Genomic DNA, 53,481 nt, shown 5'->3' on the forward strand with positions numbered 1-53,481 from the left:
AATTATTGATGACCTGGGTGTCATTGTTATCATCGCCTTGTTCTACAGCAGTGATTTGTCTGCCATTGCGCTGGCTGTGGCATTTGCAGCTACCGCCGTGCTCTTTATTATGCATGCCCGTAATGTTACTAACCTGGTCTGGTATATTCTGGTCGGGCTGGTGCTCTGGTTCAGCGTACTGCAGTCGGGCGTGCATGCCACGCTGGCGGGTGTCGTACTGGGCTTTGCTATCCCACTTCAGGGGCAGAATAAGCAGGACAAAGAAATCTCGCCGCTCAAGACACTGGAGCATGGATTACATCCGTATGTCGCGTATCTGATATTGCCGCTGTTCGCCTTTGCGAATGCGGGAATTTCGCTGGCAGGCGTATCGGCAGAAGGTCTGACCGCGATGCTGCCACTGGGGATTGCGCTGGGCCTGTTTGTTGGTAAGCCGCTGGGTATTTTTATCGCGAGCTATCTGGCAGTGAAAATGGGGATAGCGCGTTTACCTGAAGGTACTGGCTTTAGTCAGATATTTGCGGTGTCAGTGCTGTGCGGTATTGGTTTTACTATGTCGATATTTATTTCGATGCTGGCATTCAGCGGTGCTGATCTTGAGCTGATTACTTATTCCAAGCTGGGTATTCTGATCGGTTCGACCACCGCAGCTGTTGTCGGCTATATACTGCTGCACCGTTCGCTTCCGGCCGCGAAGGCCGTTAAGGACAGTCAGACATCATCGTGATCCGGGACAGGGAGGTGTTTATGAAAGCATTAATTGTACTGGTATTGGGCCTGAGTTCGGCCGGTGCCTCAGCGGCGGCGGCTGACTACAGTCACTGCCAGCAGCAGCTTGATAATGAGCTGTGCAAAGCCTATCTTACCGGCTTTGCGCAGGGGGTGAATCTGAACCAGGAACGGCAGGACGATACGCCTACCGGTTTTCTGGCCCGGGCGCTGGAGCAACGTGCGGGTGAGCGTTCCCGCCATTTGGTGTCAGCGGAAACAGTGACAGAGATACAGGCGCAATAATCTTTTTCCCGTCCCAAGACTCAGTGTCTTTTCGGATAAAAAACACATAGGATAACCCCAGGCTGACAAGGCCTGGGGTTTTTTATTTGTTGAGTATCGAGGCCTACGACAGTGTCGCACCTGAATTACAATCACCTGTATTATTTCTGGATGGTCTGCAAGCAAGGGTCAGTGACCAAAGCGGCCGATGCATTATTTCTTGCTCCGCAGACAGTGACGGGCCAGATAAGAGCGCTTGAGGAAAGGCTGAACGGAAAGCTGACAAAAAGGGTTGGCCGCAACATTGAGCCCACAGAGTTGGGACAGCTGGTCTTTAAGTACGCCGACAAAATGTTTGATCTCAGTTATGAATTACTGGATATCGTAAATTATACCCAGCGCGAGAATCAGTTGCTGGAAGTCGGGGTTGCGGATGCGCTGTCAAAACGCCTGGTCAGTAAGATTTTGATGGCGGGTATCCCGGAAGATGAGCGCATACATTTGCGCTGCTACGAGTCGACGCATGAAATGCTGCTAGAGCAATTGTCTCAGCATAAGCTGGATATGATTTTGTCTGATTGCCCGGTGGACTCCACACAGAGCCCTGGGTTGTTCAGTAAAAAACTGGGCGAGTCAGGGATGAGCTTTTTCTGTTCGGATGCAGATAAGTCACTCAGTTTTCCTGCCTGCCTTGAAGAGTACAAGCTGCTGGTACCGGGACGCCGTACGGCTATGGGACGTAAACTGCATCATTGGTTTGATCAGCAGGGGATCACGCCCAACATATTGGGTGAGTTTGATGATGCGGCGTTAATGAAAGCGTTCGGCGCGTTTCGAAAATCTATGTTTGTGGCACCTTCGATTTATGCCGAAGAGATCGAACAGTCGCATACCGTACGCGAAGTGAAGCGAGTAAGAGCGATTCGGGAGGAATATTACGTTATTTTTGCAGAACGTATGATCATGCACCCTGCGGTGAAGAAAATTTGCGAAGCCGACTTCAGAAAATTGTTCAAATGACCGCCTTTTTCAGTGATAGAAGTCAATAGATAAATCACTGAAGTTCAAGCGGTGGAAAGATGGAAACCATAAAGTTACATCACAGTGCTCCTCAGGCAGTGTCTTTGCTTAAGGCTATGGCTAATGAGCGGCGGCTGCTGATTTTATGCTACTTGCTGGAAGGAGAGTTGTCGGTTGGAACGATGAGTGACCGTCTGGAATTAAGCCAGTCGGCCTTGTCACAGCACCTTGCCTGGCTAAGGCGCGATGGCCTGGTGGCGACACGTAAAGAGTCGCAGACTGTGTTCTACAGGCTGAGAAGCCAGGAAGTGAAGTCGATGATTCAGCTGTTGCAGCAAATGTACTGCTAGGCACTTATTGCCAGCCTGGTACGAGACGTTAAAGTAAATAGCGGATATAAAAAAACCGGCCATAGCCGGTTTTTTTATTGCTGTAGCATCAATGCACTGAAATTACAGAGCGTTGATTTTTGCAGACAGGCGCGCTTTATGACGAGCAGCCTTGTTTTTGTGAACCAGGCCTTTAGTAGCCATACGGTCCATAACAGGTTGCATGTCAGCGAAGGCCTTAACGGCGGCTTCTTTATCGCCTGCTTCAATAGCAGCAACAACTTTTTTGAAGAAAGTGCGCATCATAGAACGACGGCTAGCGTTGTGCTGACGACGTTTTTCAGAAGTGATTGCACGTTTCTTAGCAGATTTGATATTTGCCAAGGGTGTAACTCCCAAATTCTTGGTATGGTGACAATTTAAGGCCGAGGAATATGCCTCTAAAACCGAACAATGTCAAATGATTTGTGCAAATAACAGCCGCGCCATTGAAATTGGCACTTGTGCATTAACACGGTTAATATGGCGGCAGATTCTACCAGCATTTGGCTCTGCAAGTCACCTTTCTGGGCCATCTTTTATGAGGTTTTTTTGTGAGTAAGCGTCTTTTGCGCTCCGGGCTGATTGTCAGCAGTATGACTTTAGTATCTCGCGTCATGGGTTTAGTGCGAGATGTAGTGGTAGCAAACCTGATGGGAGCCGGTGCGGCTGCCGATGTTTTTTTCTTCGCCAATAAGATCCCAAACTTTCTTCGCCGCCTGTTTGCGGAAGGGGCTTTCTCTCAGGCTTTCGTTCCCGTGCTGACCGAAGCTCATGCGGCGGGTGATAAAGATAAGACCCGTGAGCTTATCGCCCGGGTGTCCGGTACGCTGGGGGGCATAGTTACCCTGGTCACCCTTTTGGGCGTATTGGGCTCCGGGGTGATTACAGCCCTGTTTGGAGCCGGTTGGTTTATTGAGTGGCTCAATGACGGGCCGGCAGCGCCGAAGTTTGAGCTGGCAAGCTTGTTGCTGAAAATCACTTTTCCTTACCTGTGGTTTATCACTCTGGTCGCTTTGTCGGGGGCCGTCCTCAATACCTTGGGGAAATTTGCCGTTTCTTCGTTTACCCCGGTATTTCTCAATATCTCCATCATTTTGTGTGCCTGGTGGGTATCACCGAATCTGGAACAGCCTGAAATCGGCCTGGCTCTGGGCGTTTTTCTGGGCGGTTTAGTACAGTTTCTGTTTCAGTTACCCTTTCTTTACCGGGAAGGGGTGTTGGTACGTCCACGCTGGGGATGGCGCGATCCCGGCGTGGTGAAAATCCGCACTCTGATGATTCCGGCCTTGTTCGGCGTGTCAGTGAGCCAGATTAACCTGTTGTTTGATACCTTCATCGCCAGCTTTCTGATGACGGGCTCTATCAGCTGGCTGTATTACTCAGACCGACTGCTTGAATTTCCTTTGGGTCTGTTTGGGATTGCCATTGCGACCGTGATCCTGCCGGCCTTGTCGCGCAAGCATGTGGATCAGAACCGGGAGCATTTTGCCCACACCATGGACTGGGGGGTTAGAATGGTACTTCTGCTCGGTTTGCCTGCTATGCTGGGGCTAATGGTGTTGGCTAAGCCTATGCTGATGGTGCTTTTCATGCGGGGGGAGTTTACGCCCAATGATGTCGAGCAGGCGGGCATGTCGCTGCTGGCTTATGCATCTGGCCTGCTGAATTTTATGCTAATCAAGGTGCTAGCGCCTGGTTACTATGCAAGACAAGACACCCGTACCCCGGTGCGCTATGGTGTTATTGCTATGGTCACCAACATGGTATTCAATGCTATTTTTGCCTATTTCCTAGGTTATGTTGGTCTGGCGCTGGCAACGGCCTTATCAGCACTGGTTAACGCCGCACTTTTGTACCGCGGCTTGCACCGCGCCGGGGTGTACCGTATTTCACGTACTACGTTTGGATTTGTGGTCCGTCTGGTTATTGCCGGTGTGGCTATGGTGGGCGTGCTGTTATGGTTGTCGCCGGATATGGCGCACTGGCTGTCATTGGGTCTGGTTCAGCGTGTGTACTGGCTGACTGGCCTGATAGGGATTGGTGCCGTGACTTACCTGTTATCACTGACGGTGACAGGCGTCCGTTTGCACCACCTGCGTAGCGAAAGCTAAGGTGCGCGATACGGATTATGGCTGGCACGGAATTGCGGCAAAAAAGTACATCTTACGGCGCGCATGGTTTTAACCCTGTTGCGCTCTGGTATATAATCCGTCAGTTTTTGACTTTGGTAATGATTAGCTGCAGATGGAATTGATCCGAGGAATTCATAATATCCGGCCCGGTCACCACGGCTGTGTTCTGACAATTGGCAACTTTGATGGGGTCCATCAGGGCCATCTGGCCGTGCTGCGTCAGGTACTGGAGCAAGCCCGACGATTAGGGGTTCCTTCGACTGTGATGAGTTTCGAGCCTCAGCCTATGGAGCTCTTTGCCAAAGACAAGGCGCCGGCAAGGCTGACTCGCTTTCGCGACAAGTATCAGCAGCTCAGACATGCAGGCATAGCTCGCCTGTTGTGTGTCAATTTCAACGCCCACTTTGCCGATATGGCGCCGGAAGATTTCGTCCGTCGCTTGTTGGTGGAACAATTGGGTGTTAAGTTTCTGGTTGTTGGTGACGACTTTCGCTTCGGTAAAGGCCGCAGCGGCGATTTTACCATGCTGGAAGCTGCCGGACGTGAATTCGGCTTTGAGGTTGTCAGTACCCAGAGTTACTGTGTGGATACTCAGCGAGTGAGCAGTACGGCAATCCGCGAAGCTCTGGCCAGTGATGATCTGGCCTCAGCGGAAGCCATGCTGGGCCGCCCGTACAGTATTACCGGCCGGGTGTCACATGGCCAGAAGCTGGGCCGGACCATAGGCTTCCCCACGGCCAATGTGCCGTTGAAGCGCCGGGTTTCACCGGTTTCCGGTGTGTATGCCGTTGAAGTGCTGGGGGTGGCGCAACAGCCATTGCCCGGGGTGGCGAATATCGGCCGCCGGCCGACAGTGAACGGCGAGCGTCAGCAACTGGAAGTCCATTTATTTGATTATCAGTCTGATATTTATGGTTGTCAGATTGAAGTGGTGCTACACCACAAACTACGAGATGAAATTAAATTCGCCTCCTTTGATGCGCTGAAAGCGCAAATCGAGCGTGATGCCCAGACTGCGCGGGTGTGGCTGTCTGAGCATCGTCAACATGTCCAACTTCGCCCAAGTAACGGAATTGAGAATCAATGAGCGACTATAAAGATACCCTGAACCTGCCTGAAACAGGGTTTCCGATGCGAGGCAACCTGGCGCAACGCGAGCCTGCAATGCTTAAGCGTTGGTATGACGAGGATCTCTACGGTGAAATCCGTAAAGCCAAGAAAGGTAAAAAATCTTTCGTACTGCATGACGGCCCTCCATATGCCAATGGTGATATTCATATTGGTCACGCACTGAACAAGATTCTCAAAGACATTATTATCAAGTCAAAGTCGATGTCCGGCTTTGACGCGCCTTACGTGCCAGGCTGGGATTGCCACGGTTTGCCGATCGAGTTAATGGTAGAGAAAAAAGTCGGTAAACCCGGCCATAAAGTCTCTGCCGCCGAGTTCCGCGAAAAATGCCGTGCGTATGCAGCCGGTCAGGTTGAAGGCCAGAAAGAAAGTTTTGTTCGCCTCGGGGTACTGGGTGAGTGGGACAAGCCTTACCGCACTATGGACTTCGCTACCGAAGCCAACATCATTCGTGCCTTGGGCAAAATTGCAGATAACGGCCACCTGCTGAAAGGTTTCAAACCTGTTCACTGGTGTACCGACTGTGGTTCAGCGCTGGCTGAAGCCGAAGTGGAATACAAAAACAAGGTCTCGCCGTCTATTGACGTGAAATTCAAAGCCGTTGATGAAGCTGAGGTGTTAAGCAAGTTTAATCTGGCCAGTGATCACCAGGGGCAGGGTGATGTGTCCATTGTGATCTGGACCACTACGCCTTGGACACTGCCGGCCAACCGTGCGGTAGCCGTCCGTGACGATCTGGAATATGTCCTGATCCAGGTGGAAGGCGAGCAGCCTCAACGTCTGATTGTGGCCGCTGAACTGGCAAAAGATGTGATGGATCGTGCCGGTATCGAGCATTTCCACAATCTGGGCTTCTGTAAGGGCATAGAGCTGGATCTGCTGCGCTTTAACCACCCGTTCTACAGCTTTGATGTGCCTGTGATTCTGGGTGATCACGTGACCACCGAATCCGGTACGGGCTGCGTGCACACAGCGCCTGGCCACGGCCAAGAAGACTTTGTTGTCGGTCAGAAGTACGGCCTGGAAGTGGCAAACCCGGTCGGCAGTAACGGCGTATACCTGCCGGATACCGAACTGTTTGCCGGTCAGCACGTATTCAAAGCCAACGACGCAGTTGTCGAGAAGCTGAAAGAACACGGTGCCTTGCTGCATCATCACTCTTATGAGCACAGCTATCCGCATTGCTGGCGTCACAAGACCCCAATCATCTTCCGTGCCACCCCGCAGTGGTTTATTTCCATGGATCAGAACGGTCTGCGTGCAAAAGCACTGGAAGAAATCAAAGGCGTTCAGTGGATGCCTGAGTGGGGCCAGAGCCGTATCGAGAGCATGGTTGAAGGTCGCCCTGAGTGGTGTATCTCGCGTCAGCGTACCTGGGGCGTACCAATTGCACTTTTCGTCCATAAAGAAACGCAGGAACTGCATCCGGACAGTCTGGCGCTGATTGAAAAAGTGGCCCAGCTGGTGGAAGAAAAAGGCATCCAGGCGTGGTGGGATCTCAACCCTGCCGAGATCATGGGTGAAGTCGATGCTGAGCAATACGAAAAAGTGTTGGACACCCTGGATGTCTGGTTCGACTCCGGTGCCACCCACTATGCCGTGGTTGATAATCGTGAAGAATTCAATGGCAGTTCGGCCGATCTTTACCTGGAAGGTTCTGATCAGCATCGTGGCTGGTTCCAGTCTTCGCTGATTTCATCTGTGGCGATGAAAAACAAGGCCCCTTATCGTCAGGTTCTGACCCACGGTTTCGTGGTTGATGGTCAGGGTCGTAAGATGTCGAAATCTATCGGTAACGTGGTTGCGCCAAAAGATGTTACCAATAAGCTGGGCGCTGATATCCTGCGTCTGTGGGTCGCATCGACTGACTACACCGGCGAAGTGGCGGTGTCAGATGAAATCCTCAAGCGCAGTGCCGATGCTTACCGTCGTATCCGTAATACAGCGCGTTTCCTGCTGGCCAACCTGAGTGGCTTCAACCCGGCCACCGACTGCGTGCCAGCGGAAGAGATGGTAGCGTTGGATCGCTGGGCAGTCGCGCAAGCGAAAGCGGCACAGGATGAAATCATCCAAGCTTACGATGAATACAATCTGCACACAGTGACCCAACGCCTGATGCACTTTTGTTCGATCGAAATGGGCTCTTTCTATCTCGATGTGATCAAAGATCGCCAGTACACCGCCAAGCGTGGTGGTCATGCTCAGCGCAGCTGCCAGACCGCTTTGTACTATATTGTCGAAGCTCTGGTTCGCTGGATGGCGCCTATCATGTCTTTCACCGCCGATGAGATCTGGAATGAGATGCCGGGTGAGCGTGATACCTTTGTCTTCACCGGCGAGTGGTTTGAAGGCCTGTTTGAGCTGTCTGAAAATGATGCTTTCAGCAACGAATTCTGGACTGAGATCCAGGCGGTTCGCGGCGCTGTGAACAAACTGCTGGAAGAAGCGCGTAACGAAAAACGCCTTGGCGGTGCGCTGCAGGCAGAGGTGACGCTGTTTGCCGAACCTGAGCTGGCGGACAAGCTGAACAGTCTGGAAAATGAGCTGCGCTTTGTACTGTTGACTTCTAAAGCCCAGGTGGCGTTGACTGACAGCAAGCCGGCAGAGGCGAAACCGACTGACGTGGCTGGCCTGTCGGTGCTGGTGACAGCATCGGACGCGGCTAAGTGTGATCGCTGCTGGCACCATGTGGCCGATGTCGGCACCATTGCCGGGCATGAAGAAATTTGTGGCCGCTGTGTGACCAACATTGATGGTCAGGGTGAAGAGCGCAAGTTTGCCTGATGAGTAATTTACCTGCTTTGAAGCAATCCGGAATCCGCTGGCTGTGGCTGGCGGTTCTGGTCTTTGCCATCGATATCGGTACTAAGCTGCTGGTGATGGACAGCATGGGTTACGGCTGGCCTAACCGCATTGAAGTCTTGCCCTTCTTTAATCTGCTGTATGTGCATAACTACGGCGCGGCTTTCAGTTTTCTCAGTGATGCCAGCGGCTGGCAGCGCTGGTTGTTTACCGCTATTGCCTTAGGGGTGACTGCGTTACTCATGGTCTGGATGCGCCGCACTCCAGCCAGCCATACTATGGTCAACTCTGCCTATGCGCTGATCATAGGTGGCGCACTCGGTAACCTGTTTGATCGCCTGTACCATGGCTTTGTAGTGGATTTTCTCGATTTCTATATCGGGCAGCACCACTGGCCGGCGTTTAATATTGCCGACTCGGCAATCTGCGTTGGCGCGGGTCTTATCATTCTGGAAGGGTTTCTGGCCGGAAAGACCAAGACCAAAGCAAGCCAGTAAGGCGTTCAGGCTCACGGACCAGGCGCTGCTCGTTGCGATGGGCGGCGCTTTATTGTAAAAAGCGATGGATTTATCCGGTAAGCATGATAATTAAGGCCTGCCGTATCACTCAGTAATTCGTAATCAGGATGTATGTATGTCGGTTATCACGCACAACAGTGAAGTTTTAATGCACTTTTCCATCAAGCTGGAAGACGGCTCTGTCGCTGAGTCTACTCAGTCTATGGGGAAACCGGCTAAGTTTCGTATGGGCGATGGCAGCCTGACTGACAACTTTGAACGTTGCCTGCTTGGCCTGGCGCAGGGCGAGAAAAACCAGTTTGTGCTTGAGCCGGAAGATGCATTCGGTATGCCGAACCCTGACAATATCCATCATGTTGATTTAACCCGCTTTGGCTCTGACGCTCCGGCAGAAGTCGGCGCTATCATTGCATTCAGCGGCCCGGACGGGCAGGATATCCCTGGTGTGATTACCGCTGTGGTCGGTGATTCTGTCACTGTTGATTTCAATCACCCGCTGGCCGGCCAGCGGGTGACCTTTGATGTTGAAGTGGTCGGCATCGAAGGGTAAACCCATATCCGCTCCTGGTCATCTTGAGATCAGGAGTGGAAGGATGAAGGTAAAGAGTCCTCAGATATGAAAATCGTACTTGCTAACCCTCGTGGTTTCTGTGCCGGTGTTGATCGGGCAATCAGTATCGTTGAGCGTGCGCTGGAGCTGTATCAGCCGCCTATTTACGTGCGCCATGAGGTGGTTCACAACCGGTTTGTGGTTGAAGGACTGAAACAGCGTGGGGCCGTCTTTGTCGAAGAGCTGAGCGAAGTGCCGGATGATAATATTGTTATTTTTTCTGCTCACGGAGTGTCTCAGGCCGTTCGTAATGAAGCTAAAGCACGTAAGTTAACCGTGTTTGATGCGACATGCCCTCTGGTCACCAAAGTCCATATGGAAGTGGCCCGCGCCAGTCGCCGTGATATGGAAGTGGTGTTGATCGGCCACGCCGGTCACCCTGAAGTCGAAGGGACTATGGGCCAGTACGCCAGCGATACGGGCGGTATGTACCTGGTTGAAACCCCGGTCGATGTTGACAAGCTGAAAACTGTGGTGAGAGATCCGGGTAACCTGCATTATGTTAGTCAGACGACTTTGTCGGTGGACGAAACCGCAGAGGTCATTGATCGCTTGCGACAGGTCTTCCCGGAGATTCAGGGACCGCGCAAAGATGACATCTGTTATGCAACCCAGAATCGCCAGGATGCCGTGCGTGAAATGGCCGCCAGCGTCGATGTGATGATAGTGGTGGGGTCAAAGAACTCCTCAAACTCCAATCGCCTGCGTGAATTAGCAGAAAAGCTGGGTACCCCAAGCTACCTGACGGACTGCGCCGAAGATGTTGATGCCAACTGGCTGACCGGCAAAACGAGTGTGGGCGTGACTGCGGGCGCCTCTGCGCCGGAAGCGCTGGTCAACCAGATTATCGCGCGAATTCAGGCTCTGGCCGGTGGCGAAGTGGAAGAGCTGAGCGGCCGCGAAGAAAATATGTTTTTTGAAGTGCCGCGCGAATTGCAGGTCAAAAATGTAGGCTGAGCAGCCCGTCGCAGGATTATTTATGGAACCCCGGTCATACCGGGGTTTTTTTTCACCGTTATACAGGCTAGATTAATGGGCTGTTTATCTTTCATGGTCTTGGCGTGGTGTTGGCCGGTAAACCTGGCCCTGAAAGATAAACAGACCTTCATCTGCTGAATGTTTTAAGGAGAAACAGCTATGGTCAGAATCGCGATTGCCGGTGCGGCAGGGCGAATGGGACGCCAGTTACTGAAAGCGACAGCACAGTCTGAGCAGGCTCAGGTGGGGGCGGCGACTGAGCGTCCTCAGAGCAGCTTGATCGGCGTTGATGCCGGTGAGCTGGCGGGTATTGGCAAGCTGGAAGTGGCTGTGGTCGATGATATTGAAAAAGCGATCAATGATTTTGATGTGCTGATTGATTTCACTGCGCCAGTTGCAACACTGGCGAATCTGGCGCTGTGCCAGCGCCATAATAAGAAAATTGTCATTGGGACAACCGGTTTTAGCGAAGAAGAAAAAGCCCTGATCGATGCAGCCGCCAGCCAGATAGCCGTTGTGATGGCCCCCAACTACAGTGTCGGCGTCAACCTGACGTTCAAGCTACTGGAGAAAGCGGCCAAGATCATGGGGGATTACTGTGATATCGAAATCATAGAAGCCCACCACAGACACAAAGTCGACGCGCCTTCCGGCACGGCGCTGGGCATGGGCGAGGCGATTGCCGGCGCAATGGGGAAAAAACTGAGCGATGTTGCTGTCTATGCCCGTGAAGGGATTACCGGTGAGCGCAGCCGTGATGAGATCGGCTTCGCGACGATTCGCGCCGGCGACATTATCGGCGAGCACACGGCTATGTTTGCTGATATTGGCGAGCGGGTCGAAATCACTCACAAAGCGACAGATCGTATGACATTTGCCAACGGTGCAGTCCGCGCGGCGGCTTGGCTGGATAAGCAACCGGCGGGTTTTTATACCATGCAGGATGTGCTTGGCCTGAACGATCTGTAAATCACTTCTGTCACACTGCAGCCGGTTCCGGCTGCAGTGTTCTGCTCAGTTCTCTGTTTTTAGTCTCCTTCATTTTGCATAAATCATCAAACTGAGCGAGAAAGCATTCTTGTTGTGCTCTTCACTGTAAATTCAAGGGTTTGCTTGCTTTTTTGTGTGCCTGTTGCGCCTTAGTCCTTCCCGTGCGGTAAAAGTAGGTGTTATCTTGCCTGATTTCTGTGGTTTATCCGTTAGATAATTTATAGTGAGCGTTTGGCTGGCTTGGCAAACGGTTGCCTGAACATGCAGCCCGGAAGGCCGATGGAAAAAGGCAGGAAAAGATATGCTTTCTCTGGTTTGACGGCTTAAGCGGCCGGAGTGGTCGATATTTAAAATTTAATTTCCCCCTGTTGTTGACAGTTTGGGCATGGATCACTAGAATGCGCGCAATTTGTCAAAATTCGGCTTGACTGGGGTTTTGACTTTCTATGGAATGGGTAAATGCAATTTTATCTGTTTTATTTGCGTTTTTATGAAGATTGGAGGTTGTCTTGAACAAATCGGCGCTGTTAGTCCTTGAAGACGGGACTGTGTTCCACGGCGTATCCATCGGTGCAGATGGTTCGGCCGTTGGTGAAGTTGTTTTCAATACCTCGATGACGGGGTACCAGGAAATTCTCACTGACCCCTCTTACTCTCAACAGATTGTCACTCTTACTTATCCCCACATTGGCAATACCGGAACCAATTCCGAAGACGAAGAATCTACTGCAATCCACGCGCAAGGCCTGGTAATTCGCGACCTCCCTCTTATTGCTTCAAACTTCCGCTCCCAGCAGACACTGTCTGATTATCTGAAATCTCAAAACATTGTTGGTATCGCTGACATCGACACCCGTAAACTGACCCGTCTGCTGCGTGAGAAAGGTGCGCAGAATGGTTGCATCATGGCGGGCGACAATCTCGATGCGGCGCTGGCTCTGGAAAAAGCCAAAGCTTTTCCTGGCCTGAAAGGGATGGATCTGGCGAAGGTCGTGTCGACTAAAGAAAGCTACAGCTGGGCACAGGGTTCCTGGACGCTGGAAGGCGGGCTGCCGGAAGCTAAAGAGGCCGGTGAGTTACCTTACCACGTAGTGGCTTATGACTTCGGTGCCAAGCGTAATATCCTGCGCATGCTGGTTGACCGTGGTTGCCGCCTGACGGTCGTTCCGGCAGAAACCTCAGCAGAAGAAGTGCTGGCGATGAATCCGGATGGTGTTTTCCTGTCGAATGGCCCGGGCGACCCGGAGCCTTGCACTTACGCGATTGAAGCGACGAAAACATTTCTGGACAAAGGCCTGCCTGTGTTTGGCATCTGCCTTGGGCACCAGATCCTGGCGCTGGCAAGCGGTGCCAAGACGGTGAAAATGAAATTTGGTCACCATGGTGCCAACCACCCGGTCAAAGATCTGGACCGTAATGTTGTAATGATCACCAGCCAGAACCACGGTTTTGCGGCTGATGAAGACACACTGCCAGATAACCTGCGTGCCACCCACAAGTCGCTGTTCGATGGCTCCCTGCAGGGCATCCACCGTACCGACAAACCGGCTTTCAGCTTCCAGGGTCACCCTGAAGCCAGCCCGGGTCCGCACGATGCGGCACCACTTTTTGACCACTTTATCGACCTGATTAAACAGCACAGCGCCTAAGCCGGAGTAGTAAACGATGCCAAAACGTACTGACATACAAAGTGTTCTGATTCTGGGTGCCGGTCCTATCGTGATTGGCCAGGCGTGTGAGTTCGACTATTCAGGTGCTCAAGCGTGTAAAGCGCTGCGTGAGGAAGGTTACCGCGTTATCCTGGTGAACTCGAACCCGGCCACTATCATGACCGATCCGGAAATGGCGGATGCGACATATATTGAGCCTATCCACTGGGAAGTTGTACGCAAGATCATTGAAAAAGAGCGTCCAGATGCGGTCCTGCCGACTATGGGCGGCCAGACTGCACTGAACTGTGCGCTGGATCTGGAGCGTCATGGCGTACTGGCCGAATTCGGCGTAGAAATGATTGGTGCAACGGCTGATGCGATCGACAAAGCCGAAGACCGTTCACGCTTTGATAAAGCCATGAAGTCGATTGGTCTGGAGTGTCCGCGCGCCGATACCGCGAAAACCATGGAAGAAGCCTACAAAGTCCTCGATATGGTCGGCTTCCCCTGTATCATCCGTCCGTCTTTCACCATGGGTGGTACAGGCGGTGGTATCGCCTATAACAAAGAAGAATTTGAAGAAATTTGTCGCCGTGGTCTGGATTTATCACCGACCAATGAACTGCTGATTGACGAGTCCCTGATTGGCTGGAAAGAGTACGAGATGGAAGTGGTTCGTGATAAGAACGACAACTGCATCATCGTCTGCGCCATTGAAAACTTCGATCCAATGGGTATTCACACCGGTGACTCCATCACAGTTGCGCCTGCCCAGACGCTGACGGATAAAGAATACCAGCTGATGCGTAATGCGTCGCTGGCGGTACTGCGCGAAATCGGCGTGGAAACCGGTGGCTCAAACGTCCAGTTCGGTATTAATCCGAAAGATGGCCGTATGGTTATCATTGAGATGAACCCGCGTGTTTCCCGCTCGTCAGCCCTGGCTTCGAAAGCGACCGGCTTCCCGATTGCCAAAGTGGCCGCCAAGCTGGCGATAGGTTTCACGCTGGATGAGCTGATGAACGACATCACGGGTGGCGCAACACCGGCCTCGTTCGAACCAACCATAGACTACGTTGTTACTAAGATCCCACGCTTCAACTTTGAAAAGTTCGCAGGTGCCAACGATCGTCTGACGACTCAGATGAAATCTGTTGGTGAAGTGATGGCCATCGGCCGTAACCAGCAGGAATCACTGCAAAAAGCACTGCGTGGCCTGGAAGTGGGCGCCAACGGCTTTGATGAAATGGTGGATCTGGACGATCCTGAAGCGCTGACTAAAATTCGCCACGAGCTGAAAGAAGCCGGTGCTGAGCGTATCTGGTATATCGCTGATGCCTTCCGTGCCGGGCTGTCTGTGGATGGCGTCTTTAACCTGACCAATGTCGACCGCTGGTTCCTGGTACAGATCGAAGAGATCGTCCAAATGGAAGCCAAGGTCAAAGAAGATGGTTTTGCGGGTCTGACCGGCGATTTCCTGCGTAAACTGAAGCGCAAAGGCTTCTCGGATGCCCGACTGGCTAAACTGCTGGGTGTGGCTGAGCTGGAAATTCGCAAAGAACGTGACCGTCACGATATTCACCCTGTTTATAAGCGTGTGGATACCTGTGCGGCTGAGTTCTCTTCAGACACAGCTTACATGTACTCGTCTTATGACGAAGAGTGTGAAGCCAACCCGACTGATCGTGACAAGATTATGGTGCTGGGTGGTGGTCCAAACCGTATCGGGCAGGGTATCGAATTCGATTACTGCTGCGTACACGCATCGCTGGCCCTGCGCGAAGACGGTTACGAAACCATCATGGTGAACTGTAACCCTGAGACAGTTTCCACTGATTACGACACCTCGGATCGTCTGTATTTTGAGCCGGTTACGCTGGAAGATGTACTGGCTATCGTGCGTGTCGAGAAGCCTAAAGGTGTCATCGTTCAGTACGGTGGCCAAACGCCGCTCAAACTGGCGCGTGCACTGGAAGCGGCAGGTGTGCCAATTATTGGTACCAGCCCTGATGCGATTGACCGCGCCGAAGACCGTGAACGTTTCCAGGCCGCTGTTGAGCGTCTGGGCCTGAAGCAGCCGGAAAATGCGACAGTAACAGCGATGGAACAGGCTATTGAGAAATCGAAAGATATCGGTTTCCCGTTGGTGGTGCGTCCTTCGTATGTACTGGGCGGTCGTGCGATGGAAATCGTGTACGACGAAAATGACTTGCGCCGTTATTTCAACGAAGCGGTCAGCGTCTCGAACGAATCGCCTGTGCTGCTGGATCGCTTCCTGGATGATGCCACGGAAGTGGATGTGGATGCCATCTGTGACGGCGAGCGTGTGGTGATCGGCGGTATCATGGAGCATATCGAGCAAGCGGGTGTTCACTCAGGTGATTCAGCCTGCTCGCTGCCTGCATATACCCTGAGCCAGGAAATTCAGGATGAAATGCGTCGTCAGGTTGAGAAGCTGGCCTTTGAGTTGGGTGTTCGCGGCCTGATGAATACCCAGTTTGCAGTTAAAGACAACGAAGTGTACCTGATTGAAGTTAACCCTCGTGCCGCACGGACTGTACCTTTTGTCTCCAAAGCAACGGGTGCACCACTGGCGAAAATTGCCGCGCGTGTGATGGCCGGTCAGACACTGGAACAACAAGGTTTCACTAAGGAAATCATTCCTCCTTACTACTCAGTGAAGGAAGTGGTGCTGCCTTTCAACAAGTTCCCGGGTGTCGACCCGCTGCTTGGTCCGGAAATGCGCTCGACCGGCGAAGTGATGGGTGTGGGTGATACGTTCGCAGAAGCTTTCGCCAAGGCTGAACTGGGCTGTGGCAAAGAGCACAGCCGTGAAAATGCCGGCCGCGCACTGCTGTCTGTCCGTAATAATGACAAACGCCGTGTGGTCGACCTGGCTGCTAAGCTGGTGAAGCTGGGTTACGAGCTGGATGCGACCCACGGTACTGCGGTGATTCTGGGCGAAGCGGGGATTAATCCACGCCTGGTGAACAAGGTGCATGAAGGCCGTCCTCATATTCTTGACCGTATCAAGAACAACGAGTACAGCTATATCATCAACACCGCAGAAGGCCGTCAGGCGATTGAAGATTCTAAAGTGTTGCGCCGCGGTGCGTTGCTGGAGAAGGTGAATTACACCACTACCCTGAATGCTGCGTTTGCCACTTGTATGGCACTGACTGCGGATGACCGTAATAAGGTGACCTCAGTGCAAGAGCTTCACGCAAGACTGATCAAGGCTTAACAGCGCCCTGACAAAGCAATAAGAAGCCCGTCGTTGTGAAACGACGGGCTTTTTTTGTGCCATTCTGAATGGCAGCTCGCGGCTCAAGCTTGTATCTGGTTAAAACGATTCATACAGATCTGTATATAGCTGACGTTCGAATCTGAAAATTTCCGGCATGACAGCCGGGGCATCTTCTGTTTTTTCTGGTGGCAGATAGTTAGTGACAAACTGAACAAATAATAAAGGTTTGCCGGATTTGGCTGTCATCACGCCGGCTAAATTGAAAGTGCCGTAGAGAGAACCCGATTTAGCGGCCAGTCGACTTTTCAGCGGCTCATGCCGGATACTCTGGCGGTAACGCAGGGTGCCCGATTCGCCAGACACGGGCAAATCAGCAAGTAAGTTCAGGCTGTCATTATGCTGGTAGATGTAAGTCATTACTTTCATCATATCACTGGCCATGATGCGGTTGTCCCGTGATAAGCCAGAACCGTCGGCCAGCACCGCCCGGCTCAGATCGATACCGGTATGCTCAGCTATGATCTGCTTGATTGCTTCAGTGCCATTGTGAAAACTGCCTGGTTGATCATAGAAGCGCTGCCCCAGGGTTTTGGCAAGGTTATCAGCAATCAGGTTGTCAGAATCTTCCAGCATAATTTTCAGCAATGCCGGTAAGGGTGCAGAGCTGTGACTGGTGATCTGCTGGCCTGTTTGAGTATCATCGCGCAGGATTTCGCCATCAAAAGCTATACCTCTTCTGTCGAGCTCTTGCAATAGCACATCGCGGACATAGGCCTCGGTATCCACGACCGCAAAATTCAGCGGCAAGGGCTTGTCCCGCTGCGGCAGGCAGCCGTTGAGCTGGTAATGGTTGCCGGGCTGGGTTTGCAGCTCCAAAGAACAGAAGGTGGATTTTTGCTGCGCTTTGCTGACGACTTTGGCAAAGCTGGTGGCACTGACTGGCTGATGGGCAGGGATATGAAGCCGGGTCGGCTGGCCCAGTGGCCGGTCACTGTATAAGGCCGCCTGAACACAGTTGTGTTCCAGAGTGATACTGCTGGCTGGGGCACTGTAACAGACGCCAAGGCTATCCCAGGGCCAGCCGGATGCTTGCTCGTAGCCGGTAAACTGGCTGCCGTTGAGGTAGATATTCCCTTTGATGCGATGTACACCTTTTTGCTTCAAAGCGTGCAGCATAGCAGCAAGATCTCCACGCGATAGCGTTGGATCGCCACTGAAGCGGATAATATAGTGCTCTTTGTTCTGCTCTAGCCGAGTAGTAAAACGAAAGTTTTGATCCAGGTACAGTCTGGCAGCTAAGGCCGTCAGCAGTTTCTGAGTGCTGGCGGGAGCCTGCAATTGTTCAGCACGCTGGCTGAAAATGGCGTTGCCCGTTTCCGGGTCAGTAATAATGAGAGCCAGATCATGCCCTGAGGGGAGTGATGTCATCGCCACATCAGGAGAAAATTCGGCAAATACCGAATGGGATAACACGAGTGCAGCGAGAAATAAGCCAACTTTCTTTTTCATAATGGTGAAGAGCCGTTGTAAACCTAACTGGCAATCATAGGGGGTAAGAGAGCAGAGTGGCAATGAAAGTTCGTTAATATCCTGTAAGATATATTTTCCTATTCCGAATACCATCGTGCTTGTGCAGCAGGGAGCTCAGGCAAAAGCAGCTTCTGGCGGCCGCACTGCGAAATTGTGCAGGGCTGCAAGCAACGTAATATGATGGATAGACAGCGACTAAACCGCAAGCTGTAGACAGAGGTTGCATCCGAGGTCGTGTATTAGGTATCTTGTTAGGCAGAAAAGCCGTTTCTTCTATTCATGCGTTAGCCCAGACTTGTGCTGGGCTGGCTTTTTTTTTGTCCGAAAAGCAATCCTGCTTTTCTGGCGTTTCGAGGTAGATTACTTTATGGAAAAGATCCCAATGACAGTCCGCGGCGAACAGCAGCTGCGTCAAGAGCTGGACGCCTTGATGAAACGTCGTCCACAGATTACAGAGGCCATTGCTGAAGCTCGTGAGCTGGGTGACCTGAAAGAGAATGCGGAGTATCACGCGGCCCGAGAGGAGCAGGGGATCTGTGAAGCACAGATTCGCGATATTGAGTATAAGTTGTCTGTTGCTCAGGTTATTGATGTCACCAAGATGACGAATCACGGAAAAGTGATTTTTGGCTCCACAGTGACTTTGCTGGATGTGAATACTGACGGTGAAGTGACTTACTGCATCGTAGGGGATGATGAAGCTGATATTAAGAAAGGTCTGATTTCGGTTAATTCGCCAATTGCCCGTGGTTTGATTGGTAAACAGGAAGGTGATGAAGTCAGTATTGCCACGCCTGGTGGCCGAAAAGAGTTTGAGATCGAAAAGGTCGAGTACGTTTAATGGTCAGGGCCTGGTGCTTTATTGTTAATAAATGTAACAGCAACCGGGCCTTGAAAAGTAAAAAAGGCCGCGTTGGCGGCCTTTTTTATTTGCGGGGAAGTTCGATTTTCCTGTCTTCCGACTGACGGTACAGCACCAGGATATTACCGATAACCTGTACCTTTTCTGCCTGAGTTTCACGAACGATGGCATCAACAATCAACAGCTTGGTTTCGCGCTCTTCAGCGGCAACCTTCACCTTGATCAGTTCATGGTGGTTCAGGGCCAGTTCGATTTCAGACAGCACGGCTTCAGTCAGGCCGTTGGCGCCCATCAGGACTACAGGCTTGAGGCTGTGAGCAAGGCCTTTCAGGTATTGCTTCTGTTTGGTGCTTAGATTCATGGTGACTCAATATCTATAACAAGGGTTGAAAACAGGGTATTCTAACGCCATCTAGTCAATATGACTAACGTTGTTTCGTTACGCTGGTGTTCCTGCCAACTCTGGGCCACAGTAAAAGTAGTACTGCTGAACCAGAACGGGAACCATCGGCTGTTGGGTTGATTCGCATTGGGTAATGCATGAGTAAAAAGAAACATTCTGCCAGTTCTGGACGCTGGCTGAAGGAACATTTTGATGATAAGTATGTCATGGAAGCCCAGAAAAAGGGTTACCGTTCCCGAGCCATTTTCAAACTGGAGGAAATCCAGAGCAAAGATAAGTTGTTAAAACCAGGGATGACAGTTGTCGATCTGGGTGCTGCACCCGGGGGCTGGTCTCAGTATGCGGCCAGTGTTGTTGGCGATTCAGGGCAAGTGATTGCCTGTGATATTCTGCCAATGGATTCCCTGCCTGGTGTGAGCTTTTTACAGGGCGACTTCCGTGAAGAAGCTGTGCTGGATGCATTACTTGAGCGAATTCAGCCAGATATGGTTGATGTTGTTTTGTCTGACATGGCGCCGAACATGAGCGGCAATCTGGCGTCAGATCAGCCTAGAGCAATGTATCTTGTTGAACTAGCATTAGATATGTGCAGGCAGGTGCTTGCGCCCAATGGAAGTTTTGCGGTAAAAGTTTTCCAGGGCGAAGGCTTCGATCAGTATCTGGCCGAGGTGCGCAGCATGTTCAAGGCAGTTAAAATCCGTAAACCAGACTCATCCAGGGATCGCTCCCGTGAAGTCTATATTGTGGCTACAGGTTATAAACTGTAGTACCCTACATTCATCTTTAAAGTTATCGCGAGGTTAACACCTTGAGTGACATGGCAAAAAACTTGATTTTGTGGTTAGTCATCGCCGTGGTGCTGATGTCTGTTTTTCAGAGCTTCGGTCCGGGAGATAGTGCTGGCCGTCAAGTCGACTATACGACTTTTGTCCGGGAAATCGGTCAGGATCAGATTAGGGAAGTACGGTTCAGTGATCGTGAAATTACGGTATTTAAGCGTGATAACACCCGTTATGTGACTTACTTGCCTGTCCTGAATGATCAGAAATTGCTGGACGATCTGATTAATGCCAACGTAAAAGTGGTTGGGACACCACCGGAAGAGCCGAGCTTACTGGCTTCTATCTTCATATCCTGGTTCCCGATGCTGTTACTGATCGGGGTCTGGATTTTCTTTATGCGCCAGATGCAGGGCGGAGGTGGCAAAGGTGCCATGTCGTTCGGCAAATCTAAAGCACGCATGATGAGTGAAGACCAGATTAAAACAACGTTCAACGACGTTGCCGGCTGCGATGAAGCCAAAGAAGACGTGAAAGAGCTGGTGGATTACCTGCGTGATCCTAGCCGCTTCCAGAAACTGGGTGGTAAAATTCCAACCGGTGTGCTGATGGTAGGTCCTCCTGGTACGGGTAAAACCTTACTGGCCAAAGCCATAGCCGGTGAAGCGAAAGTCCCTTTCTTTACTATCTCTGGTTCTGACTTCGTCGAAATGTTTGTCGGTGTGGGTGCATCCCGTGTCCGTGACATGTTTGAGCAAGCGAAGAAAGCGGCACCTTGTATTATTTTCATCGATGAAATTGATGCAGTAGGTCGTCAGCGTGGTGCGGGCGTTGGTGGTGGTCACGATGAACGTGAGCAGACACTTAACCAGATGCTGGTGGAAATGGATGGTTTCGAAGGTCACGAAGGTATTATCGTGATTGCAGCTACCAACCGACCAGATGTTCTGGACCCGGCCCTGTTGCGTCCTGGTCGTTTCGACCGTCAGGTCGTTGTCGGTCTGCCCGATGTGCGTGGCCGTGAACAGATCCTGAAAGTGCACATGCGCAAGGTACCGCTGGATGGGGATGTTGAACCATCACTGATTGCCCGTGGTACGCCAGGTTTCTCTGGTGCTGATCTGGCCAACCTGGTGAACGAAGCGGCGCTGTTTGCTGCCCGTGGCAACAAGCGTACTGTGTCTATGGTGGAATTCGAACTGGCGAAAGACAAGATCATGATGGGCGCTGAGCGTAAATCTATGGTGATGTCTGAAGAGCAGAAAGAATCGACTGCTTATCACGAAGCGGGCCATGCCATTATTGGCCGATTGGTACCGGATCATGACCCGGTTTATAAAGTGTCCATTATCCCTCGGGGTCGGGCACTGGGTGTGACCATGTACCTGCCGGAGCAGGATCGCGTCAGCCACTCCAAAGAGTATCTGGAGTCGATGATTTCCAGCCTGTACGGTGGCCGACTGGCAGAAGAGCTGATCTACGGGGTAGAAAAAGTCTCTACCGGTGCATCAAACGACATTGAGCGTGCGACTGATATTGCTCGTAAAATGGTTACTCAGTGGGGCTTCTCGGATAAATTGGGTCCTCTGCTGTACGCGGAAGATGAGGGTGAAGTATTCCTGGGTCGTTCAGTGACTAAGACAAAACACATGTCTGATGATACTGCGCGTACTATTGATACTGAAGTTCGTGCCATTATCGACCGTAACTATGAGCGAGCGCGTGAAATCCTGGCGGGTAATATGGATATTCTTCACTCAATGAAAGATGCATTGATGAAGTATGAGACCATAGATGCGGGTCAGCTTGACGACCTGATGGAGCGTAAATCTGAAATTCGCGCACCAAAAGGCTGGGGTGACAAAGATGACACCCTGAAAGCGGAAGCTCCTGAGTCACAAGACAAAGCCAATGATGCGGCAAGCGACAAGCCGGCTGAGAAGCCTGAGCAGGTTCAGCCACACCACAGCGAAGAAAATGATAAACCGCAGGCCTGATGCCTGGCGGTGAATATAAAACCCCGGGGTGACTCGGGGTTTTTTGTTTCTGCTGTGTCAGATATTCTCAGTTGTAAAGAAACAAGCGAGCCTCGGTATAGTATGAGCGCTCCCCCAGTCAGGAGTAATGGGCCTTGTTACTGAAAAGCAAAGAAAAAACATTAGACCTTTCTTATCCTCATACCATGGGAATCCTCAATTTCACCCCGGATTCATTTTCTGATGGCGGTAAATTCAATCAGTTGGACGACGCCTTAAGACATGTTGAAGACATGCTGGCCGTCGGAACCAGTATCATTGATATTGGCGGTGAATCGACCCGACCCGGTGCGGCCGATGTGTCAGTCGCGGAAGAGCTCGACCGTGTTGTGCCTATTGTGGAAGCAATTGCCCAGCGATTTGATTGCTGGATCTCAGTGGATACCAGTAAAGCGCAAGTAATGACTGAAACCGTCAATGCCGGGGCCGATTTAATTAATGATATTCGCGCACTGCTTGAGCCGGGTGCAATGGAAGCCGCTGCGGCTGCCGGTGTTCCTATTTGTTTAATGCATATGCAGGGCCAACCGCGTACAATGCAGCATCAGCCGCATTATGATGACCTGCTGTCAGATGTGAATACGTTTCTTTCGGAGCGCATTCAAGCCTGTGAAAAAGCCGGTATTCGTCGTGATCAACTGTTGCTGGATCCTGGGTACGGTTTTGGTAAAACCCTGGAACACAATTATCAGTTGCTGGCACATTTGGAGCAGTTCCATCAGTTTGGCTTACCGCTGCTGGTAGGAATGTCCAGAAAATCCATGATTTGTAAATTACTGAATAAAACACCTGCGGAAGCACTGGCAGGGAGCCTGGCCTGCGCTGCCATTGCAGCGATGAAAGGCGCCCAGATTATCCGTGTCCATGATACCCGTGAAACACAGGATGTACTGGCTGTCTGCCGTATGACGCTTGAACAGGAAAATAAAGCGCTAGGAGCGAATATTAATGGCTGAACGTAAATATTTCGGCACCGATGGTGTCCGTGGCCGTGTTGGCCAGTCACCCATCACCCCTGAGTTTGTATTGAAACTGGGCTGGGCGGCGGGCCGCGTGTTGTCACAGCAGGGCACTAAAAAAGTCATTATTGGAAAAGACACACGTATTTCCGGTTATATGCTGGAATCTGCACTGGAAGCCGGTTTGGCCGCCGCAGGTTTGCAGGCCGCATTTACCGGGCCAATGCCGACACCTGCCGTGGCCTATCTGACGCGGACATTTCGTGCTGAAGCAGGCATTGTGATTTCGGCCTCTCATAACCCGTATTATGACAACGGTATCAAGTTCTTCTCGTCTGAGGGGACCAAACTGCCTGACGCTGTAGAAGCGGCCATCGAAGCTGAAATGGATAAAGAACTGGTCTGTGTCGAATCTGCCAGCCTCGGCAAAGCCTATCGGATTAACGATGCGGCCGGCCGTTACATCGAATTTTGCAAGGGAACGTTTCCATCCCATTTGAGTCTGGAAGGCTATAAGGTTGTTGTCGACTGCGCTCACGGTGCCACTTATCACATTGCGCCGAACGTCTTTCGCGAGCTGGGTGCGGAAGTAATCACACTGGGCTGCGAGCCAAATGGTATTAATATCAACGCCGAGGTCGGGGCTACGGATGTGCGCGCCTTGCAGGCTAAAGTCCTGCAGGAAAAAGCGGATTTCGGTATTGCACTGGACGGTGATGGTGACCGGGTGATCATGGTCGATGAAGACGGTAACAAGGTCGACGGTGACCAGATTGCGTATATCATTGCCCGTGATGCATTGCGTCGTGGCGAGCTGAAAGGGGGCGTCGTAGGTACATTAATGACAAACCTGGGGATGGAGCTGGCGCTGAAAAATCTGGGTATCCCGTTTGTTCGCGCTCAGGTCGGCGATCGCTATGTGATGGAAGAGCTGGTTAAAAACCAGTGGACCATTGGCGCGGAAAACTCTGGCCATGTCATAGTGCTGGACAAAGTGACGACAGGTGACGGCATAGTGGCTGGCCTGCAGGTGATGGCCTCAATTGTCAGCAGTAAATTGTCACTCAAAACCTTGTGTGAAGGGCTGACAATGTTCCCGCAAGTGCTGGAAAATGTCCGTTTCTCTGGCGATTCCAACCCATTGGAATCTGAGGCGGTACTGAGCGCAAAAGCAGCCGCAGAAGCGAAACTCGGTGAGCGTGGTCGCGTATTATTGCGTAAATCTGGTACTGAGCCGCTCATTCGTGTCATGGTTGAAGGTGAAGACGGTACTCTGGTGAGTGATTCGGCCTTGTCGATTGCTGCTGCTGTGAAAGAGTGCTGTTAACAGCTTGCCTTGAAAGGGATTCCGGTTTGTCAGTCTTTAACCGGAATCCTTATCTGAAAACTGTTTATTTATTACACAAGCGATTCATCAATCACTACATTCTGAGAAAAATCGCTTGTCACTCCTGTCGGCATTCGCTAGTATTCCCTCGCTCCTGACAAAGGGGTGCGCTGGCACTGCTGTTGCAAAGCCGGCACAACACTATGGAACATAGGTGGAACCCATGTACGAAATTCTACTTGTGATTTATCTGTTGGCTGCGCTTGGTGTAATTGGCCTGGTTCTGGTTCAACAGGGTAAAGGCGCAGATATGGGAGCCTCATTCGGGGCTGGTGCATCAGGAACTTTGTTCGGTGCCAGCGGCTCTGGTAATTTTTTGACCCGAATGACTGCAATTTTTGCAACTGTATTTTTTGTGATCAGCTTGGTTCTGGGCAATTTAAGCGCAAAACAAGCGGATGCAACAAGTGGCTGGGAAAACTTAAGTGCCCCAGCACAGCAAGAACAAGCTGTTGATACAACTGAGCAAGCGCCTGTAAATAGCGATATTCCTCAGTAATTAACAGATTTGCCGAGATGGTGAAATTGGTAGACACGCTAGCATGAGGTGCTAGTGCCGTAAGGTGTAGGGGTTCAAGTCCCCTTCTCGGCACCATTGTTTCCGTTACTTGAAAGAGTAACCACTGAGAGATATAATCGCTCTCAGAATTACGGACGCGGGGTGGAGCAGCTTGGTAGCTCGTCGGGCTCATAACCCGAAGGTCGTCGGTTCAAATCCGGCCCCCGCAACCAACTTGGACGAAGGTTTGAGTTATTTTCTCAGGCCATCGATGGATTGCCGCCCAGATTAAACCGGCGCCATAACCGAGTTTTGAAAGACGACGATTCCCGGAACAGAATCGATTTCGTTTTTCTGCTATAACCTTAAGAGGTTTTAGCTATCAGGGTCCAGAGATAATAAACCCCGTAATTCGGGGTTTTTTATTATCTGAAACATGACCATTCAGGTATCTACTGGGCTTTAATGCCCTTTTTTTGTTTCCAGGGGGTTGTCTTGACCGCTTTAGAGATGCAACTAACTGAACTACTGGAAGCGCCAGTTACTGCCTTGGGCTATGAACTGGTGGGTCTGGAGTTTATTCGTGCGGGTGAACATTCCACGTTGCGTGTGTTCATTGACCACGAAAACGGTATCACAGTCGATGATTGTGCCGACGTGAGCCGTCAGATCAGTGCAGTGATGGATGTTGAAGATCCTATTACTGTTGCTTATAACCTGGAGGTTTCTTCCCCGGGTCTGGAACGTCCGCTGTTCAGAGCGGCACATTATGAGCAGTTTATTGGCCACGAGGTCAGCCTGGTCCTGAAAATGGCGATGAACAATCGCCGTAAGTGGAAAGGTGACATTGTTGCCGTTGACGGTGAGCTAGTCACGTTGAACGTGAAAGGCGATGAAGAAACCTTTGCGCTTAGCAATATTGCCAAAGCCAACCTGGTTCCAAAATTCTAACCGCTAAATTGGGGCATTAGAAATGAACAAAGAAATCTTGGCTGTCGTTGAAGCGGTATCCAACGAGAAAGCTGTTCCGCGTGAGCGTATCTTCGAAGCATTGGAGATCGCACTGGCAACAGCAACAAAGAAAAAGTACGAAGCTGAAATTGACGTGCGTGTTGCGATTGATCGTAAAACGGGCGACTTCGATACTTACCGTCGCTGGAAAGCCGTGGATGAAGTAACGGCGCCAACTCTGGAAATGACTCTGGAAGCCGCGCAGTATGACGATGAAACTGTAGAGCTGGGTGATTATGTTGAAGAGCAGATTGATTCTGTAACCTTTGACCGCATCACTACTCAAACGGCAAAACAGGTTATCGTACAGAAAGTGCGTGAAGCTGAGCGTGCGCAGATCGTTGAACAGTTTATCGATAATGAAGGTGAGCTGATCACCGGCGTGGTGAAGAAAGTCAACCGCGATGCCATTATTGTTGATCTGGGTAACAACGCTGAAGCTGTGATTCTGCGTGAAGACCAGTTGCCACGTGAAAACTTCCGTCCAGGTGACCGCGTACGTGGTCTGCTGTATGCTGTGCGCCCGGAAGCGCGTGGTTTCCAGTTGTTCATGACTCGTTCTAAGCCTGAAATGCTGTCTGAATTGTTCCGCATCGAAGTACCGGAAATCGGTGAAGAGATGATCGAACTGATGGGCGCTGCCCGTGATCCTGGCTCTCGTGCCAAGATTGCAGTGAAAACCAATGACAAACGTATCGATCCTGTCGGTGCTTGTGTTGGTATGCGTGGTGCGCGTGTTCAGGCGGTATCCGGTGAGCTGGGTGGTGAACGTATCGATATCGTACTGTGGGACGAAAACGCCGCTCAGTACGTTATCAATGCTATGGCACCGGCTGAGGTGAGCTCTATCATCGTTGATGAAGACAACCACACCATGGATATCGCGGTTGAGAAAGACAATCTGGCGCAGGCCATCGGTCGTAGCGGTCAAAACGTTCGACTGGCATCTGTCCTGACAGGCTGGGAGCTGAATGTGATGACTGTGGAAGATCTGCAGAAAAAGCACCAGGCCGAAGCGCAGGCGTCGATTGATCTGTTTGTTAAATACCTGGAAATCGATGAAGAATTCTCGATCGTTCTGGTTGAAGAAGGCTTTACCAGCCTGGAAGAAGTAGCCTATGTACCTGTTCAGGAATTAATGTCAATTGACGGCCTGGACGAAGATACGGTTAACGAATTGCGTAACCGTGCGAAAGAAGCACTGACCACTATTGCCCTTGCGCAGGAAGAGTCTTTGGATGGGGTTGAGCCTGCCGAAGACCTGCTGAGCCTGGATGGTATGGAACGCGACCTGGCGTTCAAACTGGCCGCTAAAGGTATCTGTACGCTGGAAGATCTGGCTGACCAAGGTACTGATGACCTACTGGACATCGAAGGCCTGAATGAAACCAGCGCGGGTGAATTGATCATGGCTGCCCGTAATATCTGCTGGTTCAGCGACGAAGCATAATTAATTAGCAAGGGAGGAGCAGCATGTCAGAGGTTTCAATTAAGGCACTTGCCGAAGAAATCGGTACCCCGATTGATCGTTTGCTTCAACAGTTTGCCGATGCTGGTATCAGCAAAAAAGCTGAAGACAGTGTCAACCAACAGGAAAAAGAGTCTCTGTTGAGCCACCTGAAGAAAGAACACGGTGGTAACACTGACGAGGCACCGACCCGCCTGACTCTGCAACGCAAAACCCGTAGCACGCTGAGTGTATCGGGTACAGGCGGAAAGAGTAAAAACATTCAAGTAGAGGTGCGTAAAAAGCGCACCTATGTCAAGCGTTCAGCCCTTGAAGAAGAGCAGCGTGCGGAAGACGCGCGCAAGGCTGAAGAGGACGCTAAGCGTGCTGCAGAAGAAGCAGCGAAGCGCGAAGCTGAAGAGCGTGCTAAACGTGAAGCTGAAGAAAAAGCTCAGCGTGAAGCGGAAGCAAAACGCTTAGCAGAAGAGAAAGCCCAGCAGTCGGAGAAGCAAGCTAATCGTGATGCCGTGGATACCAATCCACGTCAGGCAGAAGAGAAAGCGAAACGCGCTGCTGAGCAACAGGCTAAAAAAGAAGCTGAAGAACTGCAACGCCGCCGGGAAGAGGAAGCCAAGCGTAAAGCCGAGGAAGACAGTCAGCGTCAGCTAGAAGAGGCACGCAAAATGGCAGAAATCAATGAAAAGAACTGGTCGAAAAAGGACCAGGAAACAGGTGCTATGGAACAATCAGACTACCACACGACTACCTCCACCTATGCCCGTGCGGCGGAAGATGAACAAGACCGCCGCGAGGAAGAATCTCGCCGCCGTGCTAAGAAGAAAAAAGCTGCCAGCGGTCCTAAGGGTGATGAGCCGCGTGAGCGTGCGATGCCTCAGCGTGGCGGCCGTAACCAGCGTGGTCGTGGCAAACAGCAAATGAGCAAGCCTACATCAATGCGTCATGGTTTCGACAAAACAGCCACCGTTGCTAAAGCGGATGTTGTGATCGGTGAAACCATAGTGGTTGCTGAACTGGCCAACAAGATGGCGGTGAAAGCGGCTGAAGTCATCAAAGTGATGATGAAGCTTGGCGCTATGGCCACCATCAACCAGGTTATCGATCAGGAAACCGCGCAGCTGGTTGCTGAAGAAATGGGCCACAAGGTTATCCTGCGTAAAGAGAACGAGCTCGAAGAAGCCGTACTGTCTGATCGCGACGAAAACCTGGCAGTTGTTCCTCGTGCTCCTGTTGTTACTATCATGGGTCACGTTGACCACGGTAAAACATCTACTCTGGATTACATCCGTAAAGCGCACGTTGCTGCAGGCGAAGCCGGTGGTATTACGCAGCACATTGGTGCATACCACGTTGAAACTGACAACGGAATGATCACCTTCCTGGATACCCCTGGACACGCCGCGTTTACCGCTATGCGTGCCCGTGGTGCTCAGGCAACGGATATCGTTATCCTGGTTGTTGCCGCAGACGATGGCGTTATGCCACAGACAATAGAAGCGATTCAGCATGCCAAAGCGGCAGGCGTTCCTTTGATTGTTGCTGTGAACAAGATCGATAAAGAAGATGCTAACCCAGACAATGTGAAGAACGAGCTGGCACAGTACAATGTTATGCCGGAAGAGTGGGGCGGCGAGAACATGTTTGTTCACATCTCTGCGAAGCAGGGTACGAACATCGATGGTCTGCTGGAAGCGATTCTGCTGCAAGCTGAAGTTCTGGAGCTGAAAGCCGTTTCTGAAGGCATGGCGAAAGGTGTCGTGGTTGAATCCCGCCTGGATAAAGGCCGTGGTCCGGTTGCGACTGTGCTGGTTCAGGAAGGTACGCTACGCAAAGGTGACATCGTACTGTGTGGCCTGGAATATGGTCGCGTGCGTGCTATGCGTGATGAACTGGGCCGTGAAATTGAAGAAGCAGGTCCATCTATCCCGGTTGAGATTCTGGGTCTGTCAGGTGTACCGTCTTCTGGTGACGAAGCGACAGTTGTACGTGATGAACGTAAAGCGCGTGAAGTTGCACTTTACCGTCAAGGTAAGTTCCGCGATGTGAAACTGGCTCGCCAGCAGAAAGCCAAGTTGGAGAATATGTTCTCTAACATGACTGCAGGTGAAGTGGCTGAACTGAATGTTGTGCTGAAAGCTGACGTACAGGGCTCTGTGGAAGCAATTGCCGATTCACTGCGCAAGCTGTCAACTGAAGAAGTGAAAGTGAACATCGTCGGTTCTGGCGTAGGTGGTATCACTGAAACTGACGCCGTACTGGCTGCAGCGTCTAACGCTATTCTGCTTGGCTTCAACGTTCGTGCTGATGCGTCAGCCCGTAAGACTATCGAAGCTGAGAACCTGGATCTGCGCTACTATTCCATCATCTATCAGCTGATTGATGAAGTGAAAGCAGCGATGGGCGGCATGCTGTCCCCTGAGTTCAAGCAGGAAATCATCGGTCTGGCTGAAGTGCGTGATGTGTTCAAGTCACCGAAACTGGGCGCAATTGCAGGTTGTATGGTTACCGAAGGTACCATCAAGCGCAACAACCCAATTCGTGTACTGCGTGATAACATTGTTATTTACGAAGGTGAGCTGGAATCACTGCGTCGCTTTAAAGATGACGTACAAGAAGTGAAGAACGGTTACGAGTGTGGTATCGGCGTGAAGAACTACAATGATGTTCGCGTTGGTGACCAGATTGAAGTTTTCGAAATCGTTGAAATTCAGCGTACGCTGGATTAATCAGGTTGCTCGCTGACCTGGAATAAACACTGGGGAGCTTCGGCTCCCCTTTGTGTCGAGGTAGGCGGCCGACTTTTAGAGAGAGAATCAAATGGCTAAAGAATTCAGCCGTACACAACGTGTTGCTCAGCAGCTGCAAAAAGAGCTGGCAGTGATTCTGCAACGCGAAATTAAAGATCCCCGCATTGGCATGGCGACAATTTCCAGTGTGGAAGTCTCCCGTGATATGGGATACGCCAAAGTTTATGTCACCTTCCTGACTATCGGTGAACAAACACCGGAAGACAGCCTGGAAGCGTTGCGCGAAATGGCACCTTACATTCGTTCACTGCTGGGTAAGCAAATCCGTCTGCGAGTGACACCTGAGTTGAACTTTATTTTCGACCAGTCACTGACCGAAGGCATGCGCATCTCCAACCTGGTAAGCAAGGTTGTTCGTGATGACGAAGCACGCCGCGTTGACGAACCTAAGGATGAAGGTGAGGATAGCTGATGGCGCGTCGTCGTAAAGGGCGTCCGGTAGACGGTGTTCTGCTGCTGGATAAGCCGGGCGGCATCACATCAAATGATGCCCTGCAAAAAGTAAAACGTATCTTTTTTGCGGAAAAAGCAGGCCATACCGGCGCTTTGGATCCGCTTGCGACGGGTATGTTGCCAATCTGCCTGGGGGAAGCCACCAAGTTTTCCCAGTTCCTGCTGGATTCAGATAAGCGTTATCGGGTCATCGCCAAGCTGGGCGAGCGTACCAATACCTCGGATTCGGATGGCGAAGTGGTCGAAACGCGCGAAGTGAAGGTAGACCGTGGTCTGCTGGAACGTTGTATTGCCAAGTTCCGTGGGACAACCAAGCAAATACCGTCTATGTTTTCGGCGCTGAAATATCAGGGACGCCCGTTGTACGAATATGCCCGTGAAGGCAAAGAAGTACCCCGTGAAGCCCGCGATATCACAGTGTATGAAATCTCACTGCTGCGCTTTAGCGACAACGAAGTTGAGATGGAAGTCCATTGCTCGAAAGGCACTTATATCCGCACTATCGTTGATGATCTGGGCGAGATGCTGGGCTGCGGAGCACATGTCACTTATCTGCGCCGTATCGGTGTCTCTAAGTACCCGCTGGACAAAATGGTTACGCTAGAGCAGCTCGAAGCGCTGCTGGAGCAGGCCAGAGAGCAGGATATTCAGCCGAAAGAGCTGCTGGATCCGCTGCTGTTGCCAACAGACTCGGCAGTACAGGATTTACCGGAAGTGAACTTACTGCCGGGTGTCGCCAGTTATGTACTCCATGGCCAGCCAGTTCAGGCCGGTCGTGTTCCTGATGCAGGCACATTGGTTCGGCTGACGGCTGGTGAGCAACGTGATTTTATCGGTGTGGGTGAAATCAATGCCGAAAACATGGTGGCGCCTAAGCGTGTGCTGGCCAATCGTGACAAGGCTGACGAAGAAAAATAAGCCGCTCAGCGGCCTGTCTGGTGAATCATATTCCGCTTGCGGCCTTCCGGACAGGTGCGTATAATTCGCGGCTCGGGTGCCGGCTGAATCAGAGATTGGCTGGCACAAATTTTACTATTTTGTATTAGGAATGAGTTATGTCTCTGAATGCAGAAACTAAAGCAACTATCGTTGCTGAATACGCGCAAGGCGCAAACGACACGGGTTCACCTGAAGTTCAGGTTGCACTGCTGACTGCACAGATCAACCACCTGCAAGGTCACTTTGCAGAGCACAAAGGCGATCACCACAGCCGTCGTGGTCTGCTGCGCATGGTTTCTCGTCGTCGTAAGCTGCTGGACTACCTGAAAGGCAAAGATCTGGGTCGTTACCAGTCTCTGATCGAGCGTCTGGGTCTGCGTCGCTAAGATTGCTGGAAGAAAGGAGCCGATTGGCTCCTTTCTTTTTTGCATCTGTCGGTCGGAGATGCCAATCTCTGACTGGAAAGTTGTTTTAAAACGGTACTGAATAGCGTTCACGAGTCGTTTTCGTCGACCTAGAGGTCGCGGCTATTGACAGAGGCTGCCCAAATCGGCTTTTGCCATTAGTCGCGATGCGTGAAATGTGCTTAAAGTACCCCACTTCACATGACGCTTTTTGCTGTGTCGGATATACTTACAGACGCAAATAGAAAAGCAGATCAATATTTTAAGGAAATTCACGTGAATCCTATCGTTAAAACCTTCCAGTACGGCAACCATACCGTAACACTGGAAACCGGTGTGATGGCGCGTCAGGCTACTGCCGCTGTAATGGCTAGCATGGATGACACTTCCGTCTTCGTTTCTGTTGTGGGCAAAAAAGAAGCGGTAGAAGGCCAGGACTTTTTCCCTCTGACTGTTAACTACCAGGAGCGTACTTACGCTGCCGGTAAAATCCCGGGTGGTTTCTTCAAACGTGAAGGCCGTCCTTCTGAAAATGAAACCCTGACAGCCCGTCTGGTTGACCGTCCAATCCGTCCGTTGTTCCCTGATGCGTTCAAAAACGAAGTACAGGTGATTGCGACTGTGGTTTCTGTTAACCCGGACGTTAACCCAGATATCGTGACCATGATTGGTACCTCTGCCGCTCTGGCTATCTCAGGTATTCCTTTCAACGGTCCAATCGGTGCAGCCCGTGTGGGTTACATCAATGACCAGCTTGTGCTGAACCCAAGTAACAAAGAACTGGCTGAGAGCCGTTTGGATCTGGTTGTTGCCGGTACAGATAACGCAGTTCTGATGGTTGAATCAGAAGCAGACCGCCTGACTGAAGAGCAAATGCTGCAAGCGGTTGTTTTTGGTCATGACCAGCAACAAACTGTGATCAACGCCATCAAAGAATTCGCTGCAGAAGTGGCAACCCCGGCGTGGGATTGGGTGGCTCCGGCTGTTAACACCGAGCTGAAAGCACGCGTGGCTGAAAAAGCAGAAGGTCGTCTGACAGAAGCTTACCAAATCACTGAAAAGATGGCGCGTTACGAGAAAGTGGGCACCATCAAAGCTGACGTGGTAGCTGAACTGCTGGCAGAAGATGCAGCACTGGATGAGCGCGAAGTCCGCGATATGCTGGGCTCTCTGGAGAAGAACGTGGTTCGCAGCCGCATCATTGCCGGTAACCCGCGTATTGATGGCCGTGAAAAAGACATGGTTCGTGCTCTGGACGTTCGTACTGGTGTACTGCCACGTACTCATGGTTCATCACTGTTTACCCGTGGTGAAACGCAGGCGTTGGTTTCTGCCACTCTGGGTACGCAGCGTGACGCGCAGATCCTGGACGAGCTGACCGGTGAGCGTAAAGAACACTTCCTGCTGCACTACAACTTCCCTCCATACTGTGTAGGTGAAACTGGCTTTGTGGGTTCGCCTAAGCGTCGTGAAATCGGCCACGGTAAACTGGCTAAGCGTGGTATCAAGGCAGTAATGCCATCGGTTGACGAGTTCCCGTACACTGTACGTGTGGTATCTGAGATCACTGAATCAAACGGTTCATCTTCTATGGCGTCTGTATGTGGTACCTCTCTGGCTCTGATGGATGCCGGTGTGCCAATCAAAGCTTCTGTAGCGGGTATCGCTATGGGTCTGGTGAAAGAAGGCGACGATTTCGTGGTTCTGTCTGATATTCTGGGCGATGAAGATCACCTGGGTGACATGGACTTTAAAGTGGCCGGTACTAACGACGGTATTACTGCACTGCAGATGGATATCAAGATCGAAGGTATTACTAAAGAGATCATGCAGATTGCTCTGAATCAGGCTAAAGGCGCCCGTATTCACATCCTGGGTGTGATGGATCAGGCTATCAGCACTGCTCGCGATGACATTTCTCAGTTTGCTCCTCGTATCCACACGATGAAGATCAACCCAGAGAAGATCAAAGATGTGATCGGTAAAGGTGGTGCGGTAATTCGTCAGCTGACTGAAGAAACCGGTACAACGATTGAAATCGAAGACGACGGCACAGTGAAAATTGCAGCAACCGAAGGGACTGCTGCGAAAGAAGCGATTCGCCGTATCGAAGAAATCACCGCAGACGTTGAAGTTGGCCGCATCTATACTGGTAAAGTAGTGCGAATTGTTGATTTTGGTGCTTTTGTTTCTGTTATCGGTACAAAAGAAGGCCTGGTACACATTTCTCAAATCGCTCAGGAGCGTGTTGAGAAGGTTTCTGATTACCTGCAAATGGGTCAGGAAGTACAGGTCAAAGTGCTGGAAATCGACCGTCAGGGCCGCATCCGTCTGAGCATGAAGGAAGCACAGCCTGAGCAGGCACCAGCCGCTGGTGAAGATGCTTAATCCATCTGGATAAGCCTGTCTTCATTAAGTAATAAAAGTGGGGCTGTGACAGCCCCTTTTTTATACCAATGAACTATCAAAACCGAATCGCTACCTTTGGCTCATCAAGTGTTGATGGGCGGCAACGGGTTCGCACGGGCAGGGGAGAATGGCATTGTTTGCAAAGAGGTGTAAGTACGTAGCCATTGCGATGGCCGTTATGTTGGCTGGGTGTTCTACGAGTACCTATTCCAGCTGGGAGCAGCCGTTGATTGCGGTCCCGCTGCAGCCAACCATACAGCAACAAATCCAGTTGGCGCGTATTGATCAGCTGTTGGGACGCAGTGATCTTAACGATGAAACCCGTTCGCAGATCTACTATGAGCGCGGGCTGCTTCATGATGGCATTGGCCTGCGTGATCTGGCCCGGCTGGACTTTAACCAGTCGCTGTCTCTGTATCCTGCACAGCCTGATATTTTTAATATTCTTGGGGTATATTTTACTCAGAGTGCGCATTTTGACGCGGCCTACGAGGCGTTTGACTCTGCACTGGAACTGGATGTCAGCCATCCGTTTGCACAGCGAAACCGCGGTATCGCGCTGTATTATGGCGGTCGTTTTGACTTAGCCAAACAGGATTTACTGGCGCATTATCAGCAGGATCCCAATGATCCTTACCGTGCTATCTGGCTGTATATGGTTGAGCTGGAATCAGAGCCGGACAAAGCCAAACAGAGTCTGCAGAACCGGTTTGACCGGGCAGAACGCGAAGACTGGGGCTGGAACATTGCCGGTATGCTGCTTGGCGGCGAATCGGAACAACAGCTTCTCGATGGCATAGTGACAAACAGTGAAACCAATGAACAGATGGCGGAGCGTTTAACTGAGAGCTACTTCTACATGGCCAAGCGTTATCAGCATAACAACCAGTATGCGGAAGCTGTTCAGCTGTACAAACTGGCTTTAGCTGGCAATGTCTACGAGTTTGTTGAGCACAGGTTTGCGACTCTGGAACTCAATCGTTTACTGGCGAGTTTGCAGGGCGAAGAGGATACCATCGGCGGCGTAGGCGATGAACTTTAAGCCGCCCAGTCGCTGAGTTAAGAAAATACTGGCCAGCTGCAATCACTATAGTGTTAGAAAGAGTGCTTTGCAGGTGGCGGTTATGTTCAGGCTTTATATCGCTTTCACGTTAATGGCAATGGTGGCAGTCAGCGTAGCCAAAGCACAGCAGCTCGACTATGTCTACTCGGTATCCACGCCGGGCGAAGGCCGTCTGGTGACTGTCGACAATTACTGGTTGCTGGCATTCAGCCATACCTACGACATTCGCTTACCTGAGCATGTCAGCCAGGGTGACAAAGTGATGATTGAGATTAAGCAGGATGATAGCTGGCAGGCTGAAGCATTTACAGTTACAGCGATCAGCATTTTTCAGGATTTGTGTCGATTACACCGTCAGCATCCCAGCCAGGATGGCCGTTTTCCGTCAGATGCCATCTATATTCAGCCTTGCCGCAGCGAATAACAGTATAAAATAATTAAGAAAACCGGCTAATAACAACGCCCCGTATTATTCGGGGCGTTGTTGATCTGGGGCTGTCAGACCAGACCGGTACTGAGGTGTACCACTATGACAGTAAAGGCCGCCATCAGCGGAATCGCCATAGTTACCACGGCAATATCACCATAGCTCTGTCTGTGAGTCAGGCGACAAACCGCCAGCAAAGTAATCACAGCACCACAGTGCGGCAGTGTATCCAGCCCGCCTGCAGCCAGCAAGATCACGCGATGCAGCACTTCAGGGTTTATTCCGGTACTCAGGAAATCATTACCCAGCAGAGCCAGCACCATACCTGTGCCGCCTGACGACGAACCAATAATACCGGCAAGACTGGTCGAGGTGAGCGCCACTTTGAACAGATCCGGAATATCAATGGCGGCAATACCGGCTTTGATAATCACAAAGGCCGACAGGGCAGTAATCACTGCACCATAGCCTACCTCAGAAGCTGTGTTGAAAATGGGTAGCAGAGAGCCCACCGAACCGTCGAAGACGTGCTTGTTGGTATCAAACAGGTAGCGGCGATAGCTCACCAGCATGAAGATAATGGCGATAGCCAGCGCGATGATCACAGGCCAGGTACCGTTGATCCGTGTGTCCAGGGTTTCATATTCGGCAATCACAGCGGGTGATTTGAAGTAAATATTGGTCAGTACAAAGTTGATGACGAACACCATCAGAATCGGAACCAGTGCCATCAACACGCTCGGTGTTGCTGTGCTGTCATCCAGATCTTTATCACTTTCATCATGGTCACCGTAATTTTCACCAGCCGCAATGGCCTTCTGGGCGCGGTATTTGATCCACAATACTCCCAGCACCAGCATCATAGTACCGGCCAGCAAGCCCAAGGCCGGTGCCGCGTAAATAGTGGTGCCGAACGGTATGGTTGGCATGGTGTTCAGGTACTGCGGCGTACCCGGCAACGCCGTCATGGTAAAGGTGAAAGCACCCAGAGTGATCGCCGCAGGCAGCAGGCGCTTAGGAATGCCGGCTGCGCGGAAAGTGGCTGCACCAATCGGATACATGGCAAAGACCACCACAAAGAGTGACACGCCGCCGTACGTCAGCAAAGCGGTAGCCAGCACGACAGACAATATCGCGTGTTTGGTGCCCAGATGCTGAATGATAAAACGAGATAAAGCACGGGCGGCACCCGATGCGCCCATCAGCTTGCCAAAGATTGCCCCGGCGATGAAGATGGGGAAGTACAGTTTGATGTAATTGGCTGCGGCAGGCATGAAGACATTAGACAGTGCATACAAAAAAGGGAAATCGCTGGTAAGCAGTGCAGCGGCCATGGCTAAAATGGGGGCGAGGATCAGAACTGACACGCCTCGGTAGGCAAAGTACATCAAACCCACAAGCGTGAGCAGTATCACGGCAACATCCATATTCTCTCTCCGTTTCATGGTTATAGTTATAACAGGTCGTTAACATCCTAGACCTCCCAGTCGTGATTGAAAACATCACTGGTCGGTCCAATTTTTATATTCAGCGGTAAAGTGCGAGACGCATCATGCTATACCAGGTGTAAATCGCAGCCCCTGCTTTAATTGATAATGATATTTTTTATTTATTTCAATATGTTATCACGTGTTTGTGGCTGGTTGTGGCCAGTTTCGAAAAACACAATTTCATCTGTAGCTATTAAAGCAAGGGGATGGGATTCATACACTTCAGGCAATTGCACGGTAAAAGGAAGTTGCGCATGGCAGTTACCCAACTTACGGCTGAAGAAGCCGCGGCATGGATCACCGACGGACAGTCCGTCATGCTGGGGGGATTTATCGGTTCCGTGGTACCAGAGTCGATCATCAGGGCCTTGGGTGAACGCTACGACAGCGAAACCTCACCCCGTGATCTGACATTGATCTTTGCAGCCGGTCAGGGAGACGGACAAGGACGGGCGGCGAATCATCTGGCCAGGCCGGGCATGGTTAAGCGGGTGATTGGCGGCCACTGGGGTCTGGTGCCCGACCTGCAAAAGCTGGCCCTGAGCAATGAGATTGAGGCGTACAACCTGCCACAGGGGGTGATTTCACACCTCTTGCGCGATACGGCAGCAGGTAAGCCCGGGACAGTGACAACAACCGGGCTGGGAACCTTTGTCGATCCCCGGCTTGAAGGCGGCAAGATTAATGCGATAACCCGCGACGATCTGGTGTCTGTGCTGGAGATCAATGGTGAAGAATACCTGTTCTACCAGCGCCTGCCGGTGGATATGGCGATTTTGCGCGGCACAACGGCAGATGACAACGGCAATATCACGATGGAAGATGAGTGTCTGGTGGTGGAAAATCTGGCCGCAGCGCAGGCAGCCCGTAATCAGGGCGGCAAAGTGGTCGTGCAGGTCAAACGGCTGGTGCCGTCCGGTACACTCGATCCTCATAGCATCAAAATTCCGGGCATTTTTGTCGACGCTATTGTGCTTTGCAATGATGAAGCGGAGCACATGCAGACCTTTGCCACCCGTTTCAATCCCGATTTTGTCGGACGGGCAGGTTCAGGCGAACATCAGGTAGAGCACCGGGATAGTCTGCCGGAACAACTGGATGCCAAAACCCTTATTGCCCGCCGCGCCGTGCAGGAGCTGACGCCCGGCGCTGTACTGAATCTGGGGATTGGCGTGCCTGAGTACATTGCAATTGTTGCCGGTAAGCTGGGTATCCTGGATACCATGACTCTCACCGTCGAGCCCGGCGCTATCGGCGGTCTGCCGGCCAGCGGGCTGGATTTTGGTGCCAGCAGGCACCCGCAGGCCATCATTACTCAGGATCAGATGTTCGATTTTTATGATGGCGGCGGGATCGATCAGGCCTTTCTCGGCCTGGCACAGTGCTCTGCCCGCGGCGATATCAATGTGTCCCGTTTTGGCGATAAATTGCCGGGCTGTGGTGGTTTTATCAACATCAGTCAGCATGCTAAGTCTCTGTTTTTCTGTGGCACTTTTACAGCCGCTGGGTTGGAGATCGCCGTCAGGAACGGCGAGCTGCATATTCTGAAGGAAGGGCGTCAGAGTAAGTTTGTTGAGACAGCTGAACAGATTACGTTTTCCGCTTCACGGGCCATCCAGACCATGCAACCGGTGCGCTATATTACTGAACGTGCCGTGTTCCGGCTTGAACCGCAAGGTCTGGTGCTGGAAGAAATTGCGCCAGGCGTGGATCTTGAGCGTGATATTCTGGCACATATGTCATTCACTCCGGTGATTGATCCCGGTCTGAGCTTGATGTCAGCAGAGATATTTTCTCCTCAGTTCGGGCAGAAAACCGTTTAAATAGCGGGATGTGGGTCATAAGACTGTGAAGCGAGCTGTAAGACGAGGTGCCGGTGTTAGTTCAGCCAGGATTGCGCAGGCATTATTGAGGCTCATTAACCCCGGTCCTTGCCTGAAAAGCGGGGTCGGGTGGGAGTTCAAACCATAAGGAATGTGCTATGACCCAGTCACTGGTCGGGATTAATCCTCGCCAGCAACAATTAGATAAAATCGTGTTTTTCTGTTCCGTTATTCAGCATGGCTCGTTTCGCGAGGCTGCGGAAGTGTGGGGTATTTCCGCGGCGGCGGCCAGCCGGTGGGTAAAGGAGCTGGAAGGGCTGATGGCCGTCGAGTTGATCAAGCGCAGTACCCGCCAACTTGTACCGACGGATGCCGGAGAGATGCTGTACCGTCGTTTTTCTTCCCTGTTGCCGGAAATTGATACCATCTGCGCTGAAGTGGGCAGTATGGCAGATGAACAGCGGGGAATTATCAGTATCTCATCGACACCGCTGTACGCCAGTTATTATCTGCGTGAAATCATTGCGGAATACATGGAAATGCATCCCCAGGTGAACTTTCGTTTGTTTATTGAAGCAGGGGAGACAGATCCGTTACATGTGGATTTTATTATCCGGGCCAAAGCTACTAACCGGGAAACCGAAGAGAAAGATTCTTTGCTGATCCGCCGGTTGTTGCTCAGTGAACCGCTATACGCCTGCGCGTCGCCAGGCTATCTGGCACGGTGCGGTAAACCAATGGAACCGGAAGATTTAAGAGATCACCGCTGCCTGTATGCCAGTTCACTGGTTGGAGGCAATCGCTGGTATTTCCGTTTAAATGGTATTAACCGCGCTGTGGCTATCAGCGATGCGCTGGAATGTGATAACAGTGAGATACTGCGCGATATGGCAATCAGAGGAGCCGGTGTTGCCTACTTGCCGCATTCTGTGATTAAGGACGCTCTGGCCTCAGGCGCATTAACTGTGCTACTGACTGATTATGTTGCCAGCCAGTTTGACATCAATCTGTACTTTCGCCCCAGGCATCCAATGCCTGCTCGCTGTCAGGCGTTCAAGGATTACCTGCTGCGCAGGACAGAAGAGATTGTGGCACAGCAAGTATGATGGCTGTGCAGCAGGCTTAAAATCTGCCGCGGAAGTTTTTCATCAGTATGGTTTCCAGATCATTTTTCGGCAGCGGGCGGAAAAAGTGAAAGCCCTGGATGTAATCACAATTGAGATTGGATAGCAGGGCGGCCTGCTGGCGCGTTTCTACGCCTTCAGCGACGACACTCATATTCAGCGACTTACCCAGATTGATGATGTTTTCGATCAGGGTCAGTTGCTTAGGCACAGTCTCCAGATCTTTGATAAATGCCCGGTCGATTTTGAGCTCGTCCAGCGGGAATCGGGCCAGATAAGACAAAGAGGAGTAGCCGGTCCCAAAATCATCAATCGATAGGGCAAAACCGAGTTTTTTGATGGCGTTCAACATTTGTATGGTGTGTTCGTTTTCTCCCAGCATGGCACTTTCAGTCAGTTCAAAAGTGATATCATCCGGGTTGACACCTGTGGCTCGCTGCAAGTCTGAGACATACTGAATCAGGTTGGGATTACCAAATTGCTGGGGTGACAGGTTGATAGCCACCCGGCCCTGAAGGATCCCCTGTCTTTTCCAGTATTTAACTGTGGTGAAGACTTCTTTCATCACAACCTGGCCGAGCTGTTCGATCAGGCCTGAGCGTTCAGCAACCGGAATAAACTGGGCCGGGCTGATGTAACCTTCAATAGGGTGTTTCCAGCGCACCAGAGCTTCGGCACCGTGAATGGAGAAATCCCTCGCACTGACTTTAGGCTGATACCAGACTTCCAGCCCTTTATTCTGTAGGGCTTTCTGCAGTTCAATTTCCAGCCACAACCGCATTCTTGCTTCTTTGTTCATGGTCTCGTCAAAGGTGACCAGACGGTTACGCCCGCGATTCTTGGCTTCATACATAGCGGTATCGGCATGCTGCAGCAGTAAACGTGCATCACTGCCGTTGCCCGGGTAGTTCACCATCCCGATCGAACAGGCCAGATGCTTGCTGAAGTGCATCAGGTCGAAGGGTTGATTGACTAGGGCAATAATCTTTTTCGAGACCTGTTCGCCAATTTCCGCATGGATGGGACCGGGCAGCAGAATGCCGAATTCATCGCCACCCAGATGACCTATCACAGCGTTCTCCGGCAACAACTGACGCAGGCGCTGGGAGATTTCCTGCAGCACCCGATCGCCAATGTGGTGCCCCAGCGAATCGTTGATGTTTTTGAAATTATCTATGTCCAGATACAGCATGACTAACGGGGTCTGCCGGTTGATCATCTGTTCCAGACGACGGCTGAATCCGTGGCGGTTATACAAACCTGTCAGCGGGTCGGTATGAATCAGCTGTTCTACCTGTTCGGGTTGGACTTGTTGTGTCTGTGGCTGTCTCAGGACAACCAGACTGGCGGGTGAGCCAACGACCAGGGTGTCTTTCAGGGTCAGCGTCAGTACATTTTCAACCTGACACCGTTGACTGGTCAGGCAATGGTAGGCTTTGCCGTTGCTGAGTTCGGCCAGTTGCTCACCAAAAGGGCGGTTGTTTCTGCTGTCTATTAATAGCTGCCCTAAATCTTCACCTGTCATGTCATCCGGCAAAGCAAACCCCAGCAACTGAGCGGCCATTGGGTTAGCGGACAACACTTGATTTCTTTCGATCAGCAGGCAGCCATCAGACATGAGCTGGCTGAGCTGGTTAAAGTGGTCTTCATGTTCAGCCACGGCATTGGCAAGGTGTAAGCGTTCAGAGGTATCAATCGCATGCAGAGCCAGGCCGGTAATTTCGCCGCTATCATCGCGCAGTGGTGACACACTGAAATGCAGGCAGGTATGATGCCTGTGTTCATCAAGAATCACATCCCCTTCCACGTATTCGCCGTTCAGGGCGCGTTCGTAATATGGCTGCAGGGTGTGGTAAAAGGTCTCGCCGAGGATTTCGCTATCACGGTGCCCCACCAGTTCTTCCCGGCTGAGGCCGCTGAGCTGACAGTAGTGTTGATTGACCGCGACATAGTGGTGTTGCTTGTCCAGAATGGCGAACAGGAATGGGCTATTGCCTGTCAGTTGAAAAAACCAATTGTTGATGAATTCAGTCGGCATGGCGAAATTGTCTGTTACTGCTGACATCGCTCGGATGTCCCTTTCTGGGTAAGTCGTACCCGTAATATAACGTCAGAAAATGTCTGATTGTCAAAAATTCCTATTTTCATGAGAAAATTTTGATTTGAAATGTAAAAAAATGGATTTATTGACACTGGTTACAAAAAACTGGCCGGCGAAAACGAGACGTATGCATCTAAAATAATGTTTTAAAAGCAGATTACCTCAGCGAATAATCTTTGCATTTTATTGACGAGAAGAAGAAAAGTCCCGTTGGAAAGGCATGACATTGATTATTCATCTGCATCTCTGCGACACAAATACGAATCAGCAAAATATTGACTGACCTGATTCCAGGCGGACGGTTGTAGTGTCAGCAGGGAAGCTATCATTACTATGAATCTGTGCTGATATCCTTTTTCAGCCTCTGTGCTGTGTCTGGCGAGAAAGAGGTTGTGATCACACTAGCCTGGCCGCAAAATAGGGCCGGCTAAATGTGGCGGATACCCGCTACATCCAATGACGGTCTGACGACTGTTTCTTCGAGGATAACTATGCTGATTCGAACTGAAGTGCCGGCGGACATTCTGACTATTGATGCCTTGCTGCGACACACATTTGATACTGAAGCGGAAGCAGATTTGGTCATGACCCTGCGTGAAAATGGTCATATGACGTTATCGCTGGTGGCATGCAATGATGATGGTGAAGTGGTTGGTCATATCTTTTTCAGTCCGGTCACTGTCAGCGGACAGGATTTAGGGTGGCAAGGGCTGGCACCTTTGGTGGTGAAAGCCGAATACCGCGGGCAGGGGATCGGCCAGACACTGATGCGTGAAAGTGCAGAAATACTGGCAGAGCTGGGTTACCCAGTGGTGGTGGTGCTGGGGGATCACCGCTATTACCGTAAAGCCGGTTATGTGACGGCGGCGGAGCATGGCTTGCGCTGCACCTGGCCTGTGCCGGAAGAGGCTTTCATGGTTCAGGAACTGCTGCCATCCACCCTGAGCGGTCATCGTGGCCTGGTTGAATACAGCGCCCCATTTTCCGCGCTCCCGGCCTAACAGAACATCAAAAGCGGTAAACACATCATGCAACAAAGAAACATGCAATTATTGCAGGAAATGGGACTGACGAACTGGCAAATCAGAAAACCTGAGTGTTTTCCTGACTGGGTTCAGTCTGTGATTGATTTACCCGAAACCTGTCAATTGCTGTTTGTGACCGCAGATGAGTTGGATGAACACGATGCCTGGTTGTTCGGCAATATTCTGCGCAGCATGAAGCTGACCCCGGAGCAGGCATTAACTCTGCCCCCACATGCTTTGTCTGAGCTGGGTGAGCATCATCTGACCTGGTGCTGGTTTGCCGGTTGCCAGGGCGTTGAGCCGTCCGATTGCCAGATTCTGCACTCAGCGTCACTGTGTCAGATGCATGATAACCCTGCCAGCAAGAAAGCATTGTGGCAGCAGATCTGTGCCTTCAATGATTGAATTCCTGCCTATGACAGCTGCGCACCTTGATGACGTGTGGGCTATTGAGCAACGTGCACACCCGTTTCCCTGGACAGAAAGCCAGATCAGAGAAACGCCATCCCGTATCGCTCTGAATCTGGTGATGCGGGTTGACGGCAAGGTCGCGGGCTATTGTTTTGGCCAGTCTGTGGCCGGTGAAGTGAGCCTGTTTAATATTGCTGTTGATCCTGAGTGGCAGGGGCAAGGGCTGGGCCGTCAGTTGCTGGCGGCGTTTGTGGCTGCCGCCCAAGCGGAAGGCGGGCAGGACATCTGGCTCGAAGTGCGGGCCGGCAATACCAGGGCCAGTCAGTTATACCTGGCCAATGGTTTTGAGCTGGTCAGTCGCCGGCAAGACTATTACCGGGCCGACATCAGTGTCAGTGCTAACGGCCGCGAAGACGCGCTGATCATGAAAGCGAAGATCTGACGTTACAGAGCGGACGGCTCCTTATGCTCAGACAGGGAGTCTGCCAGGCTAATAAAAGCACTCAGATAATCAATATCCAAATCCGTTTCCCTGACCCCCAGGTGAATGTGCTTGTGAATGCCACTTTCGCCCAGCCGCACAGCAACGATCGGCATTTTCTCTTCATATTCTTTGGCCAGCCATTTAGGGAGTGCCGCGACACCGCGTCCGGCCGCTACCATCTGCAGCATAATGTCAGTCGTTTCAATCAGCTTATGTTTACGGGGGCTGCATTTAGCGGGTGTCAGAAACTGGCTATACACATCCAGCCTGCTTTGCTCTACCGGGTAGGTGATCAGGGTTTGATCCAGCAGCATGTCCGGCGCTATGTATTCCTCGTTAGCCAGCGGGCTTTGCGCGCTGACCACCAGCACCTGCTCATAATCAAACACTGGAATGTAGCGGATACCGGGCCGGAGTAGCGGATCGGGCGTGACCAGGACATCGATTTCATACCCGAACAGCGCGCCTAAACCGCCGAACTGGAACTTCTGTTTCACGTCCACATCGACATCCGGCCAGCCTTGCAGGTAGGGATGGACCACTTTGAGCAGCCACTGATAGCAGGGGTGGCACTCCATACCAATCCGCAGTGTGCCCCGCTGGCCGGAAGCGAACTGCTGCATCTGCACTTCCGCATGTTCAAATTGCGGTAACACCCGCTCCGCCAGCCGTAACAGATAAAACCCCGCCTGGGTAAAGTGCAGGCTGCGGCCTGATTTGCTCCAGACTGGCGTCCCTATTTGCTGCTCCAGTTTTTTCATGCTGTGGCTCAGCGCCGACTGGCTTAAATACAATGCCTCTGCGGCGGCCGTCAGCGAGCCGAGCCTGTGTACCTCGCGCAATATCGCCAGATGGCTCCTTTCTATCATAGTGATCCTTAACTTATGATTAGAATTCATTGATTGATGAAATAATGCCATTTTTATTCATCACAATATAGCCATAAGATGCCTTCAATAACTTAGGAGGACGTATAGATGGCTAAAATTCATAACTTAGGTTTCCCGCGCATCGGTGCTAACCGTGAACTGAAATTCGCACTGGAAAAGTACTGGAAAGGCGAAAGCAGCCAAAGCGAGCTGACAGAACTGGCCGCCGGCTTGCGCCAAAAACACTGGCAGCAGCAGTCGGGTCTCGATCTGACCCCGGTTGGCGACTTCTCTTTTTATGATCAGGTACTGGATACCAGCTTCACACTCGGCAATATCCCGGCCCGTGTTGAAGGTCTGGCCGGTGACGAGCTGGACAACTATTTTCGTGTAGCACGTGGCCGTTCAGCCAACGACAGTGGTTGTCACTGTGTGCATGCCGGTGAGATGACCAAATGGTTTGATACTAACTACCACTATATCGTGCCTGAATTTACCGCCGATACCCGTTTTGAGCTCAACCCAGAGCGCCTGCTGGCACAACTGGCGGAAGCCAAAGCGCAGGGCGTCGCCGCGAAACCTGTGCTGATCGGCCCTGTGACCTATCTGTGGCTCGGAAAGGAAAAGGACAACTCCAATAAACTGGATCTGCTGGATCAGCTGCTGCCTGTGTACGAGCAGCTGCTGGCGCTGCTGGCCGACAACGGGGTCGAATGGGTGCAAATTGATGAGCCGATCCTGGTTACTGAACTGTCTGCAGAATGGCAGCAGGCACTGAGCAAAGCCTACCAGACGTTAAACAAAGGCCAGGTGAAACTCTTGCTGGCCACTTACTTTGGCGAGCTGAAAGAGAACCTGTCGCTGGCGGTCAATCTGCAGGTTCAGGGCTTACATTTTGATGCGGTGCGTGGCCGCAATGAAGTGGACGCCGTCATCGCTGCCCTGCCGGCTGACAAAGTGCTGTCTCTGGGGGTCATCAATGGCCGTAATATCTGGAAGACTGATCTTAATGCGGTGCTGAACTGGCTGGAGCCTATTGCCCGCGATGTAGGTGAACGCCTGTGGGTGGCGCCCTCCTGTTCACTGTTGCACGTACCGGTTGATCTGAACAGCGAGCAGAAACTCGATGATGAAATTCAGTCATGGCTGGCCTTTGCGCTGCAAAAACTCGACGAGCTGGCTGTGTTGGCCCGCGCCCTGAACCAAGGTCGCGATGCGGTCTTCGCTGAACTGGCCGCCAATCAGGCCGCCATCGACAGCCGTCGTCAGTCCCGCCGGGTGAATAACCCTGACGTGCAGGCCGCCGTTGCGGCGATTAACCCGCAGCTGGGCCAGCGTCAGAATCCGTATGCCGATCGTATCGCTAAGCAAACGGCGCACCTGAACCTGCCGGCGTTCCCGACCACCACTATCGGGTCGTTTCCTCAGACCGCTGAAATCCGCCAGGCCCGCCTGAAGTTCAAGAAAGGTGAACTGGATCAGGCAACCTATGTCAGCCAGATGAAGCAAGAGATTGCCCGCGCGGTGCGCGAGCAGGAAGCGCTGGATCTGGATGTGCTGGTTCACGGTGAAGCGGAACGTAACGACATGGTGGAATATTTCGGCGAACAGCTGGACGGCTATGCCTTCAGCCAGTTTGGCTGGGTACAGTCTTACGGTTCGCGTTGTGTCAAGCCGCCAATCCTGTTCGGTGATATCAGCCGTCCGGCTGCCATGACAGTCGCCTGGACTCAGTACGCCCAATCACTGACCGAAAAACCCATGAAAGGCATGCTGACCGGTCCTGTGACCATACTGAACTGGTCTTTTGTTCGCGACGATCAGCCTCGCTCCGTCTCTTGTTATCAGCTGGCACTGGCCATTCGCGCCGAAGTGCTGGATCTGGAAAAAGCCGGGGTGAAAGTGATTCAGATTGATGAAGCCGCCCTGCGTGAAGGTTTGCCATTGCGCCGCTCTGAGTGGCAGAACTACCTGAGCTGGGCTGTGGAGTCGTTCCGTATCACGGCGAACGGGGTGACCGATGAAACCCAGATCCATACCCACATGTGTTATTCCGAGTTTAATGACATTATTGCGTCAATTGCCGACATGGATGCTGACGTGATCACCATAGAGACTTCCCGTTCCGACATGGAACTGTTGGACGCCTTTGATAACTTCAAGTATCCGAATGAAATTGGCCCGGGTGTCTATGATATCCACTCGCCCAATATTCCGACAGAAGCGCAGATGGTGAAACTGATGCAGCAAGCAGCAAAACGTATCCCGGCCGAGCGCTTGTGGGTGAACCCGGACTGTGGTCTGAAAACCCGTCAGTGGGCAGAAGTGGTGCCTGCACTGCAAAACATGGTGGCAGCTGCGAAAACTTTGCGGGCTAATTAAGCTTCAGAAATACATATCGGCGTAAAAGCAGCATTGTTATGGCAATGCTGCTTTTTTTGTCGTTAATTATCACCCCCAAGGCCGGTGATGAGGGTATTGCGATGATGAATATTTTTTAAAAATGTATTACTGAGTTAATGGTAAATAGTGAGCGGTGTTTCAGGTGTGGAAATGAAAATATCAAGATACAGGAGTAATTTTATTAAATTGAGAGTCAGGTTGAATTAATCAATCGGCTTGAATTAGAAACAAAGTGAAATATATTAAAACAATATCTATTTGATAAACGTATTCCTCTGTTGTAGAAGTTGGTGCTTTATATGACTTGTTTGGAGAGGAAAATGGATAAAAACACAGGATTCATCAATTGGTGGTTGTCTGTAAACGCTGCATTTTCATCTTGCACTACTAACAATGATGTTATTAAGAGTGTCTCACTGGAAGTCAATAAACTCGGCTTTGATAACTTTGCATACGGTAAAAAACAGGCTGTGCCTTTCTCACGCTCGAAAGTCTGTGTATATGGAACATACCCAGAGGCGTGGTTGAAGCGATATCAAGACAAACACTATTGTCAGCAAGATCCTTCGATTGCAAGCAGAGCCAGTGATCGGCAGTTTGTCATCTGGCAGGATGACCACAATATAAAGACACATTTTATCTTCAAAGAAGCCAGAGAGTGGGGGATAAATATTGGTGCAACATTAACATTGCGTAGCATGGATCACTCGCTGTGTATGCTGGGGGTTTCGCGAAGTAATGTGCTTATCAACAGTGATGATAAACTGATGTTAAAGCTAAAAATGCGTTGTCTGATTGAGTTGATCGAAGAGAACAGTGTCAAAGAAAAGTCTGACTTGTTATGTCAAAATGAAATTAATCTAAACAACCGTGAAGAAGAAATTTTACGCTGGATCGCTGATGGTAAATGCTCAAATGCGATCTCTGATATTTTGGGTATTTCAGAAAACACAGTCAATTATCATATTAAAAATATCCAGAAAAAATTTGGCTCGACCAATCGTACATTGGCTGCAGCTTACTCAGCAGCGTTAGGAATTATTTAACCTGATTATTACCATTTTTGGTAGTTGCTAGATGATTTGGGGCTTTATAGTATGGGGAATAGCTTAAAGAAGTGGATTTTGATAGGGACAGTCAAAGCATGTATCGGTTGGTATGCACGCAATTTTTGAATTTCGATAAAAATGAATTAGATGATCTGGGGCGTTTTCGCCATGATGTTTTTATTAAGCAACTCAAGTGGGATCTTAATATTACCTCTTTAGAGGAGGGGATTGAAAACGATGAGTTTGACACGGAGTCTGCACTGTATGTCATTGCCTATAATGAAAATGATAAAATTGTAGGGTGTGCCAGGCTGATTCCCTCCTACTCTCCTTACTTACTCTCAGATGTATTTCCTTATTTATGTGACAGTGAGCTACCAAGAGATATAGCGACTTGGGAAATATCACGCTTTGCGGCATATGGACATGAATTGGAATCTCTCCCTTTTGATATTTTAAAATTCTCGTTGCAACTCGCAGGAATGCATGGTGTTAAGCAATTGGTCGCGGTGACGACAGTCGCGATAGAACGCTATTTTTTGAGAAGAGGAGTCACGCTTAATCGAATGGGTAAAGTGACTAAAAAAGGGAGAGACAAACTTATCGCCTTATCTTTTCCTGTCGAACAGTTTGATGATAATAAACTTTTAAATGTTATTGAAACTGAGGGAAGTTTATTGTTCTATCGTTCGCTACCTGAATCAGAAGCGCTTCTCCTTTCTTAATTGTTAGCAACTGCCTGAATATAATGTTCAGCAGAATAATCACATTCGTTCTATTGAATGGAATTTACAGTAATAAGGAAATAAATGATGAATTATGATGCCATTGTTGTTGGCGCTGGTGCTATTGGTGGATCCATCGCATTTGAGTTAGCTTCTCGCGGCTTAAAAGTTGTCAGGGTAGGTGAAACAAAACGTGAAAATGCAGCATCTATGGCTGCGGGTGCTATGAACGGTTGTTTTGGTGAAATCACGAGTGGGTTAGTCAGCAGTGAGTATGGCCGACTGAAAGTTGATATGGATATCAAGGCAAAAAGTGGATGGGAGAACTGGTCTGAAAGGTTATCAGAAGCATCTGGAATGCATGATGATCTCCTAACAGCGAAAGGCACTCATGTTATTTTAAACTCGGCGGGTATGGCTGAGGTTGATACAGTAAATTATGAAACTATTGAGGCAACTCTGCAGCGTTACAACGAACCTTATGAGACAGTCTCGGCCTCTAACGTTCCCTGGATTAAAGCCAATGATTTAGTTCGCCCGATGCAAGCTTTATATATTCCAGCAGAAAATGCGGTGAATTCACATCTTCTGCTGGAAAAGCTGGATGCCGCTTTTCTGGGAAAAGGCGGAGAAATTATCAATGAAAATGCAGCCGAAATATTAACAGAAGCTGATGTGGCGACTGGCGTTAAATTAACGGATGGCACTTTAATATCGGCAGACAATGTTGTGATTGCAGCCGGTGTGCATTCGTTAGATTTGCTTGATGCTTATCCAGAAGTTAAAAAACGCATCCCTCCTATGTTTGCAGGGTACGGTGTTTCTATTCTGGCGAGGTTAAAGCCTGGGCATCAAGTACCTGACAGTGTAATCAGAACGCCAAACAGAGCCTTTGCCTGTGGTTTACATTGTGTACCCAGAGAGAAAGATCTGCTTTATATAGGCGCGACAAATATTTTGGCTGAGTCACCAAGGAAAAACGCATTGATATCTGATGTTCAGTTTCTGCTGGACTGCGCATTAGACCAATTACATCTTGATTTGAATGACGCAGAAGTGGAAGCCATTCAAGTTGGTAATCGGCCTATTCCTGCTGACGGTTATCCGTTAATTGGACAATGTCATTTCAAAGGATTGTGGTTAGCGACAGGAACCTACCGTGACGGATTGCACCAGTCACCATTATTGGCTGCTTATATGGCCGATAAAATTCAGGGTCGCCGGCCAGAAATAAACCTGGATGTCTTCTCGCCTATTCGGAAGCCATTACCAGGTTTATCTCGTGAAGAAACCGTGAAAGAAACGGTAAAACAAATGTTTGCTACCGGTTACGAATTCCGCTGGGATATCAAACCCTACTGGCTACCGTTACTCGACAAAGGCATGACGGGCTATTATGCCGATCTCATTGAGAGCCTTCACCCAAGCTATACACCGCCACCAGAGCTGGTCGCTTTCTCATATCTTTATCGGTCGATGTATGACCGTCTGGCGGAATATTATGAGGCTTGGTCATGAAACAAGCGCAAATTGAGCAGACATTTCAACATGAACTCCAGAGTCTGATTGCATCGGGCGTCTGGGATCCTTATGGGGATTTTCAAGCGATAGCAAAGAAATATATGTCGTCTGATGAGGTATTGTCTGAATCTGATGTTGCTTGCTTTCGCTCCGATCTGAAGGAAAGAGCACATCGTATCCCGTTAGGTCATATCCTTGGGTACAGTGACTTTATTGATTGCCGATTTGTTGTTGGAACCGGGGTATTTGTACCGCGTCAGCAAAGCGCAATGCTGCTTGAATGGCTAAAAACACAGCTCCACGCTGAGTCCGAGGCGGTTATTTACGATTTGTGCTCGGGAACGGGGGCTATCGGTATATCAGCATGGCGGCAATACCGGAATGCAACGGTTTATTGTTTGGAAAATGATGAAATTGCGTATCAGTATCTGTGCCGTAATATTCATCGTCTCGCGGATGAAGGCAGCGTCGTTGCACTGAAAAAAGACATTACCGACCTCACATTTTTTCTGGATAAGAGTCAATGTGTGGATGTTGTGATATCGAATCCTCCTTATGTCCCTGAATCAGAGAGCTTATTGCCTGAGTGGGGAAAATATCACCCGGAAAATGCCATTTACTCAGGCCAAGATGGCAGCGAGATTATCGACGCCTCATTGCGTCTTGCAGAGATTGTACTGAAGCCTGGCGGTACTGTGATTGTCGAACACGGGGAATCACAAATACCTATGGTGCAAGACCTATTCTCCCGATATCAGTTTGAGTCTGTGCTCACTCATACCGATCCCCTTTTTTCTGATCAGACTGGGCCAGCAGTGATGACAGTAGGTACAAAAAAATGACGAGTGTTAATAAAGAACAATTGCATGACAGCAATTGGATGTCCATCCGTAGTACCCGTACAACGGATGCTTTCGAACAGGCCTCCGGAGAGGGATTAACCTCTTTTATTGTGACGGAACGTTGTGGTAAGCAAGTTATTTTGGATGATGGAAAGTTATACACAGAATTCATTTCTTGCTCTTACTTAGGTTTGGAGTCCCATCCATTATTAATAGAGGCGGCATATCAGGCACTTCATCATGTTGGTATACATTTATCGGCAAGCCGGAGTGCGATGAGTCCTGTGTACTTGCCACAACTGGAAAACCTGTTGCAGGAGATGTATCAGGGTAACTCAGTCACTGTGTTTACTTCGACCAGTAATGCGCATTTAGGTGTTTTACCTTTATTGGGTAGTGGCAATATGCACCTTTACCCGACTAAATCAGCGGTTCGCTGGCTGGTTGATAAAACGGCTCATGCTTCAATGCAGGTGTTGCGTGGATTACTTGGTCAGTTTGGGCAGGTCGTACGTGTTGATACGAATGATACAGAATCGTTAACGACAACATTAAAGCAATGTCAGCTTGAGCGAGTAACACCTATATTGTTGATTGATGGTGTCGGTTCGATGTCAGGATTACTTCCTGTCAGAGCGCTATCTGAATTGCTCAATCAATACGAAGGATATTTATATGTTGATGATGCACACGGTATTTCTATTTCAGGAAAATACGGTGCAGGCTACGCGTATGAGAATCTTGAACACCGCTTACCTGATAATACATTAATCGCCGGGTCATTAAGTAAGGCTTTTGGTGGTGCCGGCGGTTTCATTGTTCTGCGCAAAGATTATAATAATGAACAGCTTAAGGCATTAGCGAACCCGCTTGTATTTGGCCATACCGTACCCGTCCCGCTTCAGGCGGCGAATGTTGCTGCCGCAAAGATCCATCTTTCTTCTGAAATAGATGAATTACAAGCTGCATTATGGCAAAACATCAACAGATTCGATGAGAAAGTTGAAAGCGTAATGATGAACTCCGGACAGAGAGCACCAATCAGAGGCGCTTACTTTGCTAGTGAACAGCAAGGTTTAACGGCCGCGACAGCTTTACGGGAATCCGGGTTAATTATGTTTCCTGTTTTTTATCCTATCGTAGAAACCAATAAAGCGATGTTACGTTTTGCCATTTCAGCCAATCATAGCCACGAGCAAATTGATTATCTGGCCAATAAGTTAAATGCCCTTATCGGGTGATTTGATAATAAATCCTGGAAGTAACAACCAACCTGGAATCAAACGTCTTTTTAATGTTGGTGTACGTTGGTTGTTATGTGTTCTTTATTTGAAGTTTAAGTCGAAGGTAATGGCATGGTTGTTAATAATCAGATGAATGATGACGTTGTGGTTCGTGAATTAAAACCTTACAGAGATAAGCTGGATGTAATTAACGAACAGATCATTGCGTTACTGGCAAACCGTATGGAGATTTGTCGGACAATTGCGAACGTTAAAGCCCGAGAAAACATTCCAATGATGCAAAAAAGCAGAGTCGAATTCACGTTGAATAAAATGAAATCGCTCTCAGCGAACTATCAGTTAAATCCGTCTTACATTGAGGATATTTTTGAACGTATTATCCATGAAACTTGTGAAGAGGAACTTGTCATAATAAAAGGTTCATCTCGGATTAGCGGGAAACAGATACGAAAAACGGTTGGATAAGTTATCGTGTAATCGCCAAACAACACTA

The 53,481-nt window shown here is 50.5% G+C and carries 46 protein-coding genes and 2 tRNA genes (1 of these 48 running past the window's edge); 42 read left to right on the forward strand and 6 right to left on the reverse strand.

Features of this window, described 5'->3' with window-relative positions; translation table 11 throughout:
- The 4 genes from nhaA to Q4491_RS03470 form a co-directional block, all read left to right on the forward strand.
- Positions 1 to 727: the 3' portion of a Na+/H+ antiporter NhaA gene (nhaA, locus tag Q4491_RS03455; protein ID WP_303454643.1), read on the forward strand. 455 nt of this gene lie to the left of the window's left edge; only the last 727 of its 1,182 coding nucleotides appear in the window; its start codon lies beyond the left edge, outside the window; the stop codon is at positions 725 to 727.
- A gap of 20 nt (positions 728 to 747) precedes the next feature.
- The gene (locus Q4491_RS03460) at positions 748 to 1,014 is read left to right on the forward strand and encodes a hypothetical protein (protein ID WP_237793824.1); all 267 of its coding nucleotides are present in this window, start codon (positions 748 to 750) and stop codon (positions 1,012 to 1,014) included.
- A gap of 111 nt (positions 1,015 to 1,125) precedes the next feature.
- Positions 1,126 to 2,013, forward strand: a complete 888-nt coding sequence (gene nhaR / locus Q4491_RS03465; RefSeq protein WP_192015568.1) for a transcriptional activator NhaR — start codon at positions 1,126 to 1,128, stop codon at positions 2,011 to 2,013.
- 59 nt (positions 2,014 to 2,072) lie between these two features.
- The gene (locus Q4491_RS03470; protein ID WP_192015569.1) at positions 2,073 to 2,363 is read left to right on the forward strand and encodes a helix-turn-helix transcriptional regulator; all 291 of its coding nucleotides are present in this window, start codon (positions 2,073 to 2,075) and stop codon (positions 2,361 to 2,363) included.
- 102 nt (positions 2,364 to 2,465) lie between these two features.
- Here the strand turns inward: Q4491_RS03470 and rpsT are convergent, their stop codons facing one another.
- The gene (rpsT, locus tag Q4491_RS03475; RefSeq protein WP_027253088.1) at positions 2,466 to 2,726 is read right to left on the reverse strand and encodes a 30S ribosomal protein S20; all 261 of its coding nucleotides are present in this window, start codon (positions 2,724 to 2,726) and stop codon (positions 2,466 to 2,468) included.
- Between the two features lie 209 nt (positions 2,727 to 2,935).
- Between rpsT and murJ the strand changes: the two genes are divergently transcribed.
- The 9 genes from murJ to carB all read left to right on the forward strand — a co-directional run bounded on the left by murJ (position 2,936) and on the right by carB (position 16,441).
- On the forward strand, positions 2,936 to 4,495 hold the full coding sequence (gene murJ / locus Q4491_RS03480; RefSeq protein ID WP_303454652.1) for a murein biosynthesis integral membrane protein MurJ: 1,560 nt from the start codon (positions 2,936 to 2,938) through the stop codon (positions 4,493 to 4,495).
- A gap of 133 nt (positions 4,496 to 4,628) precedes the next feature.
- Entirely contained in the window at positions 4,629 to 5,603 is a 975-nt protein-coding gene (gene ribF, locus Q4491_RS03485) for a bifunctional riboflavin kinase/FAD synthetase (protein ID WP_303454655.1), read from the forward strand.
- Positions 5,600 to 8,431 carry an isoleucine--tRNA ligase gene (ileS, locus tag Q4491_RS03490; RefSeq protein ID WP_303454658.1) on the forward strand — a complete coding sequence of 944 codons (2,832 nt, stop codon included), beginning with the start codon at positions 5,600 to 5,602 and terminating at the stop codon, positions 8,429 to 8,431. The genes ribF and ileS overlap by 4 nt, the downstream gene beginning before the upstream one ends.
- The gene (lspA, locus tag Q4491_RS03495; protein WP_218383385.1) at positions 8,431 to 8,946 is read left to right on the forward strand and encodes a signal peptidase II; all 516 of its coding nucleotides are present in this window, start codon (positions 8,431 to 8,433) and stop codon (positions 8,944 to 8,946) included. The genes ileS and lspA overlap by 1 nt, the downstream gene beginning before the upstream one ends.
- A gap of 136 nt (positions 8,947 to 9,082) precedes the next feature.
- A complete protein-coding gene (gene fkpB, locus Q4491_RS03500; RefSeq protein ID WP_192015574.1) occupies positions 9,083 to 9,517 on the forward strand; it encodes an FKBP-type peptidyl-prolyl cis-trans isomerase in 435 nt (144 codons plus the stop codon).
- A gap of 66 nt (positions 9,518 to 9,583) precedes the next feature.
- Complete coding sequence (ispH, locus tag Q4491_RS03505) at positions 9,584 to 10,534, forward strand: 4-hydroxy-3-methylbut-2-enyl diphosphate reductase (RefSeq protein WP_192015575.1); 951 nt, start codon at positions 9,584 to 9,586, stop codon at positions 10,532 to 10,534.
- 180 nt (positions 10,535 to 10,714) lie between these two features.
- Complete coding sequence (gene dapB, locus Q4491_RS03510; protein ID WP_303454663.1) at positions 10,715 to 11,524, forward strand: 4-hydroxy-tetrahydrodipicolinate reductase; 810 nt, start codon at positions 10,715 to 10,717, stop codon at positions 11,522 to 11,524.
- Positions 11,525 to 12,054: 530 nt separating this feature from the next.
- Positions 12,055 to 13,194 (forward strand): glutamine-hydrolyzing carbamoyl-phosphate synthase small subunit, encoded by a 1,140-nt coding sequence (gene carA, locus Q4491_RS03515; protein WP_192015576.1) that lies wholly within the window; start codon positions 12,055 to 12,057, stop codon positions 13,192 to 13,194.
- A gap of 16 nt (positions 13,195 to 13,210) precedes the next feature.
- Positions 13,211 to 16,441: a carbamoyl-phosphate synthase large subunit gene (gene carB, locus Q4491_RS03520; RefSeq protein WP_237793826.1), complete on the forward strand. Its 3,231-nt coding sequence runs from the start codon at positions 13,211 to 13,213 to the stop codon at positions 16,439 to 16,441.
- 99 nt (positions 16,442 to 16,540) lie between these two features.
- Here the strand turns inward: carB and dacB are convergent, their stop codons facing one another.
- A complete protein-coding gene (dacB, locus tag Q4491_RS03525; RefSeq protein WP_303454667.1) occupies positions 16,541 to 17,953 on the reverse strand; it encodes a serine-type D-Ala-D-Ala carboxypeptidase in 1,413 nt (470 codons plus the stop codon).
- A 388-nt stretch (positions 17,954 to 18,341) separates the two neighbouring features.
- Between dacB and greA the strand changes: the two genes are divergently transcribed.
- A complete protein-coding gene (gene greA / locus Q4491_RS03530) occupies positions 18,342 to 18,815 on the forward strand; it encodes a transcription elongation factor GreA (RefSeq protein WP_192015579.1) in 474 nt (157 codons plus the stop codon).
- 85 nt (positions 18,816 to 18,900) lie between these two features.
- Here the strand turns inward: greA and yhbY are convergent, their stop codons facing one another.
- On the reverse strand, positions 18,901 to 19,197 hold the full coding sequence (gene yhbY / locus Q4491_RS03535; RefSeq protein ID WP_027253076.1) for a ribosome assembly RNA-binding protein YhbY: 297 nt from the start codon (positions 19,195 to 19,197) through the stop codon (positions 18,901 to 18,903).
- Between the two features lie 179 nt (positions 19,198 to 19,376).
- Between yhbY and rlmE the strand changes: the two genes are divergently transcribed.
- From rlmE to Q4491_RS03615, 16 genes are all read left to right on the forward strand, one after another.
- On the forward strand, positions 19,377 to 20,006 hold the full coding sequence (gene rlmE / locus Q4491_RS03540) for a 23S rRNA (uridine(2552)-2'-O)-methyltransferase RlmE (protein ID WP_027253075.1): 630 nt from the start codon (positions 19,377 to 19,379) through the stop codon (positions 20,004 to 20,006).
- A gap of 50 nt (positions 20,007 to 20,056) precedes the next feature.
- Positions 20,057 to 22,015: an ATP-dependent zinc metalloprotease FtsH gene (gene ftsH / locus Q4491_RS03545; RefSeq protein WP_192015580.1), complete on the forward strand. Its 1,959-nt coding sequence runs from the start codon at positions 20,057 to 20,059 to the stop codon at positions 22,013 to 22,015.
- Positions 22,016 to 22,149: 134 nt separating this feature from the next.
- Positions 22,150 to 23,010, forward strand: a complete 861-nt coding sequence (gene folP / locus Q4491_RS03550; protein ID WP_303454678.1) for a dihydropteroate synthase — start codon at positions 22,150 to 22,152, stop codon at positions 23,008 to 23,010.
- Positions 23,003 to 24,340: a phosphoglucosamine mutase gene (gene glmM / locus Q4491_RS03555; RefSeq protein ID WP_303454681.1), complete on the forward strand. Its 1,338-nt coding sequence runs from the start codon at positions 23,003 to 23,005 to the stop codon at positions 24,338 to 24,340. The genes folP and glmM overlap by 8 nt, the downstream gene beginning before the upstream one ends.
- A gap of 223 nt (positions 24,341 to 24,563) precedes the next feature.
- Positions 24,564 to 24,899: a preprotein translocase subunit SecG gene (secG, locus tag Q4491_RS03560; protein ID WP_192015583.1), complete on the forward strand. Its 336-nt coding sequence runs from the start codon at positions 24,564 to 24,566 to the stop codon at positions 24,897 to 24,899.
- A gap of 11 nt (positions 24,900 to 24,910) precedes the next feature.
- A tRNA-Leu gene (locus Q4491_RS03565) sits at positions 24,911 to 24,995 on the forward strand.
- A 60-nt stretch (positions 24,996 to 25,055) separates the two neighbouring features.
- A tRNA-Met gene (locus tag Q4491_RS03570) sits at positions 25,056 to 25,132 on the forward strand.
- A 262-nt stretch (positions 25,133 to 25,394) separates the two neighbouring features.
- Positions 25,395 to 25,850 (forward strand): ribosome maturation factor RimP, encoded by a 456-nt coding sequence (gene rimP / locus Q4491_RS03575; protein ID WP_303454685.1) that lies wholly within the window; start codon positions 25,395 to 25,397, stop codon positions 25,848 to 25,850.
- Positions 25,851 to 25,872: 22 nt separating this feature from the next.
- Positions 25,873 to 27,360 (forward strand): transcription termination factor NusA, encoded by a 1,488-nt coding sequence (gene nusA / locus Q4491_RS03580; RefSeq protein ID WP_192015585.1) that lies wholly within the window; start codon positions 25,873 to 25,875, stop codon positions 27,358 to 27,360.
- A 23-nt stretch (positions 27,361 to 27,383) separates the two neighbouring features.
- Complete coding sequence (infB, locus tag Q4491_RS03585; protein ID WP_192015586.1) at positions 27,384 to 30,101, forward strand: translation initiation factor IF-2; 2,718 nt, start codon at positions 27,384 to 27,386, stop codon at positions 30,099 to 30,101.
- Between the two features lie 91 nt (positions 30,102 to 30,192).
- Positions 30,193 to 30,594 carry a 30S ribosome-binding factor RbfA gene (rbfA, locus tag Q4491_RS03590; protein WP_192015587.1) on the forward strand — a complete coding sequence of 134 codons (402 nt, stop codon included), beginning with the start codon at positions 30,193 to 30,195 and terminating at the stop codon, positions 30,592 to 30,594.
- Positions 30,594 to 31,553, forward strand: a complete 960-nt coding sequence (truB, locus tag Q4491_RS03595; protein ID WP_192015588.1) for a tRNA pseudouridine(55) synthase TruB — start codon at positions 30,594 to 30,596, stop codon at positions 31,551 to 31,553. The genes rbfA and truB overlap by 1 nt, the downstream gene beginning before the upstream one ends.
- A 137-nt stretch (positions 31,554 to 31,690) precedes the next feature.
- Positions 31,691 to 31,960, forward strand: coding sequence for a 30S ribosomal protein S15 (gene rpsO, locus Q4491_RS03600; protein WP_027253065.1), 270 nt, complete (start codon positions 31,691 to 31,693; stop codon positions 31,958 to 31,960).
- A 294-nt stretch (positions 31,961 to 32,254) separates the two neighbouring features.
- The gene (gene pnp / locus Q4491_RS03605) at positions 32,255 to 34,366 is read left to right on the forward strand and encodes a polyribonucleotide nucleotidyltransferase (RefSeq protein WP_192015589.1); all 2,112 of its coding nucleotides are present in this window, start codon (positions 32,255 to 32,257) and stop codon (positions 34,364 to 34,366) included.
- A 154-nt stretch (positions 34,367 to 34,520) separates the two neighbouring features.
- Positions 34,521 to 35,429: a lipoprotein NlpI gene (nlpI, locus tag Q4491_RS03610; RefSeq protein WP_225445137.1), complete on the forward strand. Its 909-nt coding sequence runs from the start codon at positions 34,521 to 34,523 to the stop codon at positions 35,427 to 35,429.
- Between the two features lie 82 nt (positions 35,430 to 35,511).
- Positions 35,512 to 35,874, forward strand: a complete 363-nt coding sequence (locus tag Q4491_RS03615) for a hypothetical protein (RefSeq protein WP_303454700.1) — start codon at positions 35,512 to 35,514, stop codon at positions 35,872 to 35,874.
- A gap of 74 nt (positions 35,875 to 35,948) precedes the next feature.
- Here the strand turns inward: Q4491_RS03615 and Q4491_RS03620 are convergent, their stop codons facing one another.
- Entirely contained in the window at positions 35,949 to 37,304 is a 1,356-nt protein-coding gene (locus tag Q4491_RS03620; RefSeq protein WP_192015592.1) for a GntP family permease, read from the reverse strand.
- 317 nt (positions 37,305 to 37,621) lie between these two features.
- On the opposite strand from Q4491_RS03620, the gene Q4491_RS03625 reads away from it, so the two are divergent.
- Both Q4491_RS03625 and Q4491_RS03630 read left to right on the forward strand, forming a co-directional pair.
- Positions 37,622 to 39,190 carry an acyl CoA:acetate/3-ketoacid CoA transferase gene (locus Q4491_RS03625; protein WP_303454704.1) on the forward strand — a complete coding sequence of 523 codons (1,569 nt, stop codon included), beginning with the start codon at positions 37,622 to 37,624 and terminating at the stop codon, positions 39,188 to 39,190.
- Positions 39,191 to 39,348: 158 nt separating this feature from the next.
- On the forward strand, positions 39,349 to 40,296 hold the full coding sequence (locus tag Q4491_RS03630; protein ID WP_192015594.1) for a LysR family transcriptional regulator: 948 nt from the start codon (positions 39,349 to 39,351) through the stop codon (positions 40,294 to 40,296).
- Positions 40,297 to 40,312: 16 nt separating this feature from the next.
- On the opposite strand, the gene Q4491_RS03635 is transcribed toward Q4491_RS03630, so the two are convergent.
- Positions 40,313 to 42,352 (reverse strand): bifunctional diguanylate cyclase/phosphodiesterase, encoded by a 2,040-nt coding sequence (locus tag Q4491_RS03635; RefSeq protein ID WP_303454735.1) that lies wholly within the window; start codon positions 42,350 to 42,352, stop codon positions 40,313 to 40,315.
- Positions 42,353 to 42,906: 554 nt separating this feature from the next.
- Between Q4491_RS03635 and Q4491_RS03640 the strand changes: the two genes are divergently transcribed.
- From Q4491_RS03640 to rimI, 3 genes are read left to right on the forward strand one after another with little or no spacing between them, the layout of a single operon-like run.
- Complete coding sequence (locus Q4491_RS03640; RefSeq protein WP_303454709.1) at positions 42,907 to 43,416, forward strand: GNAT family N-acetyltransferase; 510 nt, start codon at positions 42,907 to 42,909, stop codon at positions 43,414 to 43,416.
- A gap of 27 nt (positions 43,417 to 43,443) precedes the next feature.
- Complete coding sequence (locus Q4491_RS03645; protein ID WP_218383357.1) at positions 43,444 to 43,845, forward strand: DNA polymerase III subunit psi; 402 nt, start codon at positions 43,444 to 43,446, stop codon at positions 43,843 to 43,845.
- Positions 43,838 to 44,293: a ribosomal protein S18-alanine N-acetyltransferase gene (gene rimI, locus Q4491_RS03650; protein WP_303454737.1), complete on the forward strand. Its 456-nt coding sequence runs from the start codon at positions 43,838 to 43,840 to the stop codon at positions 44,291 to 44,293. Before Q4491_RS03645 ends, rimI begins: the two co-directional genes overlap by 8 nt.
- 2 nt (positions 44,294 to 44,295) lie before the next feature.
- On the opposite strand, the gene Q4491_RS03655 is transcribed toward rimI, so the two are convergent.
- Positions 44,296 to 45,204 carry a LysR family transcriptional regulator gene (locus tag Q4491_RS03655; RefSeq protein ID WP_192015597.1) on the reverse strand — a complete coding sequence of 303 codons (909 nt, stop codon included), beginning with the start codon at positions 45,202 to 45,204 and terminating at the stop codon, positions 44,296 to 44,298.
- 108 nt (positions 45,205 to 45,312) lie between these two features.
- On the opposite strand from Q4491_RS03655, the gene metE reads away from it, so the two are divergent.
- The 7 genes from metE to Q4491_RS03690 all read left to right on the forward strand — a co-directional run bounded on the left by metE (position 45,313) and on the right by Q4491_RS03690 (position 53,453).
- Positions 45,313 to 47,586, forward strand: a complete 2,274-nt coding sequence (gene metE, locus Q4491_RS03660; protein ID WP_303454715.1) for a 5-methyltetrahydropteroyltriglutamate--homocysteine S-methyltransferase — start codon at positions 45,313 to 45,315, stop codon at positions 47,584 to 47,586.
- 341 nt (positions 47,587 to 47,927) lie between these two features.
- Complete coding sequence (locus Q4491_RS03665; RefSeq protein WP_192015599.1) at positions 47,928 to 48,653, forward strand: autoinducer binding domain-containing protein; 726 nt, start codon at positions 47,928 to 47,930, stop codon at positions 48,651 to 48,653.
- A gap of 98 nt (positions 48,654 to 48,751) precedes the next feature.
- Positions 48,752 to 49,381, forward strand: a complete 630-nt coding sequence (locus Q4491_RS03670; protein ID WP_192015600.1) for an acyl-homoserine-lactone synthase — start codon at positions 48,752 to 48,754, stop codon at positions 49,379 to 49,381.
- Between the two features lie 84 nt (positions 49,382 to 49,465).
- Entirely contained in the window at positions 49,466 to 50,899 is a 1,434-nt protein-coding gene (locus Q4491_RS03675) for an FAD-binding oxidoreductase (protein ID WP_303454721.1), read from the forward strand.
- Positions 50,896 to 51,744, forward strand: a complete 849-nt coding sequence (locus Q4491_RS03680; RefSeq protein ID WP_303454724.1) for a HemK/PrmC family methyltransferase — start codon at positions 50,896 to 50,898, stop codon at positions 51,742 to 51,744. The genes Q4491_RS03675 and Q4491_RS03680 overlap by 4 nt, the downstream gene beginning before the upstream one ends.
- Positions 51,741 to 52,985, forward strand: a complete 1,245-nt coding sequence (locus tag Q4491_RS03685; protein ID WP_192015602.1) for an aminotransferase class I/II-fold pyridoxal phosphate-dependent enzyme — start codon at positions 51,741 to 51,743, stop codon at positions 52,983 to 52,985. The genes Q4491_RS03680 and Q4491_RS03685 overlap by 4 nt, the downstream gene beginning before the upstream one ends.
- 114 nt (positions 52,986 to 53,099) lie before the next feature.
- The gene (locus Q4491_RS03690; RefSeq protein WP_303454727.1) at positions 53,100 to 53,453 is read left to right on the forward strand and encodes a chorismate mutase; all 354 of its coding nucleotides are present in this window, start codon (positions 53,100 to 53,102) and stop codon (positions 53,451 to 53,453) included.
- Positions 53,454 to 53,481 lie beyond the last annotated feature (28 nt).

This window comes from Photobacterium sp. 2_MG-2023, assembly GCF_030547675.1.
In the GTDB taxonomy this organism is placed as follows: Bacteria; Pseudomonadota; Gammaproteobacteria; order Enterobacterales; family Vibrionaceae; genus Photobacterium; species Photobacterium arenosum.

Bases quoted from the DNA above. Each gene is read 5' to 3' on its own strand.
- ispH (WP_192015575.1), top strand. From the start codon at position 9,584: ATGAAAATCGTACTTGCTAACCCTCGTGGTTTCTGTGCCGGTGTTGAT.
- yhbY (WP_027253076.1), bottom strand. From the start codon at position 19,197: ATGAATCTAAGCACCAAACAGAAGCAATACCTGAAAGGCCTTGCTCAC.
- greA (WP_192015579.1), top strand. From the start codon at position 18,342: ATGGAAAAGATCCCAATGACAGTCCGCGGCGAACAGCAGCTGCGTCAA.
- Q4491_RS03625 (WP_303454704.1), top strand. From the start codon at position 37,622: ATGGCAGTTACCCAACTTACGGCTGAAGAAGCCGCGGCATGGATCACC.
- ribF (WP_303454655.1), top strand. From the start codon at position 4,629: ATGGAATTGATCCGAGGAATTCATAATATCCGGCCCGGTCACCACGGC.
- metE (WP_303454715.1), top strand. From the start codon at position 45,313: ATGGCTAAAATTCATAACTTAGGTTTCCCGCGCATCGGTGCTAACCGT.
- Q4491_RS03685 (WP_192015602.1), top strand. From the start codon at position 51,741: ATGACGAGTGTTAATAAAGAACAATTGCATGACAGCAATTGGATGTCC.
- Q4491_RS03645 (WP_218383357.1), top strand. From the start codon at position 43,444: ATGCAACAAAGAAACATGCAATTATTGCAGGAAATGGGACTGACGAAC.
- ftsH (WP_192015580.1), top strand. From the start codon at position 20,057: ATGGCAAAAAACTTGATTTTGTGGTTAGTCATCGCCGTGGTGCTGATG.
- dapB (WP_303454663.1), top strand. From the start codon at position 10,715: ATGGTCAGAATCGCGATTGCCGGTGCGGCAGGGCGAATGGGACGCCAG.
- glmM (WP_303454681.1), top strand. From the start codon at position 23,003: ATGGCTGAACGTAAATATTTCGGCACCGATGGTGTCCGTGGCCGTGTT.
- carB (WP_237793826.1), top strand. From the start codon at position 13,211: ATGCCAAAACGTACTGACATACAAAGTGTTCTGATTCTGGGTGCCGGT.
- Q4491_RS03640 (WP_303454709.1), top strand. From the start codon at position 42,907: ATGCTGATTCGAACTGAAGTGCCGGCGGACATTCTGACTATTGATGCC.
- Q4491_RS03670 (WP_192015600.1), top strand. From the start codon at position 48,752: ATGTATCGGTTGGTATGCACGCAATTTTTGAATTTCGATAAAAATGAA.
- Q4491_RS03620 (WP_192015592.1), bottom strand. From the start codon at position 37,304: ATGGATGTTGCCGTGATACTGCTCACGCTTGTGGGTTTGATGTACTTT.
- truB (WP_192015588.1), top strand. From the start codon at position 30,594: ATGGCGCGTCGTCGTAAAGGGCGTCCGGTAGACGGTGTTCTGCTGCTG.
- dacB (WP_303454667.1), bottom strand. From the start codon at position 17,953: ATGAAAAAGAAAGTTGGCTTATTTCTCGCTGCACTCGTGTTATCCCAT.
- nusA (WP_192015585.1), top strand. From the start codon at position 25,873: ATGAACAAAGAAATCTTGGCTGTCGTTGAAGCGGTATCCAACGAGAAA.
- Q4491_RS03680 (WP_303454724.1), top strand. From the start codon at position 50,896: ATGAAACAAGCGCAAATTGAGCAGACATTTCAACATGAACTCCAGAGT.
- Q4491_RS03460 (WP_237793824.1), top strand. From the start codon at position 748: ATGAAAGCATTAATTGTACTGGTATTGGGCCTGAGTTCGGCCGGTGCC.
- secG (WP_192015583.1), top strand. From the start codon at position 24,564: ATGTACGAAATTCTACTTGTGATTTATCTGTTGGCTGCGCTTGGTGTA.
- rlmE (WP_027253075.1), top strand. From the start codon at position 19,377: ATGAGTAAAAAGAAACATTCTGCCAGTTCTGGACGCTGGCTGAAGGAA.
- rpsO (WP_027253065.1), top strand. From the start codon at position 31,691: ATGTCTCTGAATGCAGAAACTAAAGCAACTATCGTTGCTGAATACGCG.
- lspA (WP_218383385.1), top strand. From the start codon at position 8,431: ATGAGTAATTTACCTGCTTTGAAGCAATCCGGAATCCGCTGGCTGTGG.
- rbfA (WP_192015587.1), top strand. From the start codon at position 30,193: ATGGCTAAAGAATTCAGCCGTACACAACGTGTTGCTCAGCAGCTGCAA.
- Q4491_RS03635 (WP_303454735.1), bottom strand. From the start codon at position 42,352: ATGCCGACTGAATTCATCAACAATTGGTTTTTTCAACTGACAGGCAAT.
- ileS (WP_303454658.1), top strand. From the start codon at position 5,600: ATGAGCGACTATAAAGATACCCTGAACCTGCCTGAAACAGGGTTTCCG.
- infB (WP_192015586.1), top strand. From the start codon at position 27,384: ATGTCAGAGGTTTCAATTAAGGCACTTGCCGAAGAAATCGGTACCCCG.
- Q4491_RS03655 (WP_192015597.1), bottom strand. From the start codon at position 45,204: ATGATAGAAAGGAGCCATCTGGCGATATTGCGCGAGGTACACAGGCTC.
- Q4491_RS03675 (WP_303454721.1), top strand. From the start codon at position 49,466: ATGATGAATTATGATGCCATTGTTGTTGGCGCTGGTGCTATTGGTGGA.
- fkpB (WP_192015574.1), top strand. From the start codon at position 9,083: ATGTCGGTTATCACGCACAACAGTGAAGTTTTAATGCACTTTTCCATC.
- Q4491_RS03630 (WP_192015594.1), top strand. From the start codon at position 39,349: ATGACCCAGTCACTGGTCGGGATTAATCCTCGCCAGCAACAATTAGAT.
- Q4491_RS03470 (WP_192015569.1), top strand. From the start codon at position 2,073: ATGGAAACCATAAAGTTACATCACAGTGCTCCTCAGGCAGTGTCTTTG.
- rimI (WP_303454737.1), top strand. From the start codon at position 43,838: ATGATTGAATTCCTGCCTATGACAGCTGCGCACCTTGATGACGTGTGG.
- Q4491_RS03690 (WP_303454727.1), top strand. From the start codon at position 53,100: ATGGTTGTTAATAATCAGATGAATGATGACGTTGTGGTTCGTGAATTA.
- Q4491_RS03615 (WP_303454700.1), top strand. From the start codon at position 35,512: ATGTTCAGGCTTTATATCGCTTTCACGTTAATGGCAATGGTGGCAGTC.
- Q4491_RS03665 (WP_192015599.1), top strand. From the start codon at position 47,928: ATGGATAAAAACACAGGATTCATCAATTGGTGGTTGTCTGTAAACGCT.